The 55,906-nt window shown below is 68.3% G+C and carries 56 protein-coding genes and 1 riboswitch (1 of these 57 cut by a window edge); of the genes, 20 read left to right on the top strand and 36 right to left on the bottom strand.

Translation table 11 applies throughout. The annotated features are described in order from the left end of the window. On the bottom strand, positions 1-411 hold the 5' end (the start) of the coding sequence (locus tag ACWDSI_RS15690) for a M1 family metallopeptidase (RefSeq protein WP_449757105.1). It extends 945 nt beyond the left edge of the window; only the first 411 of its 1,356 coding nucleotides appear in the window; the start codon lies at positions 409-411; the stop codon falls past the left edge of the window. Between the two features lie 158 nt (positions 412-569). On the opposite strand from ACWDSI_RS15690, the gene ACWDSI_RS15685 reads away from it, so the two are divergent. After that, positions 570-989, top strand: coding sequence for a DoxX family protein (locus tag ACWDSI_RS15685; RefSeq protein ID WP_449757104.1), 420 nt, complete (start codon positions 570-572; stop codon positions 987-989). A gap of 31 nt (positions 990-1,020) precedes the next feature. On the opposite strand, the gene ACWDSI_RS15680 is transcribed toward ACWDSI_RS15685, so the two are convergent. After that, complete coding sequence (locus tag ACWDSI_RS15680) at positions 1,021-1,593, bottom strand: hypothetical protein (protein WP_449757103.1); 573 nt, start codon at positions 1,591-1,593, stop codon at positions 1,021-1,023. Between the two features lie 138 nt (positions 1,594-1,731). On the opposite strand from ACWDSI_RS15680, the gene ACWDSI_RS15675 reads away from it, so the two are divergent. The 3 genes from ACWDSI_RS15675 to egtD all read left to right on the top strand — a co-directional run bounded on the left by ACWDSI_RS15675 (position 1,732) and on the right by egtD (position 4,747). Next, on the top strand, positions 1,732-2,223 hold the full coding sequence (locus ACWDSI_RS15675; protein ID WP_449757102.1) for a DUF5709 domain-containing protein: 492 nt from the start codon (positions 1,732-1,734) through the stop codon (positions 2,221-2,223). A 218-nt stretch (positions 2,224-2,441) separates the two neighbouring features. Then, positions 2,442-3,794, top strand: coding sequence for an ergothioneine biosynthesis protein EgtB (gene egtB / locus ACWDSI_RS15670; protein ID WP_449757101.1), 1,353 nt, complete (start codon positions 2,442-2,444; stop codon positions 3,792-3,794). Then, complete coding sequence (gene egtD / locus ACWDSI_RS15665) at positions 3,791-4,747, top strand: L-histidine N(alpha)-methyltransferase (RefSeq protein ID WP_449757100.1); 957 nt, start codon at positions 3,791-3,793, stop codon at positions 4,745-4,747. Before egtB ends, egtD begins: the two co-directional genes overlap by 4 nt. Positions 4,748-4,857: 110 nt before the next feature. Here the strand turns inward: egtD and ACWDSI_RS15660 are convergent, their stop codons facing one another. Then, positions 4,858-5,886: an LLM class flavin-dependent oxidoreductase gene (locus ACWDSI_RS15660; protein WP_449757099.1), complete on the bottom strand. Its 1,029-nt coding sequence runs from the start codon at positions 5,884-5,886 to the stop codon at positions 4,858-4,860. A 166-nt stretch (positions 5,887-6,052) separates the two neighbouring features. Between ACWDSI_RS15660 and ACWDSI_RS15655 the strand changes: the two genes are divergently transcribed. After that, positions 6,053-6,439 (top strand): SHOCT domain-containing protein, encoded by a 387-nt coding sequence (locus ACWDSI_RS15655; RefSeq protein WP_449748702.1) that lies wholly within the window; start codon positions 6,053-6,055, stop codon positions 6,437-6,439. A gap of 30 nt (positions 6,440-6,469) precedes the next feature. On the opposite strand, the gene ACWDSI_RS15650 is transcribed toward ACWDSI_RS15655, so the two are convergent. After that, on the bottom strand, positions 6,470-7,270 hold the full coding sequence (locus ACWDSI_RS15650; RefSeq protein ID WP_449748703.1) for an HAD-IIA family hydrolase: 801 nt from the start codon (positions 7,268-7,270) through the stop codon (positions 6,470-6,472). Between the two features lie 159 nt (positions 7,271-7,429). Between ACWDSI_RS15650 and ACWDSI_RS15645 the strand changes: the two genes are divergently transcribed. The 4 genes from ACWDSI_RS15645 (at position 7,430) to ACWDSI_RS15630 (ending at position 13,243) form a co-directional block, all read left to right on the top strand. Beyond that, positions 7,430-8,413, top strand: coding sequence for an ABC transporter permease (locus tag ACWDSI_RS15645; protein WP_449757098.1), 984 nt, complete (start codon positions 7,430-7,432; stop codon positions 8,411-8,413). Then, on the top strand, positions 8,410-9,384 hold the full coding sequence (locus ACWDSI_RS15640) for an ABC transporter permease (protein ID WP_449748705.1): 975 nt from the start codon (positions 8,410-8,412) through the stop codon (positions 9,382-9,384). The genes ACWDSI_RS15645 and ACWDSI_RS15640 overlap by 4 nt, the downstream gene beginning before the upstream one ends. Next, positions 9,381-11,564, top strand: coding sequence for a dipeptide ABC transporter ATP-binding protein (locus tag ACWDSI_RS15635; protein ID WP_449757097.1), 2,184 nt, complete (start codon positions 9,381-9,383; stop codon positions 11,562-11,564). Before ACWDSI_RS15640 ends, ACWDSI_RS15635 begins: the two co-directional genes overlap by 4 nt. A 62-nt stretch (positions 11,565-11,626) precedes the next feature. Then, entirely contained in the window at positions 11,627-13,243 is a 1,617-nt protein-coding gene (locus ACWDSI_RS15630) for an ABC transporter family substrate-binding protein (protein WP_449757143.1), read from the top strand. A gap of 13 nt (positions 13,244-13,256) precedes the next feature. Here ACWDSI_RS15630 and thiD read toward each other — a convergent pair whose 3' ends face one another. After that, complete coding sequence (gene thiD / locus ACWDSI_RS15625) at positions 13,257-14,126, bottom strand: bifunctional hydroxymethylpyrimidine kinase/phosphomethylpyrimidine kinase (protein WP_449757096.1); 870 nt, start codon at positions 14,124-14,126, stop codon at positions 13,257-13,259. After that, positions 14,123-15,790: a phosphomethylpyrimidine synthase ThiC gene (thiC, locus tag ACWDSI_RS15620; RefSeq protein ID WP_449757095.1), complete on the bottom strand. Its 1,668-nt coding sequence runs from the start codon at positions 15,788-15,790 to the stop codon at positions 14,123-14,125. Before thiC ends, thiD begins: the two co-directional genes overlap by 4 nt. After that, positions 15,780-15,892: riboswitch (TPP riboswitch) on the bottom strand. (Overlaps the previous gene by 11 nt.) A 214-nt stretch (positions 15,893-16,106) precedes the next feature. Here thiC and ACWDSI_RS15615 point away from each other — a divergent pair. Continuing rightward, positions 16,107-16,454 (top strand): GNAT family N-acetyltransferase, encoded by a 348-nt coding sequence (locus ACWDSI_RS15615; protein WP_449748709.1) that lies wholly within the window; start codon positions 16,107-16,109, stop codon positions 16,452-16,454. 90 nt (positions 16,455-16,544) lie between these two features. Further along, entirely contained in the window at positions 16,545-17,369 is an 825-nt protein-coding gene (locus ACWDSI_RS15610) for a hypothetical protein (protein WP_449757094.1), read from the top strand. Between the two features lie 41 nt (positions 17,370-17,410). Here ACWDSI_RS15610 and ACWDSI_RS15605 read toward each other — a convergent pair whose 3' ends face one another. The 4 genes from ACWDSI_RS15605 to ACWDSI_RS15590 are packed head-to-tail and all read right to left on the bottom strand — an operon-like array spanning position 17,411 to position 20,111. After that, on the bottom strand, positions 17,411-17,935 hold the full coding sequence (locus tag ACWDSI_RS15605; protein WP_449757093.1) for a barstar family protein: 525 nt from the start codon (positions 17,933-17,935) through the stop codon (positions 17,411-17,413). Further along, positions 17,932-18,480, bottom strand: a complete 549-nt coding sequence (locus ACWDSI_RS15600; protein ID WP_449757092.1) for a ribonuclease domain-containing protein — start codon at positions 18,478-18,480, stop codon at positions 17,932-17,934. Before ACWDSI_RS15600 ends, ACWDSI_RS15605 begins: the two co-directional genes overlap by 4 nt. Beyond that, on the bottom strand, positions 18,480-19,490 hold the full coding sequence (locus ACWDSI_RS15595; RefSeq protein ID WP_449757091.1) for an N-acetylglutamate synthase, CG3035 family: 1,011 nt from the start codon (positions 19,488-19,490) through the stop codon (positions 18,480-18,482). The genes ACWDSI_RS15600 and ACWDSI_RS15595 overlap by 1 nt, the downstream gene beginning before the upstream one ends. 9 nt (positions 19,491-19,499) lie before the next feature. Next, complete coding sequence (locus ACWDSI_RS15590) at positions 19,500-20,111, bottom strand: peptide deformylase (RefSeq protein ID WP_449757090.1); 612 nt, start codon at positions 20,109-20,111, stop codon at positions 19,500-19,502. Between the two features lie 205 nt (positions 20,112-20,316). Between ACWDSI_RS15590 and ACWDSI_RS15585 the strand changes: the two genes are divergently transcribed. The 4 genes from ACWDSI_RS15585 (at position 20,317) to ACWDSI_RS15570 (ending at position 23,119) form a co-directional block, all read left to right on the top strand. Beyond that, positions 20,317-20,670 (top strand): DUF3263 domain-containing protein, encoded by a 354-nt coding sequence (locus ACWDSI_RS15585; protein WP_449748715.1) that lies wholly within the window; start codon positions 20,317-20,319, stop codon positions 20,668-20,670. A 46-nt stretch (positions 20,671-20,716) separates the two neighbouring features. After that, the gene (locus ACWDSI_RS15580; RefSeq protein WP_449748716.1) at positions 20,717-21,193 is read left to right on the top strand and encodes a LytR C-terminal domain-containing protein; all 477 of its coding nucleotides are present in this window, start codon (positions 20,717-20,719) and stop codon (positions 21,191-21,193) included. 118 nt (positions 21,194-21,311) lie between these two features. Next, a complete protein-coding gene (locus ACWDSI_RS15575) occupies positions 21,312-21,983 on the top strand; it encodes a superoxide dismutase family protein (RefSeq protein WP_449757089.1) in 672 nt (223 codons plus the stop codon). Positions 21,984-21,991: 8 nt separating this feature from the next. Beyond that, positions 21,992-23,119, top strand: coding sequence for a glutamate--cysteine ligase (locus ACWDSI_RS15570; RefSeq protein ID WP_449757088.1), 1,128 nt, complete (start codon positions 21,992-21,994; stop codon positions 23,117-23,119). Between the two features lie 135 nt (positions 23,120-23,254). Here ACWDSI_RS15570 and mnhG read toward each other — a convergent pair whose 3' ends face one another. The 6 genes from mnhG to ACWDSI_RS15540 are packed head-to-tail and all read right to left on the bottom strand — an operon-like array spanning position 23,255 to position 29,731. After that, positions 23,255-23,587 (bottom strand): monovalent cation/H(+) antiporter subunit G, encoded by a 333-nt coding sequence (mnhG, locus tag ACWDSI_RS15565; RefSeq protein ID WP_449748719.1) that lies wholly within the window; start codon positions 23,585-23,587, stop codon positions 23,255-23,257. A 22-nt stretch (positions 23,588-23,609) separates the two neighbouring features. Then, positions 23,610-23,873, bottom strand: a complete 264-nt coding sequence (locus tag ACWDSI_RS15560) for a monovalent cation/H+ antiporter complex subunit F (RefSeq protein ID WP_449757087.1) — start codon at positions 23,871-23,873, stop codon at positions 23,610-23,612. Next, positions 23,870-24,646, bottom strand: a complete 777-nt coding sequence (locus ACWDSI_RS15555) for a Na+/H+ antiporter subunit E (protein WP_449757086.1) — start codon at positions 24,644-24,646, stop codon at positions 23,870-23,872. Before ACWDSI_RS15555 ends, ACWDSI_RS15560 begins: the two co-directional genes overlap by 4 nt. Further along, positions 24,643-26,253, bottom strand: coding sequence for a Na+/H+ antiporter subunit D (locus ACWDSI_RS15550; protein WP_449748722.1), 1,611 nt, complete (start codon positions 26,251-26,253; stop codon positions 24,643-24,645). Before ACWDSI_RS15550 ends, ACWDSI_RS15555 begins: the two co-directional genes overlap by 4 nt. Continuing rightward, entirely contained in the window at positions 26,250-26,831 is a 582-nt protein-coding gene (locus ACWDSI_RS15545; RefSeq protein ID WP_449748723.1) for a Na(+)/H(+) antiporter subunit C, read from the bottom strand. Before ACWDSI_RS15545 ends, ACWDSI_RS15550 begins: the two co-directional genes overlap by 4 nt. Continuing rightward, complete coding sequence (locus ACWDSI_RS15540) at positions 26,828-29,731, bottom strand: Na+/H+ antiporter subunit A (protein ID WP_449748724.1); 2,904 nt, start codon at positions 29,729-29,731, stop codon at positions 26,828-26,830. The genes ACWDSI_RS15545 and ACWDSI_RS15540 overlap by 4 nt, the downstream gene beginning before the upstream one ends. A gap of 116 nt (positions 29,732-29,847) precedes the next feature. Between ACWDSI_RS15540 and ACWDSI_RS15535 the strand changes: the two genes are divergently transcribed. Both ACWDSI_RS15535 and ACWDSI_RS15530 read left to right on the top strand, forming a co-directional pair. Further along, entirely contained in the window at positions 29,848-30,258 is a 411-nt protein-coding gene (locus tag ACWDSI_RS15535) for a hypothetical protein (protein WP_449757085.1), read from the top strand. Positions 30,259-30,377: 119 nt separating this feature from the next. Then, complete coding sequence (locus tag ACWDSI_RS15530; protein WP_449757084.1) at positions 30,378-30,869, top strand: hypothetical protein; 492 nt, start codon at positions 30,378-30,380, stop codon at positions 30,867-30,869. Positions 30,870-31,034: 165 nt separating this feature from the next. Here ACWDSI_RS15530 and ACWDSI_RS15525 read toward each other — a convergent pair whose 3' ends face one another. From ACWDSI_RS15525 to moeA, 4 genes are all read right to left on the bottom strand, one after another. Then, on the bottom strand, positions 31,035-33,365 hold the full coding sequence (locus tag ACWDSI_RS15525; protein WP_449757083.1) for an AAA family ATPase: 2,331 nt from the start codon (positions 33,363-33,365) through the stop codon (positions 31,035-31,037). Continuing rightward, the gene (locus ACWDSI_RS15520) at positions 33,362-34,411 is read right to left on the bottom strand and encodes a CDP-alcohol phosphatidyltransferase family protein (protein WP_449757082.1); all 1,050 of its coding nucleotides are present in this window, start codon (positions 34,409-34,411) and stop codon (positions 33,362-33,364) included. Before ACWDSI_RS15520 ends, ACWDSI_RS15525 begins: the two co-directional genes overlap by 4 nt. Positions 34,412-34,421: 10 nt before the next feature. After that, positions 34,422-35,210 (bottom strand): phosphatidylserine decarboxylase, encoded by a 789-nt coding sequence (locus ACWDSI_RS15515; protein WP_449757081.1) that lies wholly within the window; start codon positions 35,208-35,210, stop codon positions 34,422-34,424. Positions 35,211-35,356: 146 nt separating this feature from the next. Then, a complete protein-coding gene (gene moeA / locus ACWDSI_RS15510) occupies positions 35,357-36,592 on the bottom strand; it encodes a molybdopterin molybdotransferase MoeA (RefSeq protein WP_449757080.1) in 1,236 nt (411 codons plus the stop codon). A gap of 99 nt (positions 36,593-36,691) precedes the next feature. Here moeA and ACWDSI_RS15505 point away from each other — a divergent pair, with 99 nt between their 5' ends. Further along, positions 36,692-37,492, top strand: a complete 801-nt coding sequence (locus tag ACWDSI_RS15505; protein ID WP_449748731.1) for an HAD-IIA family hydrolase — start codon at positions 36,692-36,694, stop codon at positions 37,490-37,492. Between the two features lie 209 nt (positions 37,493-37,701). Here the strand turns inward: ACWDSI_RS15505 and ACWDSI_RS15500 are convergent, their stop codons facing one another. From ACWDSI_RS15500 to ACWDSI_RS15490, 3 genes are all read right to left on the bottom strand, one after another. Then, complete coding sequence (locus ACWDSI_RS15500; RefSeq protein WP_449757079.1) at positions 37,702-38,178, bottom strand: SRPBCC family protein; 477 nt, start codon at positions 38,176-38,178, stop codon at positions 37,702-37,704. Positions 38,179-38,272: 94 nt separating this feature from the next. After that, positions 38,273-38,701: a DUF350 domain-containing protein gene (locus tag ACWDSI_RS15495; RefSeq protein WP_449757142.1), complete on the bottom strand. Its 429-nt coding sequence runs from the start codon at positions 38,699-38,701 to the stop codon at positions 38,273-38,275. A gap of 105 nt (positions 38,702-38,806) precedes the next feature. After that, the gene (locus tag ACWDSI_RS15490; protein WP_449757078.1) at positions 38,807-40,495 is read right to left on the bottom strand and encodes a DUF222 domain-containing protein; all 1,689 of its coding nucleotides are present in this window, start codon (positions 40,493-40,495) and stop codon (positions 38,807-38,809) included. A 130-nt stretch (positions 40,496-40,625) separates the two neighbouring features. Between ACWDSI_RS15490 and ACWDSI_RS15485 the strand changes: the two genes are divergently transcribed. Next, entirely contained in the window at positions 40,626-41,420 is a 795-nt protein-coding gene (locus tag ACWDSI_RS15485; RefSeq protein ID WP_449757077.1) for a MerR family transcriptional regulator, read from the top strand. A gap of 47 nt (positions 41,421-41,467) precedes the next feature. Here ACWDSI_RS15485 and ACWDSI_RS15480 read toward each other — a convergent pair whose 3' ends face one another. Beyond that, a complete protein-coding gene (locus ACWDSI_RS15480) occupies positions 41,468-42,592 on the bottom strand; it encodes an acyl-CoA dehydrogenase family protein (protein WP_449757076.1) in 1,125 nt (374 codons plus the stop codon). Between the two features lie 48 nt (positions 42,593-42,640). Continuing rightward, positions 42,641-43,813: an acyl-CoA dehydrogenase family protein gene (locus ACWDSI_RS15475; protein WP_449748142.1), complete on the bottom strand. Its 1,173-nt coding sequence runs from the start codon at positions 43,811-43,813 to the stop codon at positions 42,641-42,643. A 137-nt stretch (positions 43,814-43,950) separates the two neighbouring features. Between ACWDSI_RS15475 and ACWDSI_RS15470 the strand changes: the two genes are divergently transcribed. After that, on the top strand, positions 43,951-45,393 hold the full coding sequence (locus tag ACWDSI_RS15470) for an amidase (protein WP_449757075.1): 1,443 nt from the start codon (positions 43,951-43,953) through the stop codon (positions 45,391-45,393). A 154-nt stretch (positions 45,394-45,547) separates the two neighbouring features. Here the strand turns inward: ACWDSI_RS15470 and ACWDSI_RS15465 are convergent, their stop codons facing one another. From ACWDSI_RS15465 to ACWDSI_RS15415, 11 genes are all read right to left on the bottom strand, one after another. Beyond that, positions 45,548-47,182 carry a solute symporter family protein gene (locus tag ACWDSI_RS15465; protein ID WP_449757074.1) on the bottom strand — a complete coding sequence of 545 codons (1,635 nt, stop codon included), beginning with the start codon at positions 47,180-47,182 and terminating at the stop codon, positions 45,548-45,550. Then, positions 47,179-47,535 (bottom strand): DUF485 domain-containing protein, encoded by a 357-nt coding sequence (locus tag ACWDSI_RS15460; protein ID WP_449748135.1) that lies wholly within the window; start codon positions 47,533-47,535, stop codon positions 47,179-47,181. The genes ACWDSI_RS15465 and ACWDSI_RS15460 overlap by 4 nt, the downstream gene beginning before the upstream one ends. Positions 47,536-47,730: 195 nt before the next feature. Beyond that, a complete protein-coding gene (locus ACWDSI_RS15455; protein WP_449748134.1) occupies positions 47,731-49,476 on the bottom strand; it encodes a sodium/solute symporter in 1,746 nt (581 codons plus the stop codon). Then, positions 49,473-49,811 carry a hypothetical protein gene (locus ACWDSI_RS15450; protein WP_449748133.1) on the bottom strand — a complete coding sequence of 113 codons (339 nt, stop codon included), beginning with the start codon at positions 49,809-49,811 and terminating at the stop codon, positions 49,473-49,475. Before ACWDSI_RS15450 ends, ACWDSI_RS15455 begins: the two co-directional genes overlap by 4 nt. Positions 49,812-49,870: 59 nt before the next feature. Next, positions 49,871-50,644, bottom strand: a complete 774-nt coding sequence (locus tag ACWDSI_RS15445; RefSeq protein WP_449757073.1) for a LytR/AlgR family response regulator transcription factor — start codon at positions 50,642-50,644, stop codon at positions 49,871-49,873. Continuing rightward, positions 50,641-51,876 carry a sensor histidine kinase gene (locus tag ACWDSI_RS15440; protein ID WP_449757072.1) on the bottom strand — a complete coding sequence of 412 codons (1,236 nt, stop codon included), beginning with the start codon at positions 51,874-51,876 and terminating at the stop codon, positions 50,641-50,643. The genes ACWDSI_RS15445 and ACWDSI_RS15440 overlap by 4 nt, the downstream gene beginning before the upstream one ends. An 87-nt stretch (positions 51,877-51,963) precedes the next feature. Next, positions 51,964-53,532 (bottom strand): polyamine aminopropyltransferase, encoded by a 1,569-nt coding sequence (locus tag ACWDSI_RS15435; protein ID WP_449757071.1) that lies wholly within the window; start codon positions 53,530-53,532, stop codon positions 51,964-51,966. Then, positions 53,529-53,960 carry a DUF350 domain-containing protein gene (locus tag ACWDSI_RS15430; protein ID WP_449757070.1) on the bottom strand — a complete coding sequence of 144 codons (432 nt, stop codon included), beginning with the start codon at positions 53,958-53,960 and terminating at the stop codon, positions 53,529-53,531. The genes ACWDSI_RS15435 and ACWDSI_RS15430 overlap by 4 nt, the downstream gene beginning before the upstream one ends. Positions 53,961-54,009: 49 nt before the next feature. After that, on the bottom strand, positions 54,010-54,534 hold the full coding sequence (locus ACWDSI_RS15425) for a DUF4247 domain-containing protein (RefSeq protein ID WP_449757069.1): 525 nt from the start codon (positions 54,532-54,534) through the stop codon (positions 54,010-54,012). Beyond that, positions 54,531-55,058 carry a DUF2617 family protein gene (locus tag ACWDSI_RS15420; RefSeq protein ID WP_449757068.1) on the bottom strand — a complete coding sequence of 176 codons (528 nt, stop codon included), beginning with the start codon at positions 55,056-55,058 and terminating at the stop codon, positions 54,531-54,533. The genes ACWDSI_RS15425 and ACWDSI_RS15420 overlap by 4 nt, the downstream gene beginning before the upstream one ends. Next, positions 55,055-55,690, bottom strand: coding sequence for a DUF4178 domain-containing protein (locus ACWDSI_RS15415; RefSeq protein ID WP_449757067.1), 636 nt, complete (start codon positions 55,688-55,690; stop codon positions 55,055-55,057). The genes ACWDSI_RS15420 and ACWDSI_RS15415 overlap by 4 nt, the downstream gene beginning before the upstream one ends. Positions 55,691-55,906 lie beyond the last annotated feature (216 nt).

Genomic DNA, 55,906 nt, shown 5'->3' with positions numbered 1-55,906 from the left:
GGAGAGTTCTTCCCAGCCCACCTCGCCCCAGAGGCCGCGGATCGGTCGCGGCGACCCGCTGTAACGCACCACGATCGTCATCGCACCGCCGGGCGGGATCGGGGTGCCGGGAGTGATGGTGAGTTTGCGATTGCGGTGGCTGTACCGAACGCGCTTGTCGTTCACGCTGACCCGCGAGACATGCAGGGCAGACCCCAGATCGAGGCTGAACCGGCGCAGGTCCACATACGACGTCGCGGTGAGGACCGCGGTGCCCTCGAGCCGGTTGCTCGAGACCTTGTATTCCAGTTCGAGGTCGTATCGCGAAATCCGATACCCGAGGTTGCCGTTGTCGGGAAGATAGGGGTCGATGACATCAACGGGTGATCCGAGAACGGGCTGCCGCGGAATCTTGCCCGACTTACCCGGCACCCATCACTCCTGTCGTCATCTCCGCTGGCCCGCGAAGTGTCAGCCTACCCGCAGTGCGCAGGCGTGGCGGAGCGCACCTTGTAAGCGGACCTTGGTCCGGATAGTGTCGGATCGCAGACGGGTCGGGAGGTCCGATCGCGATCTACGAAAGGAAACCCATGTACCCCACTCGCAGCATCGCGCTGTTGGCGGCCCGCGTCATCCTGGGCATCATCTTCATCGCCCACGGATGGCAGAAACTGCACACCTACGGTCATGAGGGAGTGGTGGCCAGCTTCAAGACGATGGACGTGCCCTTCCCCGAATTCTCCGCCTACTACGCCACCTGGGTGGAGTTCGTCGGCGGCATCCTGCTCATCCTGGGACTGTTCCTGCCGCTGGTGTCCGTGCTGCTGATCATCGACATGATCGGTGCCATCTTCACCGCGCACATCGACCACGGCTTCTGGACCGCCGACGGCGGTTACGAATTCCCGCTGGCGCTCATCGCGGGCCTCCTCGCGGTCGGCTTCGCGCAGGCCGGTGGCCTCGCGGCCGACACCCATGTGTTCCGCCGGCGGCGCTCCGCGGTGAGCTGACCGACGGTGAGCTGACCCCGGAACCGGGGGTTCACGCGATCGCGAGACCGTCGATGCTCACCCGCTCGTCGGAATCGCGGGTGTCCGGCGGCAGCGTCGCCACGATGTCGGTGACCGCCGCATAGACATCGGCGCCGTGGCCGAGCGACACCCCGTCGAGGGTGTCGCCGGCCAGCATCAGTGCCGGATCGACGCCGTGCCGGTGCACCACCGCGGCACCGACAAGCCGCCGGGCCTGGGCGGGGTCGGTGTCCCACAACGCGTCGGCGGTGAGGAGATACAGGCGGACGGCCGGCGGATAGTCGGCGAGATGCACCAGCGCCCACGCCCAGTGCTTGGCGACGTCGACGGTGTCGTTCTGGCCGCGCCCGTGGGTGCGGACGTATTTGCCGTAGAGCTCGCGGCATCGTGAATCGGAGTCCGACCACAGCTGCAGCTTCGACATGCAGCGCACGCAGTCGTGCAGATTCGACAGGTAACCCACCGAATAGGGGCCCTCACGTCGCGAGCGGATCTCGGCGAGCACGGAGAATTCGGCGAGGGCGTGGTGGTACTCGCCTGCCGAGTAGAGGGCCTGGGCTTCCCGCTGCATTTCGGCCAGCATCTTGCCCATTGTGGCCGATGGCGGGGTCGGGTGGGGCCGTTTCGGCCGGACGCGGGTCGCGTGGGAAAGCCGGGCGGGTGGGCGCGGCAGGGCAGGGGTAGCCGCGTCCGAACCAGCGTGGCGAAGGCATATCGTGGAATGGTGAACACCGACATCGACAGCACTCCGGAAGGCTCGGACGGCGAGTACAGCCTGGACGCCGACGACCAGCTGCAGCCCGAGGACACACTCGACGACCGCGGCGTGGACGACGTGCTCGACGAGGGTTACTCGCCGCCGGATTACCTGCCCAAGGGCGCCGTGCACGGGCTGACCGCCCAGGAGATGCACGACGGCGAGTCGCTCGACGAACGTCTGTCCGAAGAAGAGCCCGACGTCGGTGCGACCGACCCGCTCGACGACATCGAGAGCGACGAGAAACGTGACTGGCGCTCGCACGAAAGCGATTCGAGCGACGAGTTCGTCGAGGACGACCAGGTGGGCAATCGGCGCGCCGGGCGCCTGCTCGCGCCCGACGAGGGCGACGGCTTCGACACCGAATCCGACGCCGTGGCCACCGACTGCGGCATCGACGGAGCCGGTGCCAGCGCGGAAGAGGCGGCGGTGCACTACATCGACGACGAGGACTGACCTCCCGGACGACGAGGACTGACCGCCCGGACGACGAGGACCGACCTCCCGAGAAACCGGAATTGTCGGTGGCCCGTGCTGCACTGGGCACCGGTGCCCTCCTCTACCGGACGGCTGATCATCGTTGACAGTGCCGCGACCCCTGGCACGATGGAGTGGGTCGGCGTGTCGAGGTCCAACGGCACCCCGCGTCCACAAGCCACGGAGAGGTCCGTCCAGTGAGCATCACCGAATCCGTTTCTCCCCTGAGCACCCACCACGCCGATCGATTTCTGGCGGTCCGCGCACTGACCGACCGGCTCACCGCGCCGTTGTCTGCCGAGGACCAAACGCCGCAGTCGATGACCGAGGCCAGCCCCGCCAAATGGCATCGGGCGCACGTCACCTGGTTCTTCGAGGAGTTCATCCTCCGTCAGGACCCCTCCTACGTGGTCTACGACGACACGTTTCGCTACCTGTTCAACAGCTACTACGAGGCGGTGGGTGATCGTCACCCCCGCCCCGACCGCGGACTGGTGACCCGACCGGGGGTTGCCGACATCGCCCACTACCGCGAGTACGTCGATGCCGCGATGGTGGAGGTTCTCGAACGCGGCGCACTCGACGACGACGCGCTCGCCCTGCTGGAACTCGGCTGCAATCACGAGCAGCAGCATCAGGAACTGATCCTGATGGACATCAAACACCTGTTCTCCACCAACTCGGTGCCGGGACCGGGCCGCGCGGGCACCGTCGGCCCGGTGTACGTCGACCGCCCGGCCGACGATTCGGGACTACCCGGTCGGATGGGATGGCGTCCGGTGCCCGGCGGCGTGGTCGAGATCGGCACCGCCGATGCGGGTGGCGGCAGCATCCCCGAACGCTTCGCCTACGACAACGAGGGCCCACGACACCGGGTGTTCCTCGAGGACTTCGAGATCGCCGACCGCGCGGTCACCAACGCCGACTGGCTGGAGTTCATGGCCGACGACGGCTACCGGCGCCCCGAGCTGTGGCTCTCCGACGGATGGGCACACATTCGTCAAACAGGTTGGGAGGCACCGGGATACTGGCGCCGCGACGACGCTGCGGCCGATCAGTGGGCGGCCGGTCAGGGGGCAGCCGATCACGGGGCGGCCGAGAGCGCGGGGTGGACCACGTTCACCTTGTCCGGGCGCCGGCCACTCGTCCTCGACGAACCGGTTCTGCACGTCTCCTTCTACGAGGCCGATGCGTTCGCGCGCTGGGCCGGTGCCCGGCTGCCCACCGAGTTCGAGTGGGAGACCGCCGCCGCGTCAGTGGACCGGCCGCGCGGTGAACTCCTCGATCCCGCGCGGTGCCATCCGGGTGCTGCAACCGGCGCGATGATCGGCGACGTGTGGGAGTGGACGTCGAGCGCCTACCTGCCCTATCCGGGTTTCGCGCCGGCCAACGGCGCCGTGGGCGAGTACAACGGCAAGTTCATGTCCGATCAGCACGTGCTGCGCGGCGCGAGCGCCGTCACACCGCCCGGCCACGAGCGAACCACGTACCGCAACTTCTTCCCCGCGCCCTCTCGCTGGGTGTTCGCCGGACTGCGGTTGGCGCGATGACCGTCAGCGTCCAGTCCGAACTGGCCACCGACGCGTTGAGCGGTCTGTGGCAGCAGCCACCGGTGCTGCCCACCAAGTGGCTCTACGACGAGCGGGGCAGCAAACTCTTCGATGAGATCACCCGGCTACCCGAGTACTACCCGACCCGTCGGGAGACGGCGATCCTGACCGCGCACGCCCCGTCGATCGCCGAGGTCACCGACGCGTCGATGATGGTGGAACTCGGCTCGGGCACCTCCACCAAGACGCGGGTGCTGCTCGACGCCTTCGGTACGCACGCCGCGGCCGGCGGGCGGCGGCTGAGCTACGTGCCGGTGGACGTGAGCGCGGAGATGCTGGGATCGACCGCGGAGACCCTGGCCGCCGACTATCCCGGCATCGACGTCGTCCCGGTGCTCGCCGACTTCACCGAACCGGACCTTCTGCTTCCCGGTGCCGACGGCCCGCGGCTCGCGGTGTTCCTCGGTGGCACCGTCGGCAACTTCGACGACGACCAACGCGCCGAGTTCTTCGGGCGGATGGCGGCGTCGCTGCGCCCGGGCGACTACTTCCTGCTGGGTGCCGATCGCATCAAGGACACCGGCAGGCTGGTGGCTGCCTACAACGACAGTGCCGGTGTGACAGCGGATTTCAATCGCAACATGATCGAGGTGCTGCGTCGGGGCCTGGATGCGCAGGGGCTCTACGTCGACGATTTCGACCACGTCGCGCGATGGAATCCGAAGCGACACCGCATCGAGATGTGGCTCCGTGCGCGGCGCGACGTGCACGCGTATCTCGGTGCGCTCGACCGTGACTGGGTGCTACCCGCCGGCGGTGAGGTGCTCACCGAGATCAGCACGAAATTCGCGCCCGACGACCTCGCGGCCGAGTTGTCGGCGGCCGGTCTGCCGGTGGTGGAGACCTGGACCGATTCCGCGGGCGACTTTCAGCTCACGCTGAGCCGGAGGTGATCTCGACAAGCTCGATCAGCGGACGGGCGCTCGATCAGCGGGTGGACGCTCGATCAGCGGGTGGGCGCTCGATCAGCGGGTGGGCGCTCGATCAGCGGGTGGACGCTCGATCAGCGGCTGTCCGTCGCGAGTAGTTCCCGGACCAGCGGAATCACCTGCGTGCCATAGAGTTCCACGCTGCGCATGAGGTCGGCGTGGGGGAGTGGGCCGTGTGCGTACTTCAGGTCGAAGCGGCTCAGTCCGAGAGCGCGGGCGGTGTGCGCGATCTTGTGCGCCACGGTGTCCGGCGATCCCACGTACAGCGAGCCGCCGGGTCCGGTGGACCGGTCGAACTCGATGCGGGTGGGCGGCGGCCAGCCGCGTTCGGCGCCGATGCGGGCGACGTTGGCGCGGTAGTGCGGCCAGAGTTGTTCGCGGGCGGCCTCGTCGGTGTCGGCGACGTGACCGGGCGAGTGCACGCCCACGGGCAGGTCGGTGGCATGGCCGAACTGGTCGAGCGCGCGGCGGTAGAGGTCGACGTACGGCGCGAAGCGCAGCGGATCGCCACCGATGATCGCCAGCATCAGCGGCAGGCCGTATCGCGCGGCGCGGACCACCGACTCGGGGCTGCCGCCCACCGCGATCCAGGTGGGCAGCGGCGGATTCGCCAAGGACGGGTAGACACGCTGGTCGGTGAGCGGGGGTCGCAGCGCACCCGACCAGGTGACCGGCTCACCGGTGCGCACCCGCGTGAACAGGTCCAGCTTTTCGGTGAACAATTCCTCGTACTGTTCGAGTTCGAATCCGAACAGCGGAAACGATTCGGTGAACGAGCCGCGGCCGAGGGTCACCTCGGCCCGACCCGAACTCAACGCGTCGATGGTGGCGAACCGCTCGAACACCCGGATCGGATCGTCGGAGCTCAGCACGGTGACCGCCGATCCGAGGCGCATGCGGTCGGTGCGTGCGGCGATCGCGCCGAGCACGACGTCCGGTGCGGAGATGGCGAAGTCGTCGCGGTGGTGTTCGCCGATTCCGAAGGCGTCCACTCCGACGGAGTCGGCGAGAGTCGCCTGCTCGACGACATCGCGGACGGTCCTGGCCGGATCGGAAGGGTCGGTCACGTCACCGAAGGTGTCGAGTCCCAGTTCGATGGTCATGTCCCGATTGTGCCCGCCACGGGTGACCACGTTGTCTCATCCCTTCCGGGTGGAAATGTGTGGCATCCGTTGTCCACCACTCGTCGGGATCACATTATGTGGAATGCTGTACAAGGCCAGATGGCTGGCCGGCGCACTGCGCATCTGATTCTTAAGGAGAAACCCCATGTGGGAAGGGTTCTGGAACTTCCTTTGGACGATGGTCGTGATCTTCGCGTTCGTCGCCTACCTGATCGTCCTGTGGTACATCATCGCCGATCTGTTCCGCGACCATAAGCTGTCCGGCTGGTGGAAGGCGGTCTGGGTGATCTTCCTGATCATCTTCCCGTATCTGACGGCCATCGTGTATCTGCTCGGGCGCGGTAGGGGCATGGCCGAGCGGTCGGCTCAGGCGGCTGCTCAGGCGCAGGCCGCGACCGACAAGTACATCCAGTCGGTGGCGGGTACGGCGTCGCCGACGCAGCAGATCGCCGATGCGAAGGCGCTGCTGGATTCCGGGGCCATCTCGCCCGAAGAGTTCGAAAGCCTCAAGGCCAAGGCGCTCGCCCACTGAGCCCGGCTCCGACGCCACGACGCCCCGCGGTCACATCGACCGCGGGGCGTCGTCGTCGAAGGGGTGTGCGGTGCGGCCGAGGAGGTCGGCGACCGAACTGATCACCTTGGTGGGGCGGTAGGGAAACCGCTCGACCGATGCGTCCGTCGAGATCCCGGAGAGCACCAGAATGGTCCGTAGCCCCGCTTCGAGCCCGCAGATGACGTCGGTGTCCATACGGTCGCCGATCATGAGGGTCTCCTCCGAGTGCGCGCCCATCTTGCGCAACGCCGTCCGCATGATGAGCGCGTTGGGTTTGCCCACGTAGTACGGTTTGCGGCCGGTGGCCCGCTCGATCATCGCGGCCACCGCCCCGGTGGCCGGCAGCGGCCCGGTCGGCGACGGCCCGGTGGCATCGGGATTGGTCGCGATGAACCGGGACCCGCGGTCGACGAGGCGGATGGCGGTGGTGATCGCCTCGAACGAATACGTACGGGTTTCGCCCAGCACGACGTAATCCGGGTCGGCGTCGGTGATCACATATCCGATGTCGTGCAAAGCGGTGGTCAGTCCCGACTCGCCCACCACGTAGGCGCTGCCGTTCGGGCGTTGCGAGTCCAGGAACTGGGCGGTGGCCAGCGCCGAGGTCCAGATCGAGTCCTCGGGAATGTCGAGTCCCATCTGCAGCAGCCTCGCGCGCAGGTCGCGTGCGGTGCGGATCGAGTTGTTGGTGAGCACCGTGAAGGGAATCGCGTTCTCGCGCAGCTCGGCGATCAGGGCGTCGGCACCCGGAACCAGGTGCTCCTCGCTGACCAGCACGCCGTCCATGTCCATCAGATACGTCAGTCCCATGTACGGAGACTACGGCCACACCCCGACGCGGACCCGGCGTCGGGGTGACCACGACACGGCGGCGACACGACGAATACACGACAGCCACACGAAGACACGAAGAACGGGAGTCGCGGTGATGACGCGCGAGCACCGCCCGGCACTGCCAGAATGGGCCGAATGATCGGGTACCTCGGCAAGCGCATCGCGGGGTGGGCGCTGCTGGTGTTCCTGGCGACCAACCTGACATTCTTCCTGGCCTCGTGGTTCCTCGATCCGCGATCCAACTACGCCCAACGCAAGCCGCCGCTGCCGACCGAGGTGGTCGACACGACGCTGACCGGCTACAACCTGAACGACAAGACCCCCATCGTGGCGCGCTGGTGGACATGGCTGCGCGACATCATGCTGCACTGGGATTGGGGAGCGACACCGGTGGGCACCAGCGTCAACGCGCAGATCGGCTTCCGGATCTGGGCGTCGGTGCAGTTGCTGGCCGGCGCCACGATCATCGCGACACTGCTGGGCATCGGACTCGGCGTCTACACCGCATTGCGCCAGTACCGGCTGTCCGACAGGGTGTGGCAGTTCGTCTCCATCGTCATGATCAACGTCCCCGTCGCCGTCGCCGGACTCGCGGTGGTGCTGATCGGCATCACCATCAACCAGAACCTGGGACACAGCGTGTTCCTGGTCTCCGGATCGTCCGCTGTGGGCGTCGAGGGCTTCTTCCCCGCGCTCGTCGACCGCCTGCAACACCTCATCCTGCCCACCATCACCCTGGTGATCGTGCAGTACGCCGGTCTGCACCTGCTGCAGCGGTCACTGCTGCTCGACACCATCAACGCCGACTACGTCCGCACCGCGCGTGCCAAGGGACTCACGCGCGGCGTCGCGGTGCGCCGACACGCGTTGCGCACCGCGATCATTCCCGTCGCCGTCGGGGTGGCATTCGCGATCCCGGCGGTGTTCACCGGCGCCGTCATCACCGAGACGATCTTCGGGTGGGAGGGGATGGGCCGGTACTTCGTCACCTCGATCACCACCAACGACGTGCACGGCGTGGTGGCGGTGGCCGCCTTCGGTGCGTTGGCCACCGCGGTCGGTGCCATCCTCGCCGACCTTGCCGTGGTGTACCTCGACCCACGGGTGCGCATCGGATGAGCGCACCGACCTCGGGAAGGGGTGAACCCGCCGCCGACCTACCGGTCATGGGTGAGGTGGGCGGTCTGCTCGACGAGCAGGTCGGGGACGGCAATCGCGTGCCCGTCGCCCGTCGCCGCCGCGGCCGGATGCGACTGCTGGCCACCCGCTTCGCCCGCAATCGCACCGCGCTGGGCGGATTCGCGGTGTTCGTGCTGCTGGTGCTGTTCGCGCTGCTCGGCGGCGTGTTCACCCACTACACCTATTACGACGTCGACTTCGCCGCCCTCGGTGTGCCGCCGTCGGGTGAGCACTGGTTCGGCACCAACGACGCCGGCAACGATCTCTACGCCCAGGTGGTGCACGGACTGCAACGGTCGCTGGTGATCGCGCTGACCGTGTCGGTCGCGACCACCGCGATCGCCGCGTTCGTCGGTGCCGCGGCCGCGTATTTCGGCGGGTGGGTACAGAGTTGCGTGCTCGCGCTGCTCTATCTGCTGCTGGTGGTGCCCACGTTCCTGATCCTGGCGCTCATCGCCAACCGCACCGGCGGCGACTGGCGCTGGCTGATCGTGGTGCTCACCCTCACCGGCTGGATGATGCTGGCCCGCGTGATCCATTCGATGGCGCAATCGATCCGGGAGAACGACTACGTGCGCGCCGCGCGCTACCTGGGTGAGCCGCCGCTGGTGATCATCGCACGCCACATCGTGCCCAATCTGGCGTCGCTGCTCGTGATCAACTTCGCGTTGGGTGTGGTGGCCACGGTGCTCGCCGAGACCGGTCTGTCGTTCCTGGGTCTCGGGGTGGCGATCCCCGATGTGTCTTTGGGGTCGCTGCTGCAGGAGGGCACCGCGACGCTCACGTCGTCGCCGTGGCTGTTCTACTTCCCCGCCGCAACGCTGGTGCTGCTCACCGTGTCGATGGCGTTGATCGCCGACGGACTGCGCGACGCGCTCGACCCCACATCGTCCGCGGGAGCGGGCTCGTGAGCGCCGATGCCGGGACAACCGACCCCGGCCCGGTGCTGTCGGTGCGTGATCTGCGCGTCGAATTCGGCAGCGAAGCCGGGCAGGTGCAGGCGGTGCGCGGGGTCTCCTTCGACGTGGCCGCGGGATCCACCGTCGCGATCGTGGGCGAATCCGGGTCGGGGAAGTCGGTCACCGCACTCGGCGTGCTGGGACTGCTCCCAGACTCCGCCCGCGTGTCGGGGTCGGTCCGGCTGGGCGGCCGCGAACTCATCGGGCTCGACGACAAATCGTTGTCGCGGATCCGGGGCAGCGAGATCGCGATGATCTTCCAGGACCCGCTCTCGTCGCTGACGCCGGTGTTCACCGTCGGTGACCAGATCGCCGAAGCGCTTCTGGCGCATCAGGATCTGTCGAAACGCCGCGCCGCCGACCGCGCGGTGGAACTGCTCGAACTCGTCGGCATCCCCGATCCGGCGCGTCGTGCCCGTGCCTACCCGCACGAACTGTCCGGCGGCATGCGGCAGCGGGTGATGATCGCGATGGCGGTGGCCAACGACCCATCGGTGATCATCGCCGACGAACCCACCACCGCGCTCGACGTGACCATCCAGGCGCAGATCTTCGAGGTGCTCGCGGCCGCCCGCCGCGAGGCCGGGGCGGCGCTGGTGCTGATCACCCACGACCTCGGGGTGGTGGCCGGCACCGCCGACGACGTCGTGGTGATGTACGCCGGACGCGCCGTCGAACGCGCCGACGTCGGCGAGTTGTTCGCCGCCCCACGCATGCCCTACACGATCGGCCTGCTCGGTGCGGTACCACGGGTGGACCGCCGTGCCGAAGCGCTGACGCCGATCCCCGGAACACCTCCGCTGCTGATCGACTTGCCGGACGCATGCCCCTTCGCCCCGCGTTGTCCGGTGGTGATCGACGCGTGCACCGATTCCGAACCGGCGCTCGTCGAGGTCGGGGCCCGGCACACCGCCGCATGCATACGCGCGCAGGAGATCTCGGCGGCGGCGATCGCCAGGGTGCCGGTGTTCGCCAGTGCGGGCGCTTCCGCCGGGGTCGCCTCCGCCGTCACTTCGTCTGCGGCGCAGGCGTCCTCGTCGCGGGACGCGCGTGAGCCGGTGCTGACGGTGCGCGGACTGCGCAAGGAATTCGTTCTGACATCGGGATTCCTGCGTCGTAGGGTCGGCGCGGTGCGGGCGGTGACGGGAGTGTCGTTCGACATCCGCGCCGGCGAGACCGTCGCGATCGTCGGTGAGTCGGGCAGCGGAAAGTCCACGACGCTGCTCGAACTGATGGACTTCACCCAGCCGGCGGGTGTGGTGAGGGTGGAGGGCATCGACCCCGCGACCGTGTCGCGGCGGGAGGCACGACGGCTGCGCCGCCGGATGTCGATGGTCTTCCAAGACCCGGCCAGCGCCCTCGACCCGCGGTTCACCGCCTTCGACATCATCGCCGAACCGCTACGGGCACTGGGTTTGTCGCGTGCGGACACCGCCGTCCGGGTGGACCGGCTCATGCGGCGGGTGGGCCTGGACCCCGCGCACGCCGACCGCTACCCGACCGCCTTTTCCGGCGGCCAGCGCCAGCGCATCGCGATCGCGCGCGCCCTGGTGACCGACCCGGCACTGGTGATCCTCGACGAGCCGCTCTCCGCGCTCGACGTGTCCGTGCAGGCCGACATCGTCAATCTGATCGAGCGGTTACAGGCCGACTCTGATATCGCCTATCTTCTCGTGGCACACGACCTTTCGGTGATCCGTCAAGTCGCCGACCGAGTGGCCGTGATGTACCTGGGTGCCTTCGTGGAGGTCGGCGACACCGACGAGATCTTCGGTTCACCCGCACACCCCTACACGCAGGCGCTGCTGTCGGCGGTGCCGATCCCCGATCCCGTGATCGAGCGCGCCCGCATCCCTATCCTGCTGACCGGCGAACAGCCCTCACCCACCGCGGTGTACGCGGGCTGTGCCTTCGCCGGCCGGTGTCCGCGCTACGCGCTACTCGACGACGAACGCCGCAGCCGGTGCCGCACCGAGATTCCCGGGTTGCGGGCGACCGGGAACCCAGACGAACCCGGACACCCAGACGAACCCGGACACCCCGACGAGCCCGGCCACCGGGCTGCCTGCCATTTTCTCGACCCCGGTTCTGTTTCCACCAGTTCTGTATCAACCCAGGAGGTTGCACGGTGACACGTCAGAGATCCACCCCACTCGTCCTCGTTCGACTCGCCGTCGTCGCGCTGATCGCGACGATGATCGCACTCGTCGCGGGTTGCGGGTCGGGAGACGAGGAGACCACCGCACCGAAAACCTCGGGTGCCCAACTCAATCCGCAACCGCGGGAGAACCTGCGCGACGGTGGCACACTGACCACCGCGCTCCCCGAGGTGTCACCGCAGTGGAATATCTTCCATGCCGACAGTACGGCCTTTACGACCACGCTGTGGCGCTGGTACAACCCGACCCTGGCATTCTTCACACCCGACGGAACCTACTCGTTCAACCGTGACTATCTGACCAATGTGCAGACCGGGCTGGACAACGGGAAGACGGTGGTCACCTACACCATCAACCCGAAGGCCTTCTACAACGACGGCACCCCCATCGACTACCGTGCCTTCGTCAACACCTGGGTGGCCGATCGCGGCACCGACCCGTCGTACGTGGTGGGTTCGTCGGACGGATACGACCAGATCGAGTCGGTGACCCGCGGTGTCGACGACCGGCAGGCCGTCGTGCGTTTCAAGGGCGTGTGGGCGTGGCCCAACGGTCTGTTCAACTATCTGGTGCACCCCAAGGTGGCCAGCGCCGAACAGTTCAACAGGGCCTACATCCAGCAGCCGCACCCGGAATGGGGCGCCGGGCCCTACACGCTGCGGTCCTACAATCCCGAAACGGGTGTGGTGGTGTTCGAACGGAACGCCAAGTGGTGGGGCGATCCCGGCAAGCTCGACCGGCGCGTGTTCCGCCAGCTCGAGGATCAGGCGTCGATCAACGCTTTCCGCAACGGCGAACTCGACGCCATCGGTGTGTCCACGAAAGAGAATCTGGCACAGGTGAAGACGATGCAGGGCATCGACATCCGCAGCTCGGCCGCACCGTCGAACTCGTTGATGGTGGTCAACCTCGACACCCCGGCGCTCACCTCGCCGGAGGTGCGTCACGCGGTCTTGGCCGGAGTGGATCGCGCGACGCTGGCCAAGGTGCGTTTCACGGGTCTCAATTACTCCGAGAAGCTGCCCGGCTCGTTCGCGCTGTTCCCGTTCCAGCCCGGCTACTCCGACAACGTGTCCGGCGTGATCGACCACGACCCCGACCTCGCGAAGAAGCTGCTCGACGAGCAGGGATGGGTGACCGGCCCCGACGGAATCCGCTCCAAGAACGGGCAACAGCTCGCGTTGACGTTGCCGATTCCGGGCGATTCGCCGACGGTGACCAATGTCGCCCGCTCGCTGCAGGCGATGCTCAAGTCGATCGGGGTGCAGGTCAACATCCAATCCCGCGGCAGCGCGGAGTTCTCCAAGATCGTGGTGAACCGCGAGTTCGACATCTTCCTGATGGGTTTCCAATCCACCGACCCGTACGGCATGGCCTACCTGTGCCAGGTGTGGTGCAAGGGTTCGGAGCTGAACAAGGCAGGCGCGGGTAGCGCCGAACTGGACGCGAAGATCCGCGCGGTGGCCCGGATCCCCGACCCGACGGCGCAGATCGAGGCCGGGAACAAGGTGGAACGCGAGGCCTTCGGACAGTACTCGGATCTCCCGCTGTTCAACGGGCCGTCGATGGTGGCCGTGAAGCAGGGACTGGCCAATTACGGTGCGGGCCAGTTCTTCATCGGCCCGGTGCAGGACATCGGTTGGCAGAAGTGAGCCCGACGGCCGCCTACTCGGCGGGGGTCGACGGCACCGCGACCCGCCACAACGGGTTCACCGGGCCGTGGCCCGCGCCGAGCGGGTAGGCCGCCTGCAATCCGCGGGTGACCCACTCCTTCGCGAAGCCCACCGCATCCGGCACCGAATATCCGTGTGCCAGTGCACATGCGGCGGCCGCGGCAAGGGTGTCGCCGGCACCGTGATCGTGCGGTGTGTCGATCCTCGGCCGGGTGTACTCGACCACCTGCGTGCCGTCGAAGAGCAGATCGGGGCTCAGCTCGCTCGACCGCAGGTGACCGCCCTTCACCAGTGCCCACTGCGCACCGAGGTCGTGCAAGGCGTGGGCCGCCGCACGCTGGGTCTGCGCGTCGATCACCTCGATGCCGGTGATAAGTCGCACCTCGTCGAGGTTCGGGGTGACCACCGTCGCAAGCGGGAAGAGTTTGCGCCGCAACACATCGAGCGCGTCGTCGGGCAGCAACTGATCGCCGTGCATGGACGCGCACACCGGGTCGACCACCAGCGGCACCGAACCGCCGCGCCCGATGCCGAGGTCGGTGCACACCTCGGCGACCGCCTCGATGATCGCACCCGACGCGAGCATGCCGGTCTTGACCGCGCCGGTGCCGATGTCGGTGACCACGCTGCGCATCTGGGCGGCCACCACATCCGGCTCGATCGCCTGAAAGCGGCTGACCCCCAACGAGTTCTGCACCGTGACCGCGGTCACTGCCACCAGGCCGTGCAGACCGAGGAGCGCGAAGGTGCGCAGATCGGCCTGAATGCCCGCGCCACCACCGGAATCCGACCCCGCGATGGTCATCACCCGCACCGGGGTGTCGCCGGGTGCGGCAGTGGGCAGCAGGGGCGGTGCGCTCATGGGGCGTCGATCGGCAGGTAGACCCTGTTGCCGGCCTCGGCGAACTCCGCGGACTTCGCGGCCATCTCCTCCGCGAGCCGCCGGTCGATGTCTTCGGCGGTCACCAGGTTGTGTTCCTCGGCGTAGGCGCGGACGTCGGCGGAGATCCGCATCGAGCAGAACTTGGGTCCACACATCGAACAGAAGTGGGCCGTCTTGGCCGGCTCGGCGGGCAGCGTCTCGTCGTGGTAGGCCCGCGCGGTGTCCGGGTCGAGCGCCAGGTTGAACTGATCGGTCCAGCGGAACTCGAAGCGCGCCTTGCTCAATGCGTCGTCGCGTTCCTGCGCCCGGGGATGCCCCTTGGCCAGGTCGGCCGAGTGCGCGGCGATCTTGTAGGTGATCACACCGACCTTCACGTCGTCGCGGTCGGGCAGACCCAGGTGTTCCTTCGGGGTCACGTAGCAGAGCATCGCGGTACCCGCCTGTGCGATCATCGCGGCACCGATCGCCGAGGTGATGTGATCGTAGGCGGGTGCGATGTCGGTGGCCAGCGGTCCCAGGGTGTAGAACGGCGCCTCATCGCACAGTTCTTCCTCGAGCCGCACGTTCTCCGCGATCTTGTGCATCGGGATGTGTCCCGGACCTTCGATCATCACCTGCACGCCATGCGATTTCGCGATCGCCGTGAGCTCTCCCAGGGTGCGCAGCTCGGCGAACTGCGCCTCGTCGTTGGCGTCGGCGATCGACCCGGGACGCAGCCCGTCGCCCAGCGAGAAGGTGATGTCGTAGCGGGCGAAGATCTCGCACAGCTCGTCGAAATGGGTGTAGAGGAACGATTCCTGGTGATGTGCCAGGCACCACGCCGCCATGATCGATCCGCCGCGCGAGACGATGCCGGTGACCCGTCGTGCGGTGAGCGGCACGTAACGCAGCAGTACTCCCGCATGCACCGTCATGTAGTCGACGCCCTGCTCGGCCTGCTCGATCACGGTGTCGCGGTAGATCTCCCACGTCAGCCGGGTGGGATCGCCCTTCACCTTCTCCAGCGCCTGATAGATCGGCACGGTACCCACCGGCACGGGCGAGTTGCGCAGAATCCACTCGCGGGTGAGATGGATGTCGTCGCCGGTGGACAGGTCCATGATGGTGTCGGCACCCCAGCGGGTGGCCCACACCATCTTCTCCACCTCCTCGGCGATCGAGCTGGTGACCGCCGAGTTTCCGATGTTGGCATTGACCTTCACCGCGAACGCCTTGCCGATGATCATCGGCTCCGACTCGGGATGGCGGTGGTTGGCCGGGATCACCGCGCGGCCCGCGGCCACCTCGGTGCGCACCACCCCGGCGTCGACGTTCTCGCGGGCGGCGATGAAGGCCATCTCGTCGGTGATGATCCCGGCGCGCGCCCAGGCCAGCTGGGTGGCCGCCCCGTCGACCGGCTCGGGCCGTCGCCAACTGTCGCGGGTGGGTGGCAGTCCCGCCTCCACGTCGATGGTGGCGCCGGCGTCGGTGTAGGGGCCCGACGTGTCGTAGACGTCGAGGTGCTCGCCGTTGGTCAGGTGGATGCGGCGTTGCGGCACGCGCAGGCCGTCGACGTCGAGATAGTGCTTGGTGCTGCCCGCGATGGGGCCGGTGGTGAGGATGGCGGTGTCGACGGATCGGTCGGTGAATACACGTGTGCCCATGAGGTCTCCCTACGCCGGCATTACCCGGACAGGTTCAGGCGGTCGGCGGCCGCCTGCCGCCCTCTCAGCCCTCGGTTCGGGAGAGCCCCCGCGTCGATTCAGTTGGTGTAGTTGCCATGGTAGCCGCGGGCAGGCCGATCCTCTCGGGTCGGTTACGGATCGGACCCAAGCCGGTGTCGTGGAGGTGTTGCCCCACAGGGTTACGGGACCGTAGGCTACTGTGACAGCGGTCACAAGAGGTACGTGCGCCGGGGAATCGCTCGTGTCGCCGTGGCCCGTCGTTTCGTCGCGTCCTTCGAGCCCTGAGGGGAAACCCATGCACCGGAAATATCGGCATCGACCGCCCCAGTCGGCCCGGTCGATCCTGCAACAGATCTCGCAGGTCGTGCACAATCCCACCCGCGATCGGTTCGAACTCTGGGTGGCCGGCGACCTGGTGGGTGTCCTCGGCTACTCCACGGAGACGGTGGACGGCGCGACCACGCTGACCGTGCTGCACACGGTGCTCTACGACGAATACACCGGCCACGGTCTGGCCACCGGACTCACACGAAGCGCGATCGCCTACGCCCGTGAGCAGGGAGCACGGATTCGGCCGATCTGCACGTTCACCAGGCATTACATCGATGCCCATCCGGGTGTGGTGGCGCTCGCGCCGGTCTGACCGGCGGGCTGCCGTTGTTCGCTGACTGAGGTGAGCCTATCCTGAGGCGCACGTGTGGTTTCTGTTCTCGGGATCGAGGAGCGCCGACCAGTGAGTGAACCCGACGGCACCGGCCCGGGCACGACGCCGCCTCGTCGTGCGGCGGTGAATGTGTCCACGGTTCTCGCCTCGGCGGGCGTTGCGGCGCTGGTTTCCGTACTCATCGTCGCGATCGGCGTGGTGGGGGTGGCGCTCGGCACCGGGAACGGCTCCGGCGACTCCGCCTCCGCGCAGGTCCCCACGGTGGTGAATCTCGGTGCCGCCGCCCAGCAGCAGACCCCCGGTGCCCAGGCTCCCGCGGCGCAGGCGCCCGGGACACAAGCTCCCGGTGCGGCGCCTGCCCCCGGTTCCGGTCCGGCCGCCGCGCCGGCGCCGGCGGCCGAACAGGTGCCCCAAAGTGGTGGCGGAGGTGACAGTGGTCCCGCCCCGGCACCCGCCCCCGGCGTACCCGCACAGGCGCCGGCCGCACAGACTCCGCAGGCCGGCGCCGCGCCCGCCCCGCTGACCCCCGGGCAGTTGAACACCGGGCAGTTGAACACCGGGCAGTTGAACACCAAGATCAAGCTGATCCTGAACACCGGTGCGCCGCGCGCCGCGCGGGCATCGGAACTGCAGGCGGGCGAACGCGCCCTGCCCCCGGTCGACGCGGTGGCCAACATGCTGAACGTCTATCGCAACTCCGGCTTCTCCTATCAGGTGATCGGGCCGGTGACCCAGAACGGCACCACACTCAATGCCACCCTGCAGATGTCGCTGGTGGGGCAGGGATCGCGGTACCGGCCGCTGAGCTGGGTGTGGATGGACGGCAAGTGGAAGCTGTCGAACACCAGCGTCTGCACCATTGCCGCCTACGCGATGATTCCCTGCCCGGTGTGACGGCCCCGGCCGACGACCACGGTGTGACGACGCGAGGCGGTTCAGCCTGCGACGACTGTGACCGCCACTCGCGCGTCCTGCCAGCGGGATTCCAGCGCCCTGCGACGGTCGGGCGGTGCGCTCAGCAGCGTGGCGAACGTGGCATGCGGAATCGCGTTGTCGCGGTAGTGATCCCGGTAGTGACCCAGCGCCCCTCCGAACCAGCGCAGTTCGCCCGGTGCGGCGGCGAGCAGGCGGTCGGCGTCGTCGATGACGGTGAGGTACCCGGCGGGAGCGCGCGTTCCCTCAGAGAGCGCGGTGCCGTCGAGGTCTCGCATGCAGTCGTCGAACGCGTCCTTGTTGCGCCCGAAGTAGTCCGGGAAATCCCAGCCGCGCGCGTACTCGTCGTACAGGCCGGCGATCGTGCTCATCTGCGTGCCGTCGAGGGTGCGCACCTCGAATCCCGCAGGCTGCGGCGGTGACGTGTCCTCGATCCATACGCCCACCGCGGGCCCGTGGCGACGAGCGCCGATGAGGAAGCGCGACAACGTGATCGGGCTGTGGGTGCGGTCGTGGTGGGCGGTCATGTGGGCCCCCGGATCAGGATGAAGGTGTTGTAGTGGTCGGCGGTGTACCAGGCGGAACCATCGCTGCCGGTGACGATGCGTTCGGCGTCGCGGCCCTGACCGGACTTCTTGCGGTTGACGTCCCACTCGCGGTAGGCGATCCGGGTGCCCGACGCGTTCGTGCGGGGGAGATGACCTTCGTTGTTGCCGAAGGAGGTGCCGCCACGCGTGCCGGGGGAGTCGGCGGGTGGCCAGTCGCCGGCGTCGATGAGCGCGAGCGTGCGGGTGACCCGCGCCGGCACCGCGCTCGAGGGCGCCGTGCTCGGCGGCGACGTGGTGGTCCCGCTGGTGCGCGGCCCTGTGGTGTGGGGCCCTGTGGTGTGGGGCCCTGTGGTGTTCGGTGCTGTGTGTGCGGTGGTGGTCTGTCCCGCGGTCGGGGACCCCGGTTCGCCGGAGTGGTCGATGAGCCAGGTGATGGCCACGACCACGCCGATGATGACGAGCGCCACGGCGGTGATCAGGGCTTGCCGACGACGCTGGGCGACGGTCGGTGTGCGCGCGGGCATCAGGGTGTCCCGGACGTGATGCGCAGGTACTCGTAGGTGTGATGCAGTGCGAAACCGCGTCGGCGATACCAGTTTCCGGCGACCCTGTTCTCGACCTCGGTCTGCACGTAGACCACCGTGGCGCCCTGCGCCGTGCCCCAGCCGATCAGGCGGGACATGATCGCGTCGCCGATACCGCTGCGCCTGCGGCCCGGTGCCGTCCACAACGCCGTGACGCCGAGCCGGTGCGCGCCGTCGGGCGCGCTGGTCACGCTCGCCCGCCCGGTGCCGACGAGGGTGCCGTCGCCGTCGGTGACCGAGGCGACGGTCACGGGCCCGTCGGAGGCGCTGACCACCCGCGTCACCGTCTCGGCGTCGGCGCGCTCGCCGCCGTAGGCGCGTATCCAGGCCGGCGACGGCTGCGCGGCAAGGTCCACCGCGGCCCCCGACGTCACCGCCGGATAGCCGTCCACCGGCCGGGTGAGGACGTGGATGACTCCGCTCGCCGGCTCGCCGGGAAGGTGGCCGGTGGGCACCAGTCGGTCGGGCGCGGCGAGCAGCACGGGCAACCCGCGCGCCGCATACCATTCGCCGATCCGGCGCAGCGTGTCCGCATCTGCCCGCGCGGCACGGTCGGCGGGTACCGCCGAGTTGGCCCGGCGGGTGAACCCGCCGCCCGCGCGCACCAACCAGCCGTCGATCCACTCGGATTCGATTCCCCGCCAGGCGCGCGCCGCCGCGTACTCCAGGTTGCGGATCTCACTGTTGCGCACCGGCCGGGCCGTGAGCAGCCGCACCGAGGTGATCGCGTCGCGCGGTATCGACTCGGTGATCCCGTTGCGGGAGATCAGCAGCGGGTCGCCGTCGTCGACGAGAAATCCGGTGACGTCCGACAGTGTGGGCGAGGCGGGTGTGCGCGGTGCCGGATTGGGAGCCGGTCGCCAGTCGGCGGGACCGCCGGCACCGAGCCGGTACCGCACCACCACACGGTCACCGACATAAGATCCCTCGGCACCGGATCCCTCAGGCATTGGTCGCGCTCAGTCCACGTCGTCGTCGTGGCCGAACGGGTCGGCGGTTGTCCCGGGAAGCCAGGTGAGGCCGGGAACACCCCAGCCCGCCTTCTTGATGGCCTTCTTCGCGGCGCGCGCGTTGCGTCCGATGAGGACGTCGACGTACAGGAACCCGTCGAGATGGCCGGTTTCGTGCTGCAACATGCGGGCGAAGAAGTCGTGTCCCTCGATCGTCACCGTCTCGCCGCTGCGATCCACACCGGTCACGCGCGCCCACTCCGCCCGCCCGGTGGGGAACTGTTCTCCCGGCACCGACAGGCATCCCTCCACGTCATCGTCGGGGTCGGGCATGGTCTCGGGGATCTCGGAGGTCTCGAGCACCGGGTTGATCACCTCGCCGCGCCGGCGCCCGCCGGCGGTGCGCTCGCGGTCGGGGCAGTCGTAGACGAACATCCGCAGGCCCACACCCACCTGATTGGCGGCCAGGCCCACTCCGTGTGCGGCGTCCATGGTGTCGTACATGTCGTCGAGCAGCTTCACCGTCTCGGCCGACGGGCGGCCCTCGGCGTCGAGTTGCACCGGTTCGGTGGGCCGGTGCAGCACCGGTTCGCCGACGATGCAGATCGGTAGTACAGGCATGGGATGCAACATTACTGCGCGCCGGTGAGCGGCCGCGCCGGCCCGGGCGAGTCACACCGGCTCCCCACGGCCCCCGTGGTTAGATGGCTACGAACCACACCGCTGTCATTCGCATTCCACATCGACGCGAGCGGCAGCGGTCGGCAAGGGTTACTGGTCGAAGAGATCCCGGGGCGCAACCGGGGGGCGATCTTGAGGGAGCGAGATGGACGGCGCAGCAGCGCGTAGCCAGAAGCAGGGCGATCACCCCACACCCGACCCCGCCGCCGGACAGGCCGCGACGGATCCGCACGAGGTGGGTCCGGATGGACTGTCGCGTCGCGAGCACGACATCCTGGCGTTCGAACGGCAGTGGTGGAAGTACGCGGGCGCCAAGGAAGAGGCGATCAAGGAATTGTTCGGGCTGTCGGCCACCCGGTACTACCAGGTGCTCAACGCACTGGTCGACCGGCCCGAGGCGCTGGCCGCCGACCCGATGCTGGTGAAGCGGCTGCGCAGGCTGCGCGCATCGCGGCAGAAGGCCCGCGCGGCGCGGCGCCTGGGGTTCGAGATCACCTGAACGCTGGTCGGGGCATGGTGCAGGACGTGCGTTAAGGTCGTCGGTGATGAACCCTGATCGCGAGCCGAATCGTCTCCCGTTGCGGGCCGGTGCCATGCTGCTCATCGCCGTGGCCATTGTCTTCGTGGCACTGGGATGGCACTCCGCGGCGACGTCCGGCCAGAATCCCGACGAGGGACTCGAGGCCGCCGGGTCGAGCGCACCGAAGGCTTCCCCCACCGCCACGTCGCCGTCCGTGGCGGCCGGGGCCGCCCGCCTGTGCGTGATCAACGCCGGGTCGATCACCGGACTGGCGTCCGAGGTCAGCAATGACCTGAAGCAGAAGGGTTTTCGCACCGCCACCCCGACGAACTACTCGGGGAGCAGCTTCACCGAGAACACCATCTTCTACGACGATCCCACCCAGCAGGCCGAAGCCAAGAAGGTGGCCGACGCGCTCGGCAACGACGCGAGCGTCGAGGAGCGTCCCTCGTCGTTCACCATGTGCCGCGACGGGATACCTGTCGTGGTGGTGACGAGATGAGGGGCCTTCTCCAGTCGCGGCGCGTGAACGGGACACACTATTCTTCCGGCGGGGTGCACGCCCGGCCGCATCGCACGGCCCACAACGGATTCACCCACAACGGATTCATAGGAGCGACATGACCGGCAGTAGGAAACCTCGCACGACGACGCTGCGCACCCTCGCGGTGCTCGCCTCGGCGGGTGCGATCGGCCTGGCCCTGGCCGGATGCTCCGTCGACGAGTCCTCCACGTCGGCCCCCGGCACCACCCCGTCCGTGGTGACCGGCAACCAGGCACCTCCCGGTGAGGTCGACGATGCCGATCAGGTCCCGAAATCGGGCGCGGAAACCGCGGTCGCGAACCTCGTCGACACCAAGGGCAACACCGTGGGTGAGGCCACCTTCACCCCGTCGGGTTCGTCGGTGAAGGTCGACGTGCGCGTCACCAAGGGGCTTCCGGCGGGCTTCCACGGAATGCACATCCACGAGAACGGCGTGTGCACCGCCGGGGGCGACCAGCCGTTCTCCTCGGCCGGCGGGCACCTCCAGGTCGACGGCAACACCTCGCATCCGTCCAGTGGCGACCTGGTGTCGATCAACATCCTCGCCGACGGCACCGGCGAAACCATCACGTCGACCGACGCGGTGACGCTCGAGCAGATCACCGGCAAGGCCATCGTCATCCACGAGAAGCCGGACAACTTCGGCAACATCCCCAATCGCTATGCCCCCGCACCCGACGCCGAGACCCTCAAGACCGGTGACGCCGGCAGTCGGATCGCGTGCGGTGTGATCACGGTCAAGGGCTGACCCCAACGGTGGCGCCGCCGTCCATCGAGTTTCACGGATCGCCGAATCCCACCCTCGGCGTCGAATGGGAGTTCGCGCTCACCGACAAGCGGACCGGTGATCTCGCGAACTCTGCTGCCGACCTGTTCTCCCTTGTGGCCGAACGCTTTCCGGAACGCGGCGGCAAGATCCACAAGGAGTTGCTGCGTAACACCGTCGAACTGGTCACCGGCATCTGCACCACCACCGCCGAAGCGGTCGACGATCTGTCGGCGACCCTCGACGTGGTCCGCACGCTCACCGAGGATCTCGGCGTCGACCTGTACGGGGCGGGCACCCACCCGTTCGCCGAGTGGTCCACGCAGTTGCTCACCGAGGGACATCGGTACGCGGAACTGATCAACCGCACCCAGTGGTGGGGTCGGCAGATGCTCATCTGGGGCGTGCACGTCCATGTGGGCATCGACCGCCGCGACAAGGTGCTGCCGATCCTCTCGTCGCTGCTGAACTACTACCCGCATCTGCTCGCGCTGTCGGCGTCGTCGCCGATGTGGTCGGGTCAGGACACCAGCTACGCCAGCAACCGGGCCATGATGTTCCAGCAGCTACCCACCGCGGGGCTGCCGTTCCAGTTCCAGACGTGGACCGAGTTCGAGGGATTCGTCGCCGACCAGAAGACCACCGGCATCATCGACCACATCAACGAGATCCGGTGGGACATCCGGCCGTCACCGCACCTGGGCACCATCGAGGTCCGGGTGTGCGACGGGATGACCAACGTGGCCGACCTGTCGGGCATCGTCGCGTTGATCCACTGCCTCGTCGTCGACCTCGACCGCAGGTTGTCGGCGGGTGAGACGCTGCCGCAGATGGCGCCGTGGCTGGTGCAGGAGAACAAATGGCGGGCCGCCCGCTACGGCCTCGACGCGATCGTCATCCTCGACTCGCACTGCAACGAACGGCTGGTCACCGACGATCTCGCCGACGTGCTGCGCCGGCTGGAACCGGTGGCCGCCGACCTGGGCTGTCTCGACGAACTCGCGCGGGTGGCCGTCATCGCCGACGGCGGCGCCAGCTACCAGCGCCAGCGCGCGGTCTACGAGCAGACCGGCGACATGCGGGCCGTGGTGGCCTCGGTGGTCGACGAGCTGGGCTGAGGGGGCGCGACACGACGCACGGACGTCAGCAGCGAGTGCGGTCGTCCTCCCGCGCCTCTGATTCCTTCCCGCGCATGTAATCGACGACGCGGGAAGGAAAAAGAGCCGCGGGAGCCGTGTCGAGACAGTCCGAGCTCAATCCACATCCCCACGTTCCAACTGATCCTGCGCGATCAGACCGTCGCGCGCCCGCTGCTCCTGATAGACCAGCCGTCCGATGCGCTGGGCCACCACCGGCGCGGTGATCAGCGCGAACAGTCCGGTGAGGATCAGCATCCCGACGTCGACACTGCCGCTGAGCCGAATGCAGGCGCCCACCAGGACCTGCAGCAGCCCGAAGGTCTGCGGTTTGGTGGCGGCGTGCATCCGGCTGAGCGTGTCGGGGAACCGCAGCACCCCGATCGACGCGGTCAACGCCATCAGCGCGCCGGTCACCAAGAAGATCGAACTGACGATGTCGACTACCACCGGCCCACCCCCGGCCCGCAGATCATTGCTGATCATCCCGTACGCGGAAGCGGGCGATGGCGATCGACCCGACGAAGCTGACCAGCGACAACGCGACGATCGCGGGCACCACGGTGGTGTCGCGGCTGTACGCCGCCCACACCGCCAGACCGCACATCGCCACCGCGATCAGGGTGTCGAGTGCCACCACCCGGTCCAGCGTGCTCGGGCCCATCAGGATGCGCGTAGTGGTCAGTACGGCCGCGACGAGCAGGCACCCGGTGACGACGAACCACACCACCGTCATGAGTTCTCCTCCCCGGTGAGCGCGATGCGTTCGGTGACGCGAACGTGGTGATAGTTGTCGTCGATGCCGTGATACGGGCTCGGATGCCACTCGCTGTCACGCTCGAACGCCTTGATGAACATGCGCTCGACGAACTCGATCTGTTGGTAGAAGGAGCGGACCTTCTTCTCCGAGCGGACGTCGAAGACGTGCACGTAGAGCATGCGACGCAGATGGTCGATCTCCAGCACCATCGTCCCGGGTACGAGGTTGAGATAGTCCACGGCCAGGGTGAGCACCATGTCGGATTTGATGGCCACCCGCACCCGGATCACCGCGCCCATCGGCCGGTAGCCGGGTCGCAGCGCGGCCACCGCCACCTGCGCGCTGGACACGAAGAAGTCGATGACCAGGCGGGTGACGAGCCGGATCACCGACAAGGGGTGAATCCGGCCCTCCACCGGTACCCGCGGCAGCGGCAGCAGCAGCTGGATGGCGATGCCGAGCACCACGCCGGCGATGACGTTGGCCCACGAGAGCGTGCCCCACAGCAGCACCCACACGAAGGCGAGCCACGCGATGGTCCACAATCGCACCGCGACCTCACGCGAGTCGCTGCCGAGCCACGACGGGATACGCAGGTGCTCCCGCAACCAGACCAGCGCCTTGACGGTGTTCCAGAACAGGAACAGTAGCGACACCCGCCAGGCGTTGACGATGAATGAGCGCACCGGGCCCTTGCCGGGTGCGCGGACCGGGGTCGGCCGGGTGGGGCGAGGTGAGTCGTCGCTCATCGGTCACCACCTCCCAACACGGACTCGATGTACACGCCGCGGTCGGTGATGTCGGCGGCGGCGCGGTCGGTGAATCCGAGGATCGGGCCCGCCCAGAAGGTGAGTGCCAGGCCCGCGGCCACCATGATCACGGTCGGCACCACCATTGTCACCGGCATCCGGCCCACGTCCTCGCGGTCGTCGAAGGCGACGTCGGAGCGCTCGTCGATCAGCGCCGACGGAGTGCTGTCGGCAAGTGAGCCCTCGGGTGCGTCGGCCCGGGGCCGCCAGAACGCCTTGGTCCACACCCGCGCCATCACGTACAGCGTGAGCAGGCTGGTGATCACCGACCCGGCCACCAGAATCCAGGCCAGCACCGACCCGTCGGTGGCTCCCGCCTGGATCAGCGCCACCTTGCCGATGAAACCCGAGAACGGCGGTATACCGCCGAGGTTGAGTGCTGGAATCAGGAACAGCCCGGCCAGCAGCGGGCTGGCGATCAGACCACCGAGACGACGTAGCGACGCCGATCCGGCTTGCCGTTCGATCAGACCGACCACCAGGAACAACGTGGTCTGCACCAGGATGTGGTGGGCGACGTAGAAGATGGCCGCCGATGTCCCGATCACCGACGACAACGCGATGCCGAAGATCATGTACCCGATGTGAGATACCAGCGTGAACGAGAGCAGACGTTTGATGTCGGACTGTGCGATCGCACCCAGGATGCCGACGATCATCGTCACCAACCCGGCCACCATCAGCACGTTGTCCATCGAACCGCCGGGGAACAGCAGCGAGTGCGATCGGAGGATCGCGTAGACGCCCACCTTGGTGAGCAATCCGGCGAACACCGCGGTGACCGGTGCCGGCGCCGTGGGATAGGAGTCCGGCAGCCACGACGAGAGCGGGAACACCGCCGCCTTGATGCCGAACGCCACCAGCAGCACCGCGAACAACGCGTTGCGGGTGCCCTCGGGTACGTGGTCGAGGCGCAGCGACATCTCCGCGAGGTTGAGGGTGCCGGTGGTGGCGTAGGCGAACGCGATGCCGGACAAGAAGACCAGCGACGACACCATCGACACCATCACATAGGAGGCGCCCGCGCGGACCCGTTCGCGGCTCGCGCCGACGGTGAGCAGCACGAAGCTCGCCGACAGCAGGATCTCGAAGGACACGAAGAGGTTGAAGAGGTCGCCGGCGAGGAACGAGTTGCACACGCCGGCGCACAGGATCAGATAGCTCGGCAGGAAGATCGACACCGGCTGCTCGGACGTGCCGTCCCGGATACCCTGCCCGATCGCGTACAGCACCACGCACAGCAACACCGTGCTGGACACCACCAGCATCAGCGACGCGAGCTGATCGACGACGAGGGTGATACCGAGCGGACCGTTCGGGAAGCCCTTGGATCCCCATCCGCCGATGCGCACCGAAAAGGTGCCGTAGGTGTTGGTCAGGTAGAGCATCATCGCCGACGCGGCGAGCGCGGTCGAGATCGCCGACACGGTCACGATCCGCTGCAGCAGCGGACGTCGCCCACCGAGCAGGGTGACGGCGGCGCCGAGCAGCGGCACCAGGGTGGGCAGGACGATCAGGACGGGAATCCACGAGGGTTGCGGGATCATCGGTCACCGCCGGACTCGTCGGTCTCTTCGAGGCCGATCTCGTCGATCACCTCGTTGTCCGACGGCATCAGGTCGGTCTCGATCTTCATCCGGTGCACTTCGGCGTACTGTTCGGGGGTCAGCGGGTTCCCTTCGTCGTCGAAGAGGTCGCCCGCGCCGGTGTCGGCGCCGGTCAGCGGGTCGTCGCTGCGGTCGCGGTCGGGTGCGGTGCGCAGGTCGCCGTGGCGCAGCTTGCGGTCCTCGGTGTCGTCCTCGAGGTCGTCGTCGTCACGGTTGAGGACGAACAAGCGGTACACCAGGGCGAGGATGAACGCCGCCACGCCCATGGTGATGACGATGGCGGTGAGCACCATCGCCTGTGCCAGCGGGTCGGCGTCGTGTGGTCGGTTCTCCGATTCGCGGCCCAGGATCGGTGGATCGCCCATGGCCCCGGAGATCACCAGGATCATCAGATTGATCGCGTTGCCGCACAGCAGCAGCCCCAGCAGCATGCGGATCAGGCTGCGTTCCATCAGGAGGTAGGCGCCGCACGCCGCGAGCACGCCCGCCACGATGAGCAGCCCCAGGTTCACGTTCACGAGCCCGCCTTTGCGCTCGTGGTCAGCACCGACCCGGCCGCCACGGGGTTCTCGACGTCCAGACGCGCACCGAGGCTGCGCAGGATGTCGAGCACCAGGCCCACCACGATCAGGTAGATGCCCAGATCGAAGAACAGCGCGGTGACCAGTTTGATGTGGCCCAGCACCGGGACGGTGATGGTGAACACCGCCGAGGACAGCGCGGGCGCACCCAGGAACAGCGACGTGGCCGCCGTGCCCGCCGAGATCAGCAGACCCGCGCCGAGGAAGGTGCCCGGTTCCACCGGCAGCGCCTCGCCGAGTTCGTAGCGTCCGCCGGCGAGGTACCGCAGCACCAACGCGAGTCCCATGGTGAGACCGCCGGCGAAGCCGCCGCCGGGCGAGTTGTGACCCGCGTAGAAGAAGTACACCGACAGCACCACCATGGTCGGGAACACCAGTCGGGTGGTCACCTCCAACACCATCGAGCGGTGTCGGGGATCGCGGAACTCGCTGCCGAGCAGCCACGTGGTGCGGTCGGGCGGGATCGGATCGTCGTCGTCGGAACCGTTGGCGATCGCGACGAGTCGTGCGGCGTCGGCCACCCGCGGTGCGGCGCCGAAGCGGCGGTTGCGAAACACCATCGACGCGACGCCGGTGGCCGCGACGATCAGCACGCTGACCTCGCCGAGGGTGTCCCAGGCGCGGATGTCGACGAGGAGCACGTTCACCGCGTTCGCCCCGTGGCCCCACTTGTAGGCGGCCTCCGGGATGTCGACGGCCAGCGGCTGTCCCGTGCGCGCCGCCGCGGCGAACAGGCCGACCACGACGAGCATCGTGCCGAACGCGATGCCGATGAGTGCACGCAACGGTTTGAAGCCGGTGGCGTGGCGCGGTTCGGGTTCGGCGGGCAGCTTGCGGAGCACCAGAACGAAGATGACGAGCGTCAGCGTCTCCACCAGGAACTGGGTGAGCGCGAGGTCGGGGGCGCCGTACAACGCGAACAGCACGCCGCAGCCGTAGCCGGTGACCCCGACGACGAGGGTGGCCGCGAGCCGGTTGCGCAGGATCGGGGCGGCGATCGCGGCGGCCACCATGATGCCGCCGACCACCAGTTGTGTCGCCGAATCGAATCCCCGCGGGGTCAGCCGGTCGCGGGCGCCGAGGAACAGCACGATGATCGGGAACACGATCGTCGTCGACAGGATCACACCCTGCGTGATCGGCAGCGACCCTCGCTGGGTGTTGCGGGTGACCATCAGTGAGAGGGTGTCGGCGCCGCGCAGGGTGGCGTCGTAGATGCGGTCGGCATTCAGCAGCGGCCGGTAGCGGAAGAGCAGGTCGCGCATCTGCCTGATCAGCACGAACAGCGCCGCGCCGCCGACGATCACGATGATCGAGAACACCACGGGAAGCCCGAATCCGTGCCACATGGCCAGGTGCTCGATGCTGTGTCCATAGGTGGGCAACGTTTCCGCGTAGGGCTCCACGGCGTCGCCGATCAGTGGGCTGGCGAACCCGGTCACCACCCCGAGGACCGCGAGGACGGCCGGCGACAGGTAGAACATCGCGCCGGGCGGATGCATCTGGGCCACCGCGCGGCTGGGCAGGTGGCGGACCTTGCGGCCGAAGGCACCCCACAGGAACCGGCAGGTGTAGGCGAAGGTGAGCACCGAGCCGAGTAGCAGCACGATGTCGACGGCGTGCGCCTGCCACGGCTGCAGCGATCCGGTGTCCCAGACCGACGCGAACGCGGTCTCCTTGCCGACGAAACCCATGGTGAACGGCAGACCCGCCATGCTGGCGCCGGCGAGCGCGGCGATGACGGCCAGCCACGGCAGCCGATGGCCGAGGCGGGCGAGTTTGCGGACGTCGCGGGTGCCGGTGGAGTGGTCGATGATGCCGACCACCATGAACAGCGACGCCTTGAACATGGCGTGCGCGAGCAGCATCGCGAGCGCGGCCATCGCGACGTTCGCGTCGCCCATCCCGAACAGCACCGCGAGAAAGCCGAGTTGGGAGACGGTGCCGAAGGCGAGGATCAGTTTGAGGTCGAGTTCGCGCAACGATCGCCAGCCGCCCAGCATCATCGTGAACGCACCGAGACCCACCACCATCACCTGCCAGCTGGTCAGCACCGCGAACGGCGGCGCCAGCCGAGCGATCAGATAGATGCCCGCCTTGACCATCGCGGCGGCGTGCAGGTACGCGCTGACGGGGGTGGGCGCGGCCATGGCGCCGGGCAGCCAGAAGTGGAACGGGACGATGGCCGATTTGCTGAGCGCGCCGACGAGCACCAGGATCACCGCGACGTCGAGGTAGATGCCGGCGTCGGGCGGGTTGGCCACCAGATCGGAGAGCAGGTAACTGCCGCTGCGCTCGCCGAGCATGACGATGCCGACCAGCATCGCCAGGCCGCCGAGGGTGGTGACGAGTAGTGCCTGCGTCGCCGACCGTCGTGCTGTCGCGCGGATGCGATAGAACCCGACGAGCATGAACGACAAGACCGTCGTCAGTTCCCAGAACACGTAGAGCACCAGCATGTTGTCGCTGGTGACGAGCCCGAACATGGCGGCGGCGAAGGCGATCATCTCGCCGCCGAACACGGCGACCCGCGGGCGCGCGTCGTCGAAGTAGTGGGCGCAATAGCAGAGCACCAGCGCACCCACACCCAGGATCAGCACCGACATGATGGCCGAGAGGGTGTCCATGCGCAGGACGATGTCCATGTGCAGGGTCGGCGCCCAGCTCAGCGTTTCGACGTCGGCCGGTTGATGCGCGTCGGGCCAGTTCGCGATGACCCAGATCAGCCCGCCGAGAGGTGCGAGCGCCAGCACGTAGAAGCCCCGCGTACCGATCGCGCGGATGATCGCAGGTGCGATGAGCGCACAGACGACCAAGCCGGCCAACACAATCAGCAAGGGCACTCCGTCTTCGTGGTCCCGGCCTGTGTGTCCGGGCTTCTGCGTCCGGGTCTTCGGTCTCCGGCGGGGTGTCGTGGGCTCCTGGGCCCAGCCGCTACTTTACCGTTGCAACCATGTTCCGGTTCGTCGGCATCGTCGTCGCTGCGCTCGCCTGCGCGCTCCTCGTCGGTGGTTGCTCGTCGGATGAGCCCGACCAGATCAAGGGTGTGCCGCTGCCCGCCGACTTCCCGCGCGCGCAGGTGCCGCTGATCGATGGGACCGCGCTGAGCGCGCAGGGGGATCGCAAGTCGGGGTGGACGCTGACCATCCAGGCGCCCGCCACCGACACCAACGTTCTGGACAAGGCGGTGCGCACCCTGACCGACGCCGGTTACTCCGAGTCGCAGCGCACCAATGACGGCGGGCAGTCGGTGGTGGTGCTCTCCGCCGACAAGGACGCCACCACCTATTGGGTGCAGGTCGGGGTGTCGCCGGCCGCGGCGGCGGGAGCATCCGCCGTGTTCTACCAGGTCACCGCCGGTTGACCCGATTGGGTGCGGCCTGATCGCTCACAGGTAACCCGAAGGAGTCGGGCAGTACCGCACAAGCCGTCGTCGGCACTGTGGATCTCTACCAGCCACATTGCCGAAAGTGGGTATTCACGATGTCCGCACCCACCTCCCCGACGCCCGAGCATCCCGACGCCGGTGGTGTCACCGTCGCGGAGCCGCAGCAGAGCACCGAGCCGTATCCGAACCATCAGCAGCCGTATCAGCCCGCACAGCCCTATCAGCCCGGGCCCGCCGGGTTCGGGCCGGTGTCTGCCAAACTCAAGAACGCCATCATCGCCGGCGGCATCGGGTTGGCCGTCGGATTCGGTCTGCTCGGGTTCGGTGCCGGCTACGTCGTCGGGCACGAGAACTCGTCCGGATCGCAGAACTCCTGGCAGCGCGGTCCGGGCATGAACGGCGGTCCGCGTATGAACGGCGGTCCGGGTATGGACGGGCAACTGCCCGGCGGCTCGAACGGTCAGATGCCGCAGATGCCGGGGATGGGCCAGAACGGCCAGACCCCGAACGGCCAGAACCCGCAGGCCCCCACCCAGAACCCGCAGGCCCCCACCCAGACGCAGCAGGCTCCCACCCAGACCAGCTGAGTCGAGCGTGCCCAGAATCCCGTCGAGCGTGCCCGGAATTCCGTCGAGCGTGCCCGGAATCCGGTTGAGCGTCCCCGGAATCCGGTTGACCGGGCCCAAGTGGGCACGCTCGACGCGCGAGTGGGCACGCTCGACGCGCGAGTGGGCACGCTCGACGGGGAGAGGTCAGTCGAGGCGGCGCTGCGCGTAGGCGCTTAGGTTTTCCACCTGGTCCGGGTCGAGGGATGGTCGTACCCGGGTGCGCGCATCGGCGATGTCGTCGGCGGTGACCGTTGCGGCGTCGATGTCGCGTCGCATCGCGGCCAGCGCCGCCTCGCGGAGCAGTGCCGAACAGTCCGCGGCGGAATATCCGTCGAGGTCGGCGGCCAGCGCGTCGAGGTCGATGCCGTCGGCAAGTGGCACCTTGCGGCCGGCGGTGCGCAGGATGTCGGCGCGCGCCGCGGCGTCCGGTGGCGGCACGAACACCAGCCGTTCCAGGCGGCCGGGGCGCAGCAGCGCCGGGTCGACGAGGTCGGGCCGGTTGGTGGCGCCGAGCACCACCACGTCCTGGAGTGGTTCGACGCCGTCGAGTTCGGTGAGCAGCGACGCGACGACGCGGTCGCCCACCCCCGAGTCGGTGGACTGTCCCCGGCGCGGGGCCAGCGCGTCCACCTCGTCGAGGAAGATCAGCGACGGCGCGGATTCACGCGCCCGTTCGAAGAGGTCCCGCACGGCCTTTTCCGACGACCCGACCCACTTGTCCATCAGTTCGGCACCCTTGACCGTGTGCACCGACAGTCGGCCCGACGCAGCCAGCGCACGTACCACGAACGTCTTGCCGCACCCCGGCGGACCGAACAGCAACACACCGCGCGGCGGGTCCACCCCCAGCCTGGTGAACGTGTCGGGATGCTGCAGCGGCCACAGCACCGTCTCGGTGAGCGCCTGCTTGGTCTCGGTCATGTCCCCGACGTCGTCGAGGGTGATCGACCCCACCGCCACCTCGGGGGAGTCGAGTCGCGACACCGGCCGGATCACTTCCAGCGCACCGAGCAGATCCTCGTGGGTGAGGGCGGGTTCGGTGGCGTCGGCGGTTGCGCGGGCCGCGGCCCGCAGCGCGGCCTCGCGGGCCAGGGCCGCCAGGTCGCCGGCGACGAATCCGGGGGTGCGTGCCCCGATCGTTTCCAGGTCGAGGTCACCCTCGGTGGGCACGCCCGCGAGGATCGCGCTGAGCAGTCGCGCCCGCAGCGCCGCATCGGGCAACCCGACCACGAGTTCACGATCACAGAGGTCCGGTGCCCGCAGCCGGGTGTCGAGGCGTACCGGTTCGGCGGTGGTGGCGATCAGCGCGATACGCGCAGCGGCGTCCCCGTCGGCGGCGATCGCCGCCCGCAGCGCATCGAGGATCAGCGTCGACACGGGCTCCGGGTCGGCGGGCAGCAGCGCGTCGGCGTCGGTGATCAGCAGCACCCCCGCGCCGTCACCGCGCAGCGCGGCGATCGCATCGGTCACGACGCGCAGCCGGGCGGTCGCCTCCAGCGCACCCGCGGTGGGGCCGTCGATCGCGATCAGGGTGCGATGCGCGCACACCGAACGCGCCAGCGTGGCCTTTCCCGCGCCCGCCGGCCCGGTGATCAGCACACCGAGTCGCGGCACCGCCCCGAGTTTGCGCAGCACCTCGGGCTCGTCGAGCGTGATCGACAGCCACTCGGTGAGTTTCGCGATCTGGTTGTCGACGCCCACCAGCTCCGACACCGGTCGCACCCGCGGCGCCGCCGACCCCGCGCCGGGAACCGACACCGACCGCACCCCATCCGCCACCGCAGCCCCGCTTCCCGCAGCCCCGCTTCCCGCAGCCCCGCTTCCCGCCGCCCCGCTTCCCGCCGCCCCGGTCCCCGACACCGGCGCGGCCACCATCGACCGGGCCGCCGCAACCCCGCCCGTCGGCGCGGCACCATCGGCCCACAGCACCGCCGTCGACGGTTGCACGCTCACCGGCCCGTCCGGGTCGGTGGCGGTCACGGTCAGCAGCTCGTTGGTCCAGGTGATGCCGACGGCGAGGGTCAGCGTCCGCGTCGCCGACCCCGCGGTGAGTTCGGGACCCAGGTCGCGCGGCAACAGCGACACGGTGTCGCCGACGGAGAGCACCTTGCCGAGCAGTGCGCGGCGCAGTGTCGCCTCGTCGACCCCGCGGGCGGCCAGGCGCGATCCGCTCACCCGCACCCGCGTCGCCCCCTGCACCACCACCGGGCCGATCACCACCGACGCGTTCTCCCGCACCCCCGCGTTGGAGAACGTGATGTCGTCGAGCAGTGCCGTGCCGGTGGGCGCGTCAGCCGCGGTCGCGGCCACCACCGCCGCGGTCACACGGGCGCCGGTGATGGCAATGCCGTCCCATTCCCGCAGGCCGAGGGCGGTGAGCACCTCGGGATGCACACGCACGATGCCGCGCCGGGAGTCCGCCGCCGACGGATTGATCCGTGCGGTGAGGGTGAGCTGGTTGGCGCCGGAGGTCACGTCGGCTCGTCCGGGCTCGTCGACGTGGCCGGCTCAGCGGGTACCGACCCGGGTTCGGGCGGGCGCGGCGTGGGCTTGTGCAACCCGAGGCGTGCCTCCGACTTGCGGGGGTGCGGGCCTTGTCGTCGTGGCTGGCGTCGGGCGAGTGCGCGACGTTCCGCGCGGCGCTCACCGGGGGAGTCGTCCCAGAATTCCGGGCGGGCCTGCACCCACCGGCGGCTGCGCCAGGCGAACGGGATGTGCGCGGCGTAGGCCGCCACCGCGATGATCATCAGCACGTACGGGTAGGTGAGCAGCAGCGCCGCGGCGATCGCCACCACAATCAGCAGTCCTGCCATCGCCCGCGGCGGCACCGCGGTGGCCTTGAACGACGCGGTGGGTATTCGGCTCACCGCGAGGAATGCCACCAGCACCAGCCAGGTCCCGACCGCCGGCGGTGAGGTCCACCAACCGTCGCCGAACTGCTGTTGCAGTCCGATCGGCAGCAGCGCGACAATCGCGGCCGCCGGCGCCGGCACGCCGACGAAGAAGTCGCGGGTGTAGCGCGGCGCGTCGACGTCGTCGAGCAGGGTGTTGAAGCGCGCGAGCCGCAACACGATCGCGCAGCAGTACACCAGGGTCAGCAGCCAGCCGACGTCGGCGCCCTGCATCAGATGCAGGTAGATGATCAGCGCGGGCACCACGCCGAAGTTGATGGCGTCGGCCAGTGAATCGATCTCGGCGCCGATCCGGCTGGTGGCTCCCATCATCCGCGCCACCCGGCCGTCGATCCCGTCGAGCAGCGCCGCGGCCACCACCAGCGCCATCGCGAGATCGACGTTGTGGTTGGCCGCTGCGCGCACCGCGGTGAGGCCGGCGCAGATCGCCAGGATGGTGAGTGCCGACGGCACGAACATCCGGCTGGCCGCCGCCTGCCTGCGCAGCGCCCCGATTTCGTGCGCATCGACATCGCCCGGGTACCGGCGGGTGCCGTGTCCGGCCGGCGTGCGGTGAACGGGCGGTGTGCGGCGCACTGACGGGGTGCGTTCGGCCCGGTGCGGACTCATCGCGTCGCTCTCATCCCTCGCCGAGCACGGCGAGCGGGGTTTCGGCGCCGACGGTGCGCTGCCCGACGAGGACCCGCGGCGCGGTACCGCGCGGCAGATAGACGTCGACGCGTGAACCGAACCGGATAAGCCCGTAGGTGTCGCCGACGTGCAGCGTGTCGCCGACCCCCGCGTGGCACACGATCCGGCGTGCGATGAGACCCGCGATCTGCACCACCGCGATGTCGGTGTCCGGGGTTCCGGTGTCGGGGCTGTCGGTGTCGGGACTGCTGGCGCCGAAGTGGTTGGGCCGCAACACCATCGTGGTGCGCTCGTTGGCGTCGCTGGCTTCGGGAAGGTCGGCGGAGAGGAACTGTCCGGGCGTGTGGGTCACCGAGATCACGCTGCCGTCGACGGGCACACGCTGCACGTGTACGTCGAAGATCGACAGGAACACCGACACCCTGGGCCGCGCCGCGTCGCCGAGTCCCGATTCCGGCGGCGGTACCGCCTCGTCCACCAGGCTCACGGTGCCGTCGGCGGGGGCCACCACGACGTGCGGGGCGGCCGGCGGAACCCGTGGCGGATGCCGGAAGAACGCGGCACACGCACCGGCCGCCGCGGCGGCGGGCACGGCGATCCAGCGATGACGTCGGCCGGCCAGCGCGACGGCCGACGCACCGGCGACGAACGGCAGCCCGGCGGGATGGATCGGGGGTACCGTCTCACGGATCAGGGCGACGACGTGCGCGGGATCGAATGCTCCCGACGCTGCCGCTGCAGCGCCCGCTGGTGCGTCCGGTCGCGGGCGCCTGGCCACGTGTGAACCTCCCATGTCGGATCGGCCGGATTTCTCCGGCACTGCAGTTCAGCTTAGAGTGCCGACGCTGCCGGGGGCGATCAGGTGAATCCCGCAGGCAGGCAACACCGGCCCGGACGCCTGCTCGCACGCACCACAGCAGGGCGCTACAGCACGATGGTGTCGACGTCGCTGCCCGCGGGCAGCGCGGTGACGTCGGCGGGCACGTCGATCAGCACATTCGACGCCGCGAGATACCGCAGGTGATGGGATGCGGGCGGCCCGATCGGTTCGACGGTCCACGGCCCGTCACCGACGGGCGCGGCGAGCACGCCCCGCAGGAACTGGCGTTTGCCGCCGGGCGAGCGGATGTCGTGCGACAACCGCGCCGACTGCGTGGGCCGGTGGGGCGGCAGACCCATCGCCGCGCGCAGCGGCGGCCGGATGAACACCTCGAACGAGACCAGCGAACTCACCGGATTGCCGGGCAGCGTGATGATCGGCACCGCCCGACCGTCGGGTGCCCGATGATGTCCGCCGCCCTGCGGCATCCCCGGTTGCATCGCCACCTTGACGAATTCCACCGTGCCGCCGGCGTGCAGCGCCTCCTTGACCACCTCGTAGGCGCCGGCACTCACCCCGCCGGAGGTGATGATCAGGTCGGCGTCGCCGGACACTTCGTCGAGGCGGGCGAGGAAGTCGGCGGTGTTGTCGGGCACGAAGTGGACGTGGCGGGCCGCGGCCCCCGCCACGTCGGCCGCTGCGGTCAGCATGGCACCGTTGGATTCATAGATCTGCCCGTGCCGCAACGGTTTTCCCGGCTCCACCAGCTCCGAACCGGTGGACAGCACCACCACCCGCAGCGGCCGGAACACGGTCACCTCGGTGATGCCGAGCGCGCACAGGAGTCCCACCTGGGCGGGTTCGATCACGGTGCCGGCCGGCAACGCCGGTGCGTCGCGCTCGATGTCGGAGCCCGCGGTGCGGACGTGTTTGCCCGACGGCACCGCCGCGAGCATCCCGACCGTGCCGTCGGCGGCGAGATCGAACCCGGTGTCGGTGAGTTCCACCGGCACCACGGCATCGGCCCCGGCGGGAAGTGGTGCGCCGGTCATGATCCGCGCCGCGGTGCCGGGTGGCAGGGCGAGTTCGTCGGTGCGTCCGGCGGGGATGTCGGCGTCGACGGGTAACCGCGTCGGACTCTGCTCGGTGGCGGTGGCGACGTCGGCGGCGCGCACCGCGTAGCCGTCCATGGCGGAGTTGTCGAAGGGGGGCAGTGGAATCGGCGCGTGGATGTCGATGGCGGTCACCCGGCCCACGGCGTCGGCGACGCCGCACATCACCGGCTCGGGGGAACCGAACAATGCCGACACCGCTCGTTGATGGTCGCTGACCGATCGCATCCGCCCAGCATGCCATCGTCGCATCGGTGGCTGCGACGTGTACCGGTGATGACCGCCGCCCGTACTGCGGATGTCCCCGGGCGGCACTAGATTCGCACTATGACGCTGGGCGTGCTGTTGGACATCGACGGGGTGATGGTCACCTCGTGGCAGGCGCTGCCCGGCGCTGTCGACGCGATCAAGACGCTCGCCGACCGCGGCTATCCGCGGATGTTCCTCACCAACACCACGTCTCGCTCGCGGGCGCAGATCGCCGAGGCGCTCGGCAACTGCGGATTCGACGTCGGGGCCGACGAGATCCTCACCGCGGCCAAGCTCACCGCGGAGTTCCTCAGCCGCAACTATCCGCACCGCAAGACGTGGGTGCTCAACGAGGGTCCGATCGCCGAGGACATGACGGGTATCGATCTCACCGACGACCCGGCGGAGGCGCAGGTTATCGTGCTCGGTGGTGCGGGTCCGGTGTTCACCCACGCCGCCTTGTCGACGGTGCTGGAGAGAATGCTCGCCGGGGTGCCGGTGGTGGCGATGCACCGGTCGTTGATCTGGTCCACCAGCGCGGGCCTCTCGATCGACACCGGGGTGTACCTCGAGGGTCTGGAGAAGGCGGCCGGACGCAAGATCCGCGCGATCGGCAAACCGTCGCCGCTGGGTTTCCGGGCGGCGGTCGACGTGATGAATCTCGAGCCCACGCAGGTGGTGATGGTGGGCGACGACATGTACAGCGATGTGCTCGGCGCTCAGGCGTCGGCGCTGATCGGGGTGCTGGTGCGCACCGGCAAGTTCCGCGACGAGGCTCTACGGGCCCTGCAACGTGACGAGTTCGGCCCGATTCCCGACTACGTCATCGACTCGATCGCCGAGCTACCCCCGCTGCTCGAAAAGCTCGACACCCGCTGACCGCGCCCCCGCTCGCTGATTGAGCGCCCCCCGCTGATTAAGCTTCCCCCCGCTGATTGAGCCTGTCGAAATCACGCCCCCCGCTGATTGAGCCCCTCCCCGCTGATTGAGCCCCTCCGCGCTGATTGAGCTTGCCGAAATCACGCCCACCCGCTGATTGAGCCCCTCCCCGCTGATCGAGCGCCCTCCGCTGATTGAGCCTGTCGAAATCACACAGCCCCGGCCGTCGCCGACTCCGCGGCCTTCTTGACCTTCCCCAGCGTCTCGGCCATCCCCACCTTCAACTCGGCCTCGAACGAGTCGGCACCACCGAACACGAGATCCACCAGCGTCGACGACACCTTCGTCGTCGATCCGGCCACCTCGCGGCGTTCGGTGACCCGCACGCCGCCGGATTCGTTCGGGGTGATCGCGTAGCTCCACACCGTGTGGTTCTCGGCGACGCGGAATCCGATTTCCTGATTGGGTGCAAAGCGCACCACCTTTGACGTGGTCGGCCACACGAGTGCGCCCCGCCGGTTGATGTTGACGGTCCGGGTACCGAGCTTTACGGGGCCGCCGAGTACGAACATCTTCTTGCACTGCGGACTCCACTCGCCCATCCGCGCGAGGTCGGACAGCACGGCCCACACCTGTGCGGGCGTGGCGTCGATGTCGATGGACTCTTCGATCAGTTCTGCGGTCATGGTTGCCCCTCGTCGACGGTCGGTCGGTCGGGTGTCACCCTATGGGCCTATTGTCTGACCGTCAATAAGCAGCTTCCACGCTGGAGTGGAGGCCTCAGGAGATGAGGACGGCGGCGATCACGGCGCCGATGCCGACGAAGACGGACGCGGAGATCCAGCCTGCGGTGTGGGTTTCGTCGTCGAGCAGCAGCGTGCCCAGCTTGCCCGGGGTGAGCCAGTCGATGAGAACGAACGACCACATCATCACCGCGATGGCGAGCACCGCGTAGGCCAGCGTGTAGAGCAACGCACGCCACAGCACCAGCATGCTGGTGTCGAATGCGGAGCCCACCAACACCAGGCCGAGGCCCACCACCATCGACACGGTGAGCAACACCGCGTTGCGGTTGTGATCCACCCAAACCGCCTGCCGGAGACGACCGGGGGTCACCAGGTCGAGTGCGGCGAAACCCACCACCAGCAGGGCCACGCCCATGATGCTGAAGGACGCGCCCCAGGCCAGGTTGTGACGCAGCAACTCCACCCGGGTTCTCCCGTCGTCGACGCCGCGGAATCGGGACCGCGGAACTCTCACGAGCACCCTAGCGCGCCGACGCTGCCAGTCCGAGGTTCTCGCGCAACCTCTGAGCTATCCGGTGTGGTGGAGTCGGACGATGTCGGTTCCGTCGGGGGTGTGGGTGTAGGTGACGTGGCTGTGAGTGGAGATGTGTGCGATCAGTTGGTGGTAGAGCATCGATTCCAGGGTGGATTCGATGTCGGATTCGATGTCGGATTCGTGTGCGGGTGTGAACTCGTCGGGTAGGCCCTCGTCGGGCGTGGTGGGTGGATCGTCTGGTGGCGAATGCTGCTCGGGGCGTGGGCCGTGGATGTCGGCGCGGACGGCATCGAGTGTGTCGGCGAAGACGGTGCCGATGTCGGGGTGGCGGTTGATGTGTTCGGGGTTGGGGGGCATGCCGGGGTGGGTGTTGAGTTGCCAGGCCACGCGGCCGGTGTCGGGGCCGTCGTCGATGATGCGGGTGGTGTATTGGCCGGGGTTGGGGCCGACCATGGGATTGTGTTTGGGGCAGGCCGGTTTCAGGGAGTCGATGTCGGTGAGTCCGCCGTTGGCCCAGTCGTTGCGGGCGTGATGGATTTCCACGCGGGTGGCCGGTTGGGTGCAGTCGGGTGCCGAACACATCTCGCCGCCGTCGGAGGCGAACGATGCCAATCGTTGTCCCAGGGAGGCGAGTCGACGTGACCGTCCGAAATACAGTGGCACCGCGGTGTGGTCGGCGAACACGGCCAGATATTGCTGTGAGCGGGCGGCCATGGTGATGACGTCGGAGATCGGGAGCACCGCCCCGGAAGCAGTGGTACCCAGTCCGGCGTGGCGGCGGAGGTCTTTCTCGTCGATCTTGATGATCACGTGCGCGGGCAGTCCCCGGTGACTCTTGCCGAGCGTCCCCTCGGCGAGCACGGCCCTCAGCAGGGCGTGGAGCGCGTCGTGGTTGCGTTGTGCCTGCGACCGGTTGTCGCGGCCTGCGGCGTCGGCGAGTTGGCGGGGGTCGGCATCCCCGACGGGTCCTCGTGGCGATGCGTCGTCGTCGGGATTGTTCAGTCCGGGTTTGCCCCACGCGTCGAGGACCACGTCGAACATGGCTCGGGTCTGCGGGTCGAGGTGACCGTTGAGTTTCGACATCAACTGGGTGTCTTGACGGTTGAGCCACAGATTGCGGCGGCGGGCGCGGTCGGTGTCGTCGGTGAGTTGACCGTCGGGATCGAGATGGGCCAACAATCGTGCCCCGACCTGCCCGAGTTCGGGTGGACTCAAAGTGCCCGCATAGTGGCTCATCGTCTGCTCGGCGGCCACCCGCACATCGTGGGGTGTGGCGGCGGGGATCTTGTCGAGGACGTCGAGCACCACCAGAGCGTGGGACATCCCGGCGCTGCCGTCGGCGCACTTCTCGGCCAACGTCGGACACGACGGTGCCAACAGTTGCCCGGTGGCCGAATGAAATCGGGCGGTGTGTTCGAGGAGCCGTTTGCGGCGAACCGGTTCGGTGATCCGCAGCGCGTGGGAAAAGAACGCGATCACACTGCGAAATCCGCGTCGGCGGGGAATATCACGATCAGAGATCTCCACCAACGCCCGGCTGCCCACCGCCGGCACCCGATGATGGGCACGTTCGAGTTCGGTGGCCGCGGAGACGAGTTCGTCATCACTCCACGACGACACATCGGCGGCCGCGATCTCATCAAGCACCGCATGCAACCGGGCAATGACCTCCGGTGCCGCCGACACCTCTGCTGTTGCCGAAACCTCCGGTGCCGCCGACATGAACCTCACCCCCAACCCGTCGCATCGAACGTATGTTCTACGATAACACACCCCGGCGACAGGCGACACTGTCACTTCACCGTCAGCGACGATTGACTCTGCCGTAACGTCAACCGGCAGAGTGGTGCTCATGACGGAGAATGAGGGGCAGGCCACGGACCTGTCGATCAATGCGGCGACGGAGTGGCCGATCCGAGACCTTGCCAAGGCGACGGGGCTCACCAGTCGAACGCTCCGGCACTACGAGCAGATCGGCCTTCTTCTCCCGTCTCGGGTCGCAAGCAACGGATACCGCTTCTACGGAGACGCCGAGATCTCACGGCTCTATCGAATCCTGTCGCTGCGCGCGCTCGAACTTCCCCTCGCCACAATCCAACTCGCGCTCGATGACGAGATCTCTCTCATTGACGCCATCGAAGCTCATCTCGCGCTCCTCACCGAGCGCCGAGACAGAACCAACGAACAGATCGACGTCGTCCAACAGACGCTCGACACGATAAAGAAGGGCCGATCCATGTCCATCGACGAAGTCTTCGCCGGCGTCGACCAGAGTCAGTACGAGACCGAAGTACGTACCCGCTGGGGTGACGAGGCCTGGGAACGCGGCGCCGAGCGACGCGCCGCGATGACCGACGAACAGCGGAAGGCCGACGACAAAGAGAGCCTCGACGTCAACGCGGCTTTGCGGACCGCGGCCGAGGGCGGCGAGGACCCGAACGGCGCGCGCTTTCAACGCTTGGTCGCCGACCATCATCGGTGGGTTACCGCGCATTGGGGAGGAAGGGAACCCGACCACGAGGCCTACACCGGGCTCGCCGAACTGTATGTGGCCGATCCGAGGTTCGCCGCAGCCTATGGGGGTGCGGACAACGCCGAGATCATTTGCGAGGCAATCCGGATCTGGGCTGGAGCCAACCTCGAATGACGGGATGATCCCACCACAAGCGTCGACAACGTCCTGACCGACACCGGCTAGCCGACGCTCACCATCTCGTAGTCGCCGACCTTCTCCGCGAGCGCTGCGAGGTGCTCGTTCGCATCACCGAGGAGATGACCGGTCGCGGTGAGTCGCGCGGTGTAGTGGCCCACCGGATACTCGTCGGTCATGCCGATGCCGCCGTGCATCTGGATCGATTCCTGCCCGATGTGGCGTCCCGACCGGCAGATCTGCAGCTTGGCGCGACTGTAGACGGTCGGGTCGGTGATGTCGTCGGCCAGCGACGCGGTGGCGTACAGGCTCAGGCTGCGGGCGAGTTCGAGGGAGACGAACATGTCGGCGGCCCGCTGGGTGAGTGTCTGGAACTTCGACAACGTGACGCCGAACTGCTTGCGCGACTTGAGGTATTCGGTGGTGAGCTCCAGCGAACGCTCCATCGCGCCCACCGCCTCCGCGCACAGCGCGGTCTGGGTGAAGATCTCCGCATAGCCGATCGCCTCGGACTGGTCGCCCGAACCGAGATCGATGGCGGGCGCATCGGCGAAGGTGATCTGCGCGCCGCGTCGCCCGTCGTAGGTGGTGAACCCGGTGACGGTGACACCGGATGCGTCGGCGTCGGCCAGGAAGAGGCCGACGGTGCCGTCGTCGCGGCGTGCGCTCACCACGATCTTCTGCGCCGAATCACCAGCGATCACAGGGTATTTGACGCCGTTGAGGGTGACGCCTTCGCTGGCGCCGGTGGCGGTGGTGCTCACTGCCGCGGCCGGCCAGCGGTCGTCGGTCTCGGTGTGGGCGAAGGCGAGCAGCAGTCGGCCCTCGGCCACCTCGGTGAGCAGTTGCACGCGGCGGTCGCCGGAGGCGACGCGATCGATCACCACGCCGGGCAGCAACGCGCCGAACAGCAGGGGTTCGGGTGCCAGACTGCGACCCACCTCACCCATCACCGCGGCCACCTCGACGGGGCCCGCGCCGAACCCGCCCGCGTCCTCGCCGAACGGCAGCCCGAGAATGCCGATCTCGGCCAGCGATGCCCACACCGAGGGCTGCCAGCCCGCTTCGCTCGCGGCGACCGCACGCAGCTTTTCCACGTCGTAGGACTTGAAGACGTCGCGCGCGGTGTCACGCAACAGTGATTGCTCTTCGGAGAGCTCGAAATCCATGGGATGACTCCAGATTCGGGTGGCCTGCCGGCCGTTGGTGAGTGGGGGCTACAGGCCGAGGATCGACGACGAGATGATGGTGCGCTGCACCTCCGACGAGCCGCCGTAAATGGTGACCTTGCGGTAGTTGAGGTACTCGGGCGCGCTCAGCTGAGCCCATTCGGGTGTCCCCACTTCCGGTGCGCGCACGGCCAGGCCGCGCGCTCCCGCGATGTCGGCGATGAGTTCGGTGACAGACTGCTGCAGCTCGCTGCCGCGCAGTTTGACCAGCGAGGAGACCGGGTTGGCCTTGCCCTCGGCCGACGACGACACCACCCGCAGCTGGGTCAGTTCGAGGGCGAGCAACTCGTTCTCCATCTCGGCGATGCGGGCCGCGATGAGCGGGTCGTCGAGCAGGGTGCCACGCGAGGTGGGGGTCTGGCGGGCCAGCTCCTTCGCCTTGGCGATGTGGGTCTTGGTCCAGCCGACCCGCGCGATGCCGGTGCGCTCGTTGCCGAGCAGGAACTTGGCGTAGGTCCAGCCCGCGTTCTCCTCGCCGACGAGATTCTCGGCGGGCACGCGCACGTTGTTGAAGAACACCTCGTTGACCTCGACGCCACCGTCGATCAGCTTGATCGGCCGCAGTTCGATGCCCTCGGTCTTCATGTCGATGAGCAGGAAGCTGATGCCGGCCTGCCGCTTGGGGGCATCCGGGTTGGTGCGCACCAGGCAGAAGATCCAGTCGGCGTACTGGCCGAGGGTGGTCCAGGTCTTCTGCCCGTTGACCACGTAATGGTCGCCGTCGCGAACGGCGCGGGTCTTAAGCGAGGCCAGGTCCGAGCCCGCCTCGGGCTCGGAGAACCCCTGACACCACCAGATGTCGAGGTTGGCGGTGGCGGGCAGAAAACGTTCCTTGAGTTCCTGCGATCCGAACGTCGCGATCACCGGGCCCACCATGTTGACGTTGAAGGTCAGCGGGTCGAGCACATGGTTGAGACTGAGCTGGTCGTGGTAGATGTTGCGCTGGATCGGCGTCCAGTCCTTGCCGCCCCATTCCACCGGCCACCCCGGCGTCGCGAGTCCCTCGGCGTTGAGGATTCGCTGTGTGGTGATGAGGTCGTCGGGCAGGACCGCCGTGCCCGACGCGACACGCTCCCGGATGTCCTCGGGAATCTTCGTGGTGAAGAAGGAACGAAGTTCCTCACGGAACTCGAGCTCATCTGAATCGAACTTCAAGTGCATGTACTAGTCATACCCGGTGAAGCGGTTTGCGCGAAAGCCCAGAGTCGAAATCATGCCTCGGATCGGCGTGTTCAGTCGGCGACTCAGCTCGCCGATGACGTGATGCGGATGCGGCCCACCCGCTAGGCTCTGCCCGCATGAGACACGTACACGCGTTTCGCGACGACGCGCTCGGCGAGCGTGACGGTGTCGGCGTGGCGGCCGCGATCGCGTCGGGGGAGATCTCCGCGCGCGAGGCGGTCGAGGCCGCGCTCGACCGGATCGATGCCGTCGATCCGGTGCTCAACGCGGTCGCCGTCGACGACAGGGAGCGCGCCCGTAAACGTGCGGTCGACGACGTGTTCCCGGGCGGCTCGTTCGCCGGGGTGCCCGCCATCATCAAGAACAACACGCTGTTCGCTGGTCTGCCGACCCGGCAGGGATCGGCCGCGGTGCCCGCAACCCCCGCGCAGAACAACGAACCGTTCACCGATCAACTGCTGTCCACCGGTGTCAACCTGGTCGGGGCATCCACTCTGCCGGCGTTCGGGCTCACCGCGACAACGGAATTCGTCGACCGCGAACCCACCCGCAATCCCTGGGACACCGACTACTCGTGCGGTGCGTCGTCGGGCGGTTCGGCCGCGCTGGTGGCCGCCGGTGCGCTGCCGGTCGCACACGCCAACGACGGCGGGGGGTCGATCCGTATCCCGGCCGCCGCGTGCGGGCTGGTGGGGCTCAAGCCGAGCCGCGGGCGAGTGGAAGCGTCACCGGAGGGCCGGGCCATGCCCATCGACCTGATCTCCAACGGCATCGTCAGCCGCTCGGTGCGCGACACCGCCCAGTTCCTCGCCGACGCCGAGCGTTACGCACCCGCGGCGTCGTTGCCGCCCGTCGGGTTGGTGGAGGGGCCCGGCGCCCGGCGGCTGCGCATCGCGATGCTCACCGAGCCGCTGACCGGGCAATTGCTCGACGACGACACCCACCACGGCGTCGCCGCAATCGCCGACCTCGCGCACGACCTCGGGCACCGTCCCGAATTCATCCCGATGCCCGTCGATCGCAGCTACGTCGACCAGTTCACCCAGTACTGGGCGATGCTGGCCTTCGCGATCGACCACTTCGGAAAACGTAGCTTCGGCAAGGGATTCGACCGGTCGGCGCTCGACCCGTTCACCCGCGGCCTGTCGCGGAAGTATCTGCGCAGGTTCTGGCGCACACCGTCGGTGATCCGCGGGCTCAACAAATCCACCGCCCAATTCCGCGAGGTCTTCACGCGGTTCGACGTAGTGCTCAGCCCGACGCTCGCGCACATCACACCCCGCATCGGATACCTCGACCCCGCAGGAGATTTCGACGAGATCTTCGATCGTCTCGTGCGCTACATCGCCTTCACCCCGGCGAACAACACGTCGGGCACGCCGGGCATCAGTCTGCCACTGGCCCACACCGCCAGCGGGCTGCCGGTGGGTATCCACTTCTGCGCCGACCTCGGCAACGAACGCACCCTGCTCGAGCTGGCCTTCGAACTCGAAGCCGCACAACCATTCCGCCGCATACAGGACGGTGTCACCGACGACGGGGCCGCGGCCCGAAAGTAGGGGAAGGTAATCGTTCCCCTGGTTCTGCGACCTTCCGCTGGCTACAACTGTGGGACGATCACGAAAGTAGGGGAAGACGAATCTTCCCCTACTTTCGACGATGCCTGCACGCGCGGCCGCGAGCGCACTCCCGCAGCCCCCGCCGCACGACCGCCTAGTGCACGACGGCCTTCTCGGCGCCGATGCCGGTCAGTGAGCGAACCTCCATCTCCGCGTTGCGTTCGGGGGTGCCGCGATCCGACGGGTTGCTCAGTGTGCCGATGATGCCCAGCGCGAAGGCCAGCGGGATCGACACGATGCCGGGATTCTCCAGCGGGAACCACGCGAAGTCGGCGCCCGGAACCATCGAGGTGGCCTTGCCGGACACAGCGGGGGAGAACACGATCAGGATGAGTGTGGACGCCAGGCCGCCGTAAATACTCCACAGCGCACCGCGGGTGTTGAACCGCTTCCAGTACAGCGAGTACAGGATGGTGGGCAGGTTGGCGGCCGCGGCGATCGCAAAGGCCAGCGCCACCAGGAACGCCACGTTCTGCCCGTTGGCCAGGATGCCGAGCACGATGCCCATCACGCCGAGCGTCACCGCCGCATACCGCGACACGCGCACCTGGTCGGCGTCACTTGCCTTGCCGCGCTTGATCACACTGGCATAGATGTCGTGCGCGAACGACGCCGACGCGGTGATGGTGAGACCGGCGACCACCGCGAGGATGGTCGCGAACGCCACCGCCGAGATGACGCCGAGCAACACCACGCCGCCGAGTTCGAAGGCCAGCAGCGGTGCCGCCGCGTTTTCCTTGCCCGCCGCGGCGAGAATACGGTCGGGGCCGACGATGGCGGCCGCGCCGTAGCCGAGGATCAGGGTGAACAGATAGAAGGCGCCGATCAGGCCGATCGCCCAGACCACGGAGCGTCGGGCCTCCTTGGCGGTGGGCACGGTGTAGAAGCGCATCAGCACGTGCGGCAGACCCGCGGTGCCCAGCACGAGGGCAATCGCCAGCGAGATGAAGTTGATCTGTGACTGCAACGTCCCGCCGTACTTGGCGCCCGGCGCGAGAACATCACGGGCGGCGACCTTTTCGTTCGACGAGCCGGAGATCGCGTGCTGCGCCGAGCCGAGGATGTCGGAGAAGTTCATGCCGAAACGGCCCAGCACCATCACGGTCATGAACGCGGCACCCGCGATCAGCAGGATCGCCTTGATGATCTGCACCCAGGTGGTGCCCTTCATGCCGCCCACCAGCACGTACACGATCATCAGCGCGCCGACCACGGCGATGACGATCGACTGTCCGGTACGGGATTTGACGTCGAGCAGCAGTGCCACCAGCCCGCCTGCGCCGGCCATCTGCGCGAGCAGGTAGAACAGCGACACCGTCAGCGTCGAGATGGCTGCGGCCAGCCGCACCGGCCGCTGCTTGAGTCGGAAGCTCAGCACGTCGGCCATGGTGAATTTGCCGGTGTTGCGCAGCAATTCGGCCACCAGCAGCAGCGCGACGAGCCACGCCACCAGGAAGCCGATCGAGTAGAGGAAGCCGTCGTACCCGTAGACGGCGATGGCGCCGGCGATGCCGAGGAAGCTGGCCGCCGACAGGTAGTCGCCTGCGATGGCGATGCCGTTCTGCGGGCCGGAAAATGCGCGGCCACCGGTGAAATAGTCTGCGGCGGTGGAGTTGTTGCGGCTGGCCTTGATCACCACGAACAGGGTGATGGCCACGAATCCGACGAAGATGGCGATGTTGGCGACCGGATTGCCGACGGCGGCCGATGCGGCGAGGTGCAGGGTCATCGGATCGTCTCGCTTTCCATCTCCGAGCGGAGTACGGCGGCCTTGGGATCGAGTTCACGGTTGGCGAACGCCACGTACATGCCCGTGATCACGAAGGTGGTGACGAACTGCAGCAGGCCCAGAATGAGGCCGACGTTGATGTTGCCCCACACCGGTGTGGCCATGAAGTCGTGGGCGAACGCACCGAGCGCCACGTAGAGGCCGTACCAGATCAGGAAGAAGGCGGTCATCGGGAAGACGAAACGACGGTGGGTGCGGCGCAGTTCCTGGAATCGGGGGCTGCGCTGGATCTCGATGAACTGCTCACCCGTCGGCGATGGCGCCTCGGGTGGCGATTGGTCGGTGGTGGACACGGGTTCCTCCGAAGGATCGGTGTGATGGGTCTACCCGCTGAGCATCCGATGCGACGTGGATCACACACAATGGGGTGTCCTGGGTCACACGACGAAGCCGTCCGAGTGTGCGGTAGACGGTCGATGTGGTCCGACGAGCGGTCGGCGGGTTAAGCACCCAGCCGCGGGCCTACGGGTTCGATCCGCGACGCCGGTCTACCCGCGCGGCACCCGCTCCACACCCATCCCGAGACGCTCGGGTACGTGCATCCGGGCGAAGATGCGCGAGAGGTCGGCGGGGCGCCTGCTCCGGGTCGCCAGGCTGACCAGCATCATCGTCGCGAAGGCCAGCGGTACCGTCAGCGCGGCCGGGTAGCCGATGAGCACCGCTGCCCAGCCACCGGCCACGTTGTTGTCCACCACGCCCGCGATCGCCAGCGACGCGGCCGTCCCCGACGACGCGCCGCCGACGAGCAGTCCGGCGATCGCACCCGCCGGTGTCAGCCCGCGCCACCAGATGCCCAGGATCAGCAGCGGGCACAGCGTCGACGCGGCCACCGCGAACACCAGCCCCACCGTTCGCGACAGTTCCAGGCTCGACGCGGCCAGCGAGAGCCCGATGGCCGCGACCCCGCCGATCACGGCGGCCAGCCGGAAATCGCGCACCCGGCCGGGCAGCACGTCGGTGGCCAGCGCCCCGGCGACACTGACCAGCAGTCCCGACGACGTCGCCAGGAACGCCGCGATGGCACCCGCGGCCACCAGCGCGGCCAGTAGTTCACCCACCACGCCGCCGACCGCCGCGCTCGGCAGCAGCAGCACGGCGGCGTCGGCGGTGCCGGTGATGAGCAGTTGCGGCACGTAGAGCCGCGCGAACACGCCCAGCAGCAGCGGAAACAGATAGAACAGCGCGAGCAGCGCGATCACGGCCAGCGCGGTCCGTCGCGCCGACCGGCCGTCGGGGTTGGTGTAGAAGCGCACCAGCACGTGCGGCAGACCCATCGCGCCCAGAAAGGTGGCCACGATCAGCGAGTACACCGCGAACAGCGGATGCGGCCCGCCGAATCCACCTCCCGAGGCGATCCATTTCTCGCCCGTCGACGGCGCTCCGGCGACCACCGGCGTGGCCGCGCCGGCGTCGAGGTGGATCGTGCTGCCCGCGGCCAGCACGTGTTCGCCGGGCGCCTCGATGCGCGCGCCTGTCACGTCGCGTCCGTCGAGTCGGCCGCTGACGGTGATCCCCGCCGTCTCCGACACCGTCACCACCGTGTCGGTGGTGACGTCCACCGTGGTGGCCGTGGTGACCCGCGGCGGCACCGGGTCGCCCATCGGGTGCCGGTCGGCGGCGAACACCACCACCAGGGCGAGTGCGGGCACCGCGATCGCGGTCAGTTTGAGCCAGTACTGAAAGGCCTGCACAAAGGTGATCGAACGCATCCCGCCGCCCACCACGTTGACCACCACGATCGCGCCGACCGCCAGCGCACCCACCCACACCGGCACGCCGAGCAGGATGTTGAGGGTCAGGCCCGCCCCCTGGAATTGCGGGATCAGGTAGAGCAGGCACACCACCACCACGACGAGCATCGCGGTGAGCCGGGCGGTGCGCGAGCCGAGGCGGAACTCCGCGAAGTCGGGCACGGTGTAGGCGCCCGACCGGCGCAGCGGCGCGGCCACGAACATCAGGAGCCCCAGATACCCGGCGGTGAATCCCACCGGATACCACAGGGCGTCGGCACCGTACTTCGCCACCAGTCCGGCAACACCGAGAAACGATGCCGCGGAGAGGTATTCACCGGAGATCGCGGTCGCGTTCCAGCGGGCACCCACGGTGCGGGAGGCCACCAGGAAGTCGGAGGTGGTGCGTGACGCGCGGCCGCCGTAGGCGCCGACGGCCACGGTCGCCACCGCCGCGGCCACCAGGGCCAGCACGGTGAGCAGTTGTGCCCCCGTCGTGGTCATCGGCTGCCGGATTCCGGGTGAGCGTCGGGTTCGTCGTCGACGACACCCATGAAGTCGCGTTCGGCCTGCTCGGCCAGTCGGATGTAGAGCCGGCCGGTCAGATAGAGCACCGGATACAGCAGCAGTCCGAGCACGATCCAGTTGAGCCGGACGCCCAGCACGGTGACCTCGCCGAGATCCGGAAAGACGATGCCCAGCAACGGAATCGCGACGATCAGCAGGGTCAGCGCGGCACCGAGGCGCAGCGCCAGACCCAACTGCGCCCGCATCAGGCCCCGCACCAGCGCGTCGCCCACCTCTGTTTGCTCCTGCACCTCCACGCGCGTGCGCACCATGCGCGCACCCCGCCGTTGCGCGAGCACCACCCGCTCCCGCCGCGGCGGTGGCTGCCCGGTCACGACTCACCGCCGGCCGTCGGTGACTTGTAGGTGCGCAACGGATCGCGGATGAGCCGGTCCTTGAGTTCGCGTGCCTGGCGACGACTCACCGGCAGTTCCACCGCCTGCGACGACCCGTTGGCCCGCACGCACACCACCGTCGCCGACCCGGTGTTGCGGATACCGCTCACCATCGGCAGCGCCACCAGATAGGAGCGATGCACCCGCGCGAAACCCTTGTCACGCCAGCGTGATTCGAGTGACGACAGCGGGATGCGCACCAGGTGCGCGCCGGAGTGTGCGTGCAGCCGCGCGTAATCGCCGACCGCCTCCACCCACGAAATGGTGTCGCGCGGCACCAGGGAGGTCACCCCGGCCATCTCGACGGGGATCACGTCGTCGCTCTCCTCGGGTTCGGTCGGCGACGGCTGCGCGGCGAGCACCCGGGCGACGGCCTGGCCGAGACGTTCCTCGCGCAGCGGTTTGAGGAGGTAGTCCACCGCGCCGACGTCGAAGGCGTCCACCGCGCGGTCGTCGTGGGCGGTGACGAAGACGATGGCGGGCGGGTCGGCGTATCTGGTCAGCACGTCGGCCAGCTCGATGCCGGAAAGGCCGGGCATGTTGATGTCGAGGAAGATCGCGTTGATGCGGTGCAGGTTGAGTTCGCGCAGCGCCGCGGTCGAATCGCCGGCCCGGTAGACCTCGCCCACCTCCGACTGGCGGCCCAGCAGGTACGCGAGTTCGTCGAGGGCGGGCGCCTCGTCGTCGACGGCGAGCACGGTGATGGTCATGGTCGGTGTGCCTCCTCTGACACCTGCGCCCGGATGCCGGTGCGGAACTTGGGAACCCGCATACCCACCTTGGTGCCCGCACCCACACCCGTCTCGACCACCAGACCGTAGTCGTTGCCGAACGCGGCGCGCAGCCGGTGGTCCACATTGGTCAGGCCGACGCGCGCGCCGTCGGTCTCGCGGGCGGTCGAAGCCGGGTCGAGGGCGTCGATGTCGCCGGAACGCAGCAGTTCGGGGTCCATGCCCACCCCGTCGTCCTCGACGGTGATCACGCAGTCGGTGCCCTCGTCGCGGGCGATGATGGAGATGGTGCCGCCGCCCTTGCCGGCCAGCCCGTGACGCACGGCGTTCTCCACCAGCGGCTGCAACGCCAGGAAGGGCACCACCACGCCGAGCACCTCCGGCGACACCTGCAACCGGACGTCGAGGGCGGTGCCGAAGCGCGCGCGCTCGAGGGTGAGGTAGCGGTCGATGTTGCGCAGCTCGTCGGCGAGCAGGGTGTACTCGCCGGCCGCGCGGAACGAATAGCGGGTGAAGTCGGCGAAGTCGAGGATCAGTTCCCGCGCCCGGTCGGGGTCGGTGCGCACGAAGGAGGCGATGGTGTTGAGCGCGTTGTAGATGAAGTGCGGGCTGATCTGCGCGCGCAGCGCCAGCACCTCGGCGCGGTCGAGGCGGGCGCGCGAGGCGTCGAGGTCGGCGAGTTCGATCTGACTCGACACATACCGCGCCACCTCCGCGATCGCGCCGAGCATGCCGGGGCCCGGTCGGGTGGTGGTGGCCGCCACCAGCACGCCGACACCGTTCTCGTCAGCGATCAGGGGTTGCGCGATGAGCGCCCGGATCGGGGCGTCGGTGCCCACCGGGTCGGCGACGAGGACGCGGCGCAGCCCGGTGGCCGCGGTCTGTGCCGCGGTGTCGGCCACGGCGAGCAGTTGGTCGTCCCAGAGCTGCGGATCGCCGTCGTGGGCCAGCAATGCCGGCCGGTCGTCGTAGAGGGCCACCGCCTCGGCGGCGGTCAACGTGCGCAGCGGCGGCAGCGCGTCGCGGGCCGATTGCGCCGACAGCCCGTTGCGCAGCGAGCGCGCGGCCAGCGACGCGGTGTGCAGCGCGGAATGCACCGCCCGCTCGGTGGGGGTTGCCACCACCCGCCGGGTACGGACCAGCACGACGGCGGCGGCTACGGCGAGCGCGGCGAGAACCGCGAGCACCGTGATCGTCACACCACTAGACATCGCGCAGGCCGCCGTTCATGCGCTCAATGGTGCCCGGCCACGATGTCGTGCAGGCCGCATTCGATGATCTCGCTGCCCGTGTCCGGGTCAGTACCCCAGCCATTCGCCCTGGCTGTAGCGCAGAATGCGGGGGTCCATCAGCGTCGACGGTGTCATGTCGATCGGACCGCGGTCGAGCGGGAACACCCCCGCCGCAGTCAGTTCGGCCGGGCTCAGGAAGCGCAGCGGCCCAGGCGGATCGAGACGCAGTGGGGGAGCGGTGTGCGGAGCGGCGAGGAAGAATCCCCAGTCGCCGAAGGAGGGCACGTCGACGTGGTAGGGCGTGATGGCCAGGCCCGCCGATCGCAGCGTCGCCCCGATACACCAGAACGATTTGGGTGCGAAATACGGTGATCCGGCCTGCACCACGATGGGCCCGCCCGGCGCCAGGTGGGCGGCGACGAGCGAATAGAACTCGGTCGAATACAGCTTCGCGGTGGCCGACTCGTCGGGATCGGGCATGTCGACGATGATCGTGTCGAAGGTGCGGTCGGCTCGGCGCAGCCAGCCGAACGCGTCGGCGTTGACGATGTGGGCGCGCGGATCGTTCATGGACCCCCTGTTGAGCCTCACGAGCCGGGAGTCGTTGCGCGCCAGGCGAATCATCTCGGGGTCGAGTTCCACCAGCGTGGGATCGACGTCCGGGTAGCGCAGCACCTCGCGAAGCGCCAGGCCGTCGCCGCCGCCGAGGATGAGCGTCGACCGGCGCGGTGCGGTGGCCAGCACCGGATGAACCAGCGACTCGTGGTAGCGGTACTCGTCGATCGAGGCGAACTGCAGGTCGCCGTTGAGGTAGAGCCGGGTGTCGGGGCCGTTCGGGGTGCGCCGTTCGGTGATGACGATGTCCTGGTAGTGGGTGCGTTCAGCGGTGACGATCGGGTCGCGGAACAGGGCCTGCCGCGCGGTCACCTCGAAACGGTCGGCGTAGACGAATGCGGCCACCAGCGTGCCCACCACGGCGATCGTCACTCCGGCCAGGGCTGCCAAAGCACGGCGATTCAACGACTTTCCGAACACGACGAACACCAAGAAGCAGCCGGCGGCGGCGTTGACCAGTCCCACCACGATCGCGCCGCGGAGCTGACCGAACACGGGGAGCAACACGAACGGGAAGCACAGTCCGCCGACCAGCGCGCCGATGTAGTCGGCGGCGAAGAGGTCGGCCACCGCCGACCCCGCCTCCTGCTGTCGGATGCGCTGCAGCAGCACCATGAGCAGCGGGATCTCCGCCCCGATCAGGAGCCCGAGCACAAAGGCGACCACCACCAGCGCCTGCGTGTAGAGAGCCAGATAGGCGAACGCCGCGTACAACGCGAGCACCGAGAGTCCGCCGAGCAGTGCGAGCGCCGATTCGATGGCGGCGAAGGCGATGACGGGCCGGTTCTGCAGCGGTTTGGCGGCCAGCGCGCCGATGCCCATCGCGAACACCATCACCGCCAGCACGATCGACGCCTGCGTGGCGGTGTTGCCGATCAGAAACGAGCCCAGTGACACCAGCGCGAGCTCATAGACCAGTCCGCAAGCGGCGCAGACGAAGACCACCCCGAGCAGCCCCACGCGGGCGAGCCGGGAGTGGGTCGGGGTGGCCGCGGGCGCGGTGAGCTCGCCGGTGGTCACAGAATGGATGCGGCGACGATGAACGCGATCGCCACGTGGGAGATGCCGTGCACCCACACCGCGGGATGGCTCTCGGGTGAGATCACCAGATCGCCGAGTTTGCCGGGGGTGAACAGGTCGACGACGAAGAACGTCACGCACATCACCACCAGTCCGATGAGGGTGTAGATCAACGTGTACGTGAGTCCCACCGCGAGCCGCCCCTCGCTGGCCACGATCGCCGCGGTGACGATCACCGCAACCGCGATCAGGTTGGCGCCCAACAGGATTCCGGCGTTGCGGTTCCGGTCGGCCCAGAGTTGATGTCGCAGATTTCCCGGGGTGAGTGCATCGATCACCGCGAAGGAGATCAGCATGAGGAACACGCCGACACCGGCGTAGGCGGCGGCATAGTAGGCGTTGGTGACGAGGGCGTCGACCGAGATCATGTGCACGCTCCGGTGTTTGGTGGGTCGGGGATGGTCGCAACAGGTGGTCTCATTTGCCGGTACCGCTTCCGCCGCCGCGGTTCGAGCTGCCCGACCCCGAGAAGTCGGGTGTGGGAACCCAAAAGCCGCCGACGTAGTGGTGATAGTGGTTGTATCCACTGGTGTAATCCCGGCTGACCATGACGCGTGTCTTGTCGGCCGCGTACGGGAAAAGTCCGATGAGGTAGCCGGGGTACTGCAGGAATTCGGTGCCCGCCTCGTTGCCGGCCGCGTTGTCGCCGGCGCGCTGGTCGGTCGGCTGCGCGACCGAGGAGATCTGGGTGGCCACCACGCTGGGCGAGCCATCTGCGATGTAGGCGTCCACATCGGACTCGTCGAGGGCGGTGTCGCGTTGATAGTGCGATGTCACGTACGCGCGGGCATCGCCGTCGGCGCCGCCACGGATGGCGTTCACACCACACGACCCGACGATGGCCAGCGTCGCGACCACCACGATGACGGCGATGAGGATGTTGCGGGTTCGCCGGAGCCCGCGCGTGGGATCCTGCTCGCCGGGCGGCGGGTATGCGCTCACCGACGCACCGCCGGGGCCTCCGGGTCGAGGTGGCTCGAGGTCAGCACCACTTCACCGGCCTGCGGATAGGTGTGCCAGGTGCGCCAGGAGACACCGTCGTCGTCGGCGTCGGCGATCACCGCGGTCACCGCGAGCGGATTGCCGGGGAATCGGCCCAGCAGCGCGGGCAACCCTGCGTCGGTGTGCGCGGCCACCTGCGCGGTCACCTGGCCGACGACGCGCGCGATCTCGTCCTCGTCGAGCGTCTGGATTCGGGATGTGAACACGTAGCCGCGCGATTGGTACGACTGCGGCAGCGCCGACGGGGTTCCGGGCAGGCAGGCGACCGTCTCGCAGAGGTCGTGTCCGCAGTCGGTGAGGATCACCTGATGGCTGGCCCCGAGCAGCCGGATGGACAACGACACGGCGCCGAACCGGTGGTCGGCGACGGCGAGTGGTGTGCGCGGGGCCGCCGACAAGGAGAAACCGAGCTGACCGGCGCGGGTGTCGACGAAGGCCACGTCGAGGTCGGCGTGTGCCCTCATCGCTGTTCGGGTGCGGGATTGGACGGGAAGATGCGGTACTCGGCGTGGCCGAGCACTTCGCCGCGCGCGCACTCCCAGGAGCCACCGAAGTCCTCGAAGGACAAGCGCTCGTCGCCCGCCGCGTAGTCCTGGTAGCGCATCCGTCCGGTGCGAGCGAGGCCGGTGGTGCCCGCGGAGGTGAAGTTCGCCGACCCCGCCTCGTCGGAGAAGTAGCGACGGCCGTCGAGGTCGATGGTCGGGGGTCCGGGGATCACGGTGACGCCCTGCAACTCCTGCCAGAGCACCACCTCGAGGTCGGGATCGTCCTCGACGGAGATCCACGCCTTGCGGCCCAGGCCGGTGTCGAGGAAGTTCTCAGTCCAGGTGAAACCGTCCTGGGTGAGCCGCAGGATCCCGCGAACGGCGAAGGTCTCCCCGCGGATCTCGATCAGATCGCTGGGTTTGAGGGCGCGGGGGTTGCCTCGGACGGCGTCGTCGTCGGCGCTGGAGAAGGGATCGCCGGGGCGGTAGGTGCGGTTGCGCAGCGCGTCTGCCTCGGCCTGACGCAGCCGCCGCTGGCCGAGCACGTTGAAGATCACGACGACCGCGATGATGAGCAGCAGCGCGATGACGATGATCAGCAGAATCTCCACGAACCCGACACTAGCCGCTACACCTGGCCGGAGGGGACGGGCTGTCTTCGCCCCGAATGACGTCTCGTGAAGTGCCCGCCCGGGGCGTCGGCGGGCGGGGTGTCGCGGGGGAAGGGTGCTGCTAGTGTCGCGTGTCGTTAATTAGTTTATGGTTCGTGGTTTGAGAGAATTGGCTATGGCGAATTCTGCGGCCCCGGCTCTTGGCCTGCGTGATGG

Source organism: Gordonia sp. NPDC003429, from assembly GCF_053588575.1.
Note: the sequence above shows the minus strand (reverse complement) of the source record. Positions and strands in the feature narration are given on the sequence as shown.

Coding starts and splice junctions, on each gene's coding strand:
- ACWDSI_RS15685 (WP_449757104.1), top strand. CDS start 570: ATGTACCCCACTCGCAGCATCGCGCTGTTGGCGGCCCGCGTCATCCTG.
- ACWDSI_RS15680 (WP_449757103.1), bottom strand. CDS start 1,593: ATGCTGGCCGAAATGCAGCGGGAAGCCCAGGCCCTCTACTCGGCAGGC.
- ACWDSI_RS15675 (WP_449757102.1), top strand. CDS start 1,732: ATGGTGAACACCGACATCGACAGCACTCCGGAAGGCTCGGACGGCGAG.
- egtD (WP_449757100.1), top strand. CDS start 3,791: ATGACCGTCAGCGTCCAGTCCGAACTGGCCACCGACGCGTTGAGCGGT.
- ACWDSI_RS15660 (WP_449757099.1), bottom strand. CDS start 5,886: ATGACCATCGAACTGGGACTCGACACCTTCGGTGACGTGACCGACCCT.
- ACWDSI_RS15655 (WP_449748702.1), top strand. CDS start 6,053: ATGTGGGAAGGGTTCTGGAACTTCCTTTGGACGATGGTCGTGATCTTC.
- ACWDSI_RS15650 (WP_449748703.1), bottom strand. CDS start 7,270: ATGGGACTGACGTATCTGATGGACATGGACGGCGTGCTGGTCAGCGAG.
- ACWDSI_RS15645 (WP_449757098.1), top strand. CDS start 7,430: ATGATCGGGTACCTCGGCAAGCGCATCGCGGGGTGGGCGCTGCTGGTG.
- ACWDSI_RS15640 (WP_449748705.1), top strand. CDS start 8,410: ATGAGCGCACCGACCTCGGGAAGGGGTGAACCCGCCGCCGACCTACCG.
- ACWDSI_RS15630 (WP_449757143.1), top strand. CDS start 11,627: ATGATCGCACTCGTCGCGGGTTGCGGGTCGGGAGACGAGGAGACCACC.
- thiD (WP_449757096.1), bottom strand. CDS start 14,126: ATGAGCGCACCGCCCCTGCTGCCCACTGCCGCACCCGGCGACACCCCG.
- thiC (WP_449757095.1), bottom strand. CDS start 15,790: ATGGGCACACGTGTATTCACCGACCGATCCGTCGACACCGCCATCCTC.
- ACWDSI_RS15615 (WP_449748709.1), top strand. CDS start 16,107: ATGCACCGGAAATATCGGCATCGACCGCCCCAGTCGGCCCGGTCGATC.
- ACWDSI_RS15605 (WP_449757093.1), bottom strand. CDS start 17,935: ATGACCGCCCACCACGACCGCACCCACAGCCCGATCACGTTGTCGCGC.
- ACWDSI_RS15600 (WP_449757092.1), bottom strand. CDS start 18,480: ATGCCCGCGCGCACACCGACCGTCGCCCAGCGTCGTCGGCAAGCCCTG.
- ACWDSI_RS15595 (WP_449757091.1), bottom strand. CDS start 19,490: ATGCCTGAGGGATCCGGTGCCGAGGGATCTTATGTCGGTGACCGTGTG.
- ACWDSI_RS15590 (WP_449757090.1), bottom strand. CDS start 20,111: ATGCCTGTACTACCGATCTGCATCGTCGGCGAACCGGTGCTGCACCGG.
- ACWDSI_RS15585 (WP_449748715.1), top strand. CDS start 20,317: ATGGACGGCGCAGCAGCGCGTAGCCAGAAGCAGGGCGATCACCCCACA.
- ACWDSI_RS15580 (WP_449748716.1), top strand. CDS start 20,717: ATGAACCCTGATCGCGAGCCGAATCGTCTCCCGTTGCGGGCCGGTGCC.
- ACWDSI_RS15575 (WP_449757089.1), top strand. CDS start 21,312: ATGACCGGCAGTAGGAAACCTCGCACGACGACGCTGCGCACCCTCGCG.
- ACWDSI_RS15560 (WP_449757087.1), bottom strand. CDS start 23,873: ATGACGGTGGTGTGGTTCGTCGTCACCGGGTGCCTGCTCGTCGCGGCC.
- ACWDSI_RS15555 (WP_449757086.1), bottom strand. CDS start 24,646: ATGAGCGACGACTCACCTCGCCCCACCCGGCCGACCCCGGTCCGCGCA.
- ACWDSI_RS15550 (WP_449748722.1), bottom strand. CDS start 26,253: ATGATCCCGCAACCCTCGTGGATTCCCGTCCTGATCGTCCTGCCCACC.
- ACWDSI_RS15535 (WP_449757085.1), top strand. CDS start 29,848: ATGTTCCGGTTCGTCGGCATCGTCGTCGCTGCGCTCGCCTGCGCGCTC.
- ACWDSI_RS15530 (WP_449757084.1), top strand. CDS start 30,378: ATGTCCGCACCCACCTCCCCGACGCCCGAGCATCCCGACGCCGGTGGT.
- ACWDSI_RS15520 (WP_449757082.1), bottom strand. CDS start 34,411: ATGAGTCCGCACCGGGCCGAACGCACCCCGTCAGTGCGCCGCACACCG.
- moeA (WP_449757080.1), bottom strand. CDS start 36,592: ATGCGATCGGTCAGCGACCATCAACGAGCGGTGTCGGCATTGTTCGGT.
- ACWDSI_RS15505 (WP_449748731.1), top strand. CDS start 36,692: ATGACGCTGGGCGTGCTGTTGGACATCGACGGGGTGATGGTCACCTCG.
- ACWDSI_RS15500 (WP_449757079.1), bottom strand. CDS start 38,178: ATGACCGCAGAACTGATCGAAGAGTCCATCGACATCGACGCCACGCCC.
- ACWDSI_RS15490 (WP_449757078.1), bottom strand. CDS start 40,495: ATGTCGGCGGCACCGGAGGTTTCGGCAACAGCAGAGGTGTCGGCGGCA.
- ACWDSI_RS15485 (WP_449757077.1), top strand. CDS start 40,626: ATGACGGAGAATGAGGGGCAGGCCACGGACCTGTCGATCAATGCGGCG.
- ACWDSI_RS15480 (WP_449757076.1), bottom strand. CDS start 42,592: ATGGATTTCGAGCTCTCCGAAGAGCAATCACTGTTGCGTGACACCGCG.
- ACWDSI_RS15475 (WP_449748142.1), bottom strand. CDS start 43,813: ATGCACTTGAAGTTCGATTCAGATGAGCTCGAGTTCCGTGAGGAACTT.
- ACWDSI_RS15470 (WP_449757075.1), top strand. CDS start 43,951: ATGAGACACGTACACGCGTTTCGCGACGACGCGCTCGGCGAGCGTGAC.
- ACWDSI_RS15465 (WP_449757074.1), bottom strand. CDS start 47,182: ATGACCCTGCACCTCGCCGCATCGGCCGCCGTCGGCAATCCGGTCGCC.
- ACWDSI_RS15455 (WP_449748134.1), bottom strand. CDS start 49,476: ATGACCACGACGGGGGCACAACTGCTCACCGTGCTGGCCCTGGTGGCC.
- ACWDSI_RS15450 (WP_449748133.1), bottom strand. CDS start 49,811: ATGGTGCGCACGCGCGTGGAGGTGCAGGAGCAAACAGAGGTGGGCGAC.
- ACWDSI_RS15445 (WP_449757073.1), bottom strand. CDS start 50,644: ATGACCATCACCGTGCTCGCCGTCGACGACGAGGCGCCCGCCCTCGAC.
- ACWDSI_RS15440 (WP_449757072.1), bottom strand. CDS start 51,876: ATGTCTAGTGGTGTGACGATCACGGTGCTCGCGGTTCTCGCCGCGCTC.
- ACWDSI_RS15430 (WP_449757070.1), bottom strand. CDS start 53,960: ATGATCTCGGTCGACGCCCTCGTCACCAACGCCTACTATGCCGCCGCC.
- ACWDSI_RS15420 (WP_449757068.1), bottom strand. CDS start 55,058: ATGAGGGCACACGCCGACCTCGACGTGGCCTTCGTCGACACCCGCGCC.